Genomic DNA, 42,831 nt, shown 5'->3' with positions numbered 1-42,831 from the left:
CCAACTCAGGCGGGAATGCAGCTACAGGATAGAGGGCGGATTCCCGACCGCCCGCTTCTGGACGCTCTATGCCGCCGATCAATCGCTCGGCGTCGTCGAAACCGGCAAGCCGCGGCTTGCCGCGCTTCAGTCCTACGAGGTGCTGCGTCAAGCCGACAATTCGGTGACCATCTCGGCCGGCCATCACCCCATGCCAGGCAACTGGCTTCTGACCGGCGGGGCTGGACGGATGTATTTCGTCCTGACCTTCTACGACACGCCGATCGCCAGCAGCACCGGCCTGTCGGACATCTCGCTGCCCAGGATCGTGAAGGCCGGCTGCGATGCGTAATGTCCTGGCCGCGCTGCGCCGTCTTTTTCACGCCGTGCTGCTCGGCGTGGTCGGTGCGGGCATCGTCCACATCGTGGTGCTGCTTCTGGTGCCGGAATTTTCGGAACGCGATGCCTGGTCGCGACTGTCCATGGCATCCGACCTCTACCGGATGAACCGGCTCGACGCCGAGGCGGGTGGCGCGCCGGTGGTGAAATCGGTCGACCCGCTGTTCTATGCCACGGCCTGCCGGTTCGACCTCGAGGAAGGCATGGTGCGGATCAAGGCGCCGGGGAACGTTCCCTTCTGGTCGGTGTCGGTCTACGACCGCAACGGCCACAACATCTATTCCTTCAACGACCATACGGCCACCGACGGCAAGCTTGATGCCGTGGTGCTGACGCCGGCGCAGATGATCGACGTGCGCAAGGATTTGCCCGAGGACCTGCAGGGAGCGATCTTCGTCGAAGCGCCGATCGACGAGGGCATCTTCGTCATCCGCACCTTCGTTCCGGACGACAGCTGGAAGCCGATCGTGTCACGCTTTCTCGACCAGAGCTCCTGCGAGCTGCAGGATTTCTAGACTCTGTCTTTGACGCAATTCCCTAGACTCTTTCACGTTTTGACGGACGCGTATCCGGCGTTTGCGAAATAGTTGCGGCATTCGGCTGCCTCGATGGTTTGGACGAGGTGGCCGATGTGTCGCCAGGTGTCCTCGACGGTGCGTTTCTGCGCCTGGCGCATCCAGTGTTTGATCTTGGCGAAGGCCTGCTCGATCGGATTAAGGTCCGGCGAGTAGGGCGGCAGGTACCAGAGCCTGCGGCCTTGATCATTTGCCTGATGGCCGCGGACTTGTGGCTTCCCAGGTTGTCCATGACAACGATATCGCCGGGCTTCAGTGCGCTGATGAGCTGCTGTTCGACATAGGCGCGGAAGCATTGGCCGTTGATCGGTCCGTCGAAGACGCAAGGCGCCGCGAGCCGATCGCAGCGCAGCGCGCCGAGGAAGGTCAGTGTGCGCCAGTGGCCATGCGGAGCCAGGCCGCGCAGCCGCTTGCCCTTCGGCCCCCAACCGCGCAGCGGAGCCATGTTGGTCTTGATCCAGGTCTCGTCGATGAAGACCAGGTTCTGCGGATCGAGGCCGGCCTGCCAGGATCGCCACCGTTGGCGCCGGCGGGCAATATCGGCGCGTGCCTGCTCAAGGGCGAACAGCGTTTTTTTTGAAGCTCAGCCCCTCGCGGCGCAGGTATTGCCACACCGCATTGTGCGAGACCTTGACCCCGCGAGCGGCCAACTCATCCTTCAGGCCATGCAGCGTCAGATGCGGCGTCTCACGTATACGGCCCTCGATGAAGGCGCGATGCGGCTCCAGCACCCTTTTGCGATGTCCCCCCATCTTGCCCGGCGTAACTGAGCCGGTCGCCTGATGGCGCTGCAGCAGCTTCACGGCTGCCGAAGCCGAAATGCCAAACCGTTCAGCGGCCGACCGGCGGCTCTCGCCGCCCAAAACCGCCGCCACCACTCGTTCGCGAAGATCGTTGGAAAGAGGTCGAGTCATCAGATGCTGGCCTCCATTCCCAGCCAGCATCTTGAATCACAAAATCTACAAATCGGGAATCCCTTTCGATTCCGTCAAACCTTGAACCGCTCTAGGGAAAGCGCTGCGCATTCCCGGAAAAACCGCTTCACACTTTTCCTGATCCTGAAATTGCTCTGGCCAGAAGTCCAGAACTGACGGCCTGACGGACCAGGCCGCCGCTTCAGTGGTGCGGCACCGGCGTCCGTGGCGATCCCGGCTTGTCGGGGCCGGCAGGCCGAGCCTCGCCGGTGCTGGACCGCTCATAACGGATGCCGGGAAAGATGATCACCGCCGCCGGTATTTCGGTGGTTTGCTTGGCTCGATTACTCGGTGCCGCTCGCGGCACGAAAGACAGTACCATGCCCATGATTCGCGCATTCCTCTCGGTTTCCCCGGAGCACAACGCAACGCCTCCAAATATCATTAAGGCCGGCAGAGGGTTAACGGAGCGCTAACGGATCACCGCTAACTTGATCTTTGTCTTGAGGTCAGGAGGTTCTGACCGGAACAATCGCGAAACCGACACCGTCCCGGTTGAGCGTGGTCAAGGCTGTGTATCGAGTATCGGGTATCCTTCGTGTCATCTTCGGACTTCAGGCAAATCGCGATACGGACGGAATCGGGCAAGGCCGAAAGGCTGTTCCGCGCCGCGGTGTCGGCGTTCTGCTCGCTGACCCGCCCGTCGCGCCGCGAGATCGGCCAGCTCGAAGACCTGACGCTGCCGCTGTTCGACGATGTATCCGTCGAATCGCGACGCTACGTCGCCGCCGCCCTTTCCGAATGCGAGTATGCTCCCGCGGCACTCGTGCGCCGGCTGTGCGAGGAACCTGTCGACATTGCCGCGCCGCTGCTGATCCGCTCGCGCGCGGTCAGCGATATTGACCTCATTGCGCTGATCGGCCGGCACGGCCTGCCGCATGCGCGCGCCATAGCGCGCCGCAAGGACCTGAACCCGACCATTGCCGACCTGATCAGGGCGCTCGAACGGCCGACACTGGTGCGGGTGCGGGAACCGGACGTGCAAGCCTCCACGGAGCCAACCGTCGCAGCCGCGAATGCGGAAGCTGTCGAGCATAATGCTTCCAGCCAACGGTCTCCCGGCATTGCCGCCGAGGATGCGCGGCGCAGGCTGCGCTCCATGATGCGCACCGGCGACGAAGCATCGGCGGCGAAGGTCGATGCGTTCCCCGGGTCGGATACCTATGTCAAACTGCGCGAGACGGCGCTGACAGGGAACGCCGCGTTTTTCCAAACGGCGCTTGCGGACGCGCTCGACATTGATTTCCCGACCGCGCGCTCGCTGACTGCCAGCCAGAACTATGCATCACTGCTCGCGGCGCTGCGCTCGCTCGACTTCAGCGAAGACAGGGCTTTCCTGATCACGGTCGCCATCTATCCTGGCCTCTTCCCGCACCCCCAGGCCATCCGTACCTATCTCGACCGCTATCGCCTGCTGCATCGCGATGTGGCTCTGGACCGGGTACGGGGGTGGAAGGCCGAGGCCCTCTCCAGGATGGTTCGTGACGCGTCGCCCGCAAACAGCGACAACCGCCAGGCGTCGAAAGGCGACGAGGCCACGGCTCCCGCCCTCAGGGCGTCTTCACGGAAATAAGCTCCTCGACGGGAACGGTGCCGGCCTCGATCTCCACCACCCAGATGTCGGGATCGAACTTCTTTTCCCTTTCAAGCCGGGCATCGAGCACGGCCGGATCGTCGCCGGCGGCGAGAAGGCTGAAGAAACGGTCGTCGGGCTTGGCCGAATCGTAGCTTGTCTGCGGAGCCGGCCCGTAGAGGGCGACGTCACCCAGCCTGCCCCGCGTCAGCACGAAAACGGCACCGGCCTCGGTCGCGCCACGGTTGACCACGGCGGCAAATCCGCCGGCGCCGAAAACGCGGCGCACCAAGGCAGAAACCCACAGATCCGACGTGACGCGCATGAGAAAGCTCCGAAAGCGTGCGGGCTATCTAGCGACAATTCCGCCGCTCGGCGAGCCGTCGTTTCGGCCTCGTTGGTCGAACCTCAGTTGGTCAGACCGATCTCGCGCATCTTGACATAAACGATCTCGTCGGGCTCGCCGGTCTGCGGCAGGCCGAACAGCGACTGGAATTCCTTGATCGCCGCCTTGGTGCGCGCGCCGACGACACCATCCAGCTGCATATCGTCATTGCCGAACGCCTTGAGCCCGGCCTGGATCTTGACGATGCGGGGGTCGGGCCCCTGGGTCGGGGCGGCAGCTGTCCGCCCGGCATTCGCCTGCCCGGAATCTGTCTGCCCATTTGTCTGGAGGGACACCGGAACGGCGGCCTGCGTATCCGGGCGCGGCTGCGGTTTGGGCACGGAGGCGGTCTTCGGCGTAGCACCAAGCTGGTCGAGCAACAGGGCATCGATATCGCCGGAAGCGTTGAGACCGACCTTCTGCTGGTAGGCCTGTATGGCCTTGCGCGTGTTGGGGCCGGAGATGCCGTCGACCGTGCCGGAATAGAAGTCGAGGTCCTTCAATATGCCTTGCACCTGCTCGACCACCGGATCGCCCTTCATCGGTGCCGGCGCCGCATTGGGCCGCACGATGTTGATCGTTGTCTCCGGCTCGTCGGAGGCAGTGTGCGGAAACCCCTGGAAATTGCGGGTGGCGAAGAACGCACCGGCATGGGGGAAAGGCTGATACCACAGCGCATTCGCCGAGACATAGAACAGCGTCACCAGGAATGCCGTGGATCCGCCCACCAGGACCGGGTTGCGCGAAATCATCCCGCCGACGGCCACGGCGCCATCCTGGAAGGCGTTGCTGCGGCGTTTGACCGCCTTAGGCTGTTTTGCGGAGCGAGCCATTTCGGTCCCCTTTCGCCCTCGTCACCGGCATCGTCAGCACCCCTGCCTCGTTCGCCGGGCGCCCCTTCGGCCCGTTGACCGGCAGGCTGATGGTCACCGTGGTGCCCTCGCCCGGCATGCTTTCGATGGACATGGTGCCTTCGTGCAGCGCCACCAGCCCCTTCACCAGTGAAAGGCCAAGGCCCGTGCCCTCGAAACGGCGCGTATAGTCGTTCTGGATCTGGGTGAAGGGCTTGCCGAGATTGGCGAAATCCTCCTCGGCGATGCCGATGCCGGTGTCCCTGACCCAGAAATGCAGGCGCGAACCGATCCGCTTGGCGCCAACGACAACATCGCCGCCGTTGGGCGTGAACTTGATCGCATTGGAGACGAGATTGATCAGCATCTGCTGCACGGCGCGGCGATCGGCGTTGATGTCGCCGGCGTCCGGAGCGATCTGCGTCTGCAAATCGATGTTCTTGGCCTGCGCCTGCAGCCGCATCATCGACTGGCACATGTCGACGGCTTCCATGAACCGGAACGGCTCCGGATCCGCCGTGTAGGCGCCCGATTCGATCCTCGACACATCGAGTATGGATGTCACGACGGCCAGAAGGTGCTGCCCCGAATCCCGCACCAGGGTGACATATTCCTTCTGGCGCGGATCCTTGAAGGCGCCGAACATCTCATGCAGCAGCATATCCGAGAAGCCGATGATGGCGTTCAGCGGCGTGCGCAGTTCATGGCTGACCACCGCCAGGAACCGGCCCTTGGCCACTTCCGCGGCTGCCGCGGTCTCATTGGCCTGCGCCAGTTCCTCACGCAGACGGGCAGTCTCGTCATTCTCGCGCAGCACCAGCGTGAAGACGTCCCTCTGCTCCTCGCCACGCAGGAGTTCGAGCAGGAATGGCCGGTAGTTATCGGCCATCGAGCGCGTGTCATTCTGGCCATTGCCGTCCTGGGGCAGCCTGACGCGCAATTCGAGGCGGCGCGAGGCAGCGCCATCGCGCATGTCGGCCAGGGCGCTGAGATAGGAGACACGGTCCGACAGATGGACACGGTCGAAGAAGCCGGTTCCGGAAAGCAGTTCCGGCGGCAATTTCAAAAGCGTGCGTGCCTTGGCGGACGCATCGAGCACCTCGCCATGGCGGGCGACCCGCAGGATCACAGCGTCGATGATGTCTTCCAGCCGATCGCCGGTATCCAGCGTATCGGCCGCACCGGCGCTTTCGCTAAACGCCGACAGGCGCGGGATCAGCGTCAGCGCCCAGGCCAGCGGCACCAGCCAATGCCAGGCCGCGATCTGCGCGCCCGCGAAGGGCAAGAAGGCGCCAGCCAGAGGCTGAAGGGCAATGGCGGCAATGGCCGAGACCGCTCCCCACAGGGCAGCACGCCGCGAAGCGCCGATCCACCAGGCCTCGAAGGGCAGCGCCACGGCAAGCACGGCGACGGGAGAGCTCAACCCGCCGGCGGCGGCGATCAGACCGGCAAGGGCAACAGCAGCCATCGCCAGGACAATCGGTGCCGCCACGGGCATCTTGCCGGTAGCCGCCACCAGCAAGGCGACGAACCAGCACAGGCCGAAGGCGGCAAAGATGGCGGCCATGGTCACAGCGGCGCCCATGCCTGATGTGACCAGCGTGACCGCGGCACCGGCGGCCAAGAATGGCGCGGCCAGCATGACACCGATGAAACGGCGTTGGCGCTCGCGGCCGCTCTGCCCGAGAATGGAGGGATGGACCATACGTTCGCAACCGGCGGCAATCGCGCCAGGCAATTCAGCGTATCTGGCCTTGATCGGCATCAACTCAACGCACTCGCACTCGTCGTGAACAGCTCTGCTTATGCAGATTGTTTTGATTGGCTCCGAAACTCTCATCCAGCGTTTAAGGAATGGATAAGGGCAGGGCCAACCAAGGCCCGGCCCGTGCAAATATCGGGATCGCGGCGGTCGAAAACCCGGGCAAATGCCGCCATAGTAAATGGAGGGTTATCTGCGAACGCCTGCCGCCACCGGATCATGGACCAGGAGCGGACCGGCCGAATTCCAGAAAAATTCAGTGGAAACAGCAGGATACATGGTTATCAAGAGGTAACGAAAATCGTCTCGATATGAAGCTAATCCATGGCAAAACGCATCGTTTCGAATTTGCCTAAAATTTGAGGAAAATTGTCGCTGTGCGCGCAAGCCGTCCTTTGTGCCTGTGTGCCAACATCCTGCCCATAAAAGAGGTCATGCCATATGATGCATGATCCGGTCACGACGAGAGGCAAGGCATGTTCTTCCTGATAAGAATGGCTTTCTGGTTTTCACTGGTGCTGCTGGCGCTGCCGCTGAGTGTCGGTTCCGACGAGCCGGGGCAGGAAAGCGTAGGGCCGATCCAGGCCTTGTTCGCGGCACGCGACGCGGTGGGCGACATTGCCGGCATCTGCGAGCGCAAACCCGACGTCTGTGAGACGGGCAAGTCGGCAATGCACACCATCACCGCGCGTGCCAAGGAAACCGCCAAGATCGCGGCCGCCATGCTGGACGACAAGTCCATCGGCCCCGACACGTCGACAATGACGGGCAGCGTGGCGGAAGAAATCGCCCTGCCCGAGACCGTCAACCTGCCGGTCAAGAATTAAGCCGTCCCGACGGCACACCGCTGGCTGTCTGCCCTCTCGACGCCCGCGGTGTCCTTGTTTTTTCCGTGACGCGGGGCCGCCGCGTGACTATATCCGGGTCATGACGACCACGATCCAGACAATCCGCGACGACTTCTCCTTCCTTGACGAATGGGAGGACCGCTATCGCTACGTCATCGAGCTCGGAGAGGCGCTGCCTCCCTTTCCAGATGAGGAGCGCAATGCCGCCAACAAGGTCCCGGGTTGCGTCAGCCAGGTCTGGCTGACCACCGAACGGGGACCGGGCAGCGATCCGGTCATCACTTTCACGGGGGATTCCGACGCCCATATCGTGCGCGGTCTGGTCGCCATCATGCTGGCGCTGTTTTCCGGACGGACCGCCAGCGACATCCAGAAAATCGATGCCGAAGCGACGCTGAAGGCACTCGGCCTGGACGAGCACCTGTCGCCGCAGCGCGCCAACGGCCTCCGCTCGATGGTCAAACGCATCAAGCGCGATGCCGAGATGGCACTCAAGCAGACCGCCTGACGCCCCAGGCAGCCTGTTCTCCAAACTCAAACGGCGCCCGAAAGCGCCGTCGATGTCGGTTCGACCTGAGGGAACAGCGACTACCGCGCCTTGCGCTTGCGGCCAAGGCCCATCTTCTTGGCGAGCTGCGAGCGGGCCGCCGCATAGTTCGGAGCAACCATCGGATAGCTCGGGTCGAGATTCCACTTTTCGCGATACTGCTCCGGCGTCAGATCATAGTGGGTCATCAGGTGACGCTTGAGCGACTTGAATTTCTTGCCGTCTTCAAGGCAGACAATGTAATCGTCATGAACCGAGCGCTTCGGGTTGACAGCCGGCTTCTGCTTGTCGGCAGGAGGCTGTTCGGCGGTTCCGCCCACACGCCCTAGAGCGGCGTGGACATCGGATATGAGGTTCGGCAATTCGCCGACGGGCACGGGGTTGTTGCTTACATAGGCGGCCACCACATCGGCGGTCAGCTCGATCAGCGCATCGTTGTTTCTGGAAGGTGTTTCGACAATATCCATGGTCTTCAGGCCCCAACAAGAGTTACGTCGATATGCGCCCTTTTTTACAGGCAGGGCATCGCACGAATTTTGAGCAGGTAGTGTTTCTACGATTCGTGTCGTGGGCACATCAATGCGACCAAGGATCAAGTAAGTCAATTCGCCCTTTGCATTATATTTAGGAAAGCTGATCAACTATTCGCCAGTCAGCTTCAATCTTTCGTGCATCATGTAATTTTTCGATATTTCGTTGGCCAAACCGGCACCGCCTCACGTCGCGTCAGCTGAGCGTTACATTCGCGATAACTCACAAAGCAGTTTTCAATGCTCTGGTTTGCTTTGCCGATGCGCCGTCAATCTTGGTTGTTCACACCTGTCTACAAAACCGTAGGTTGCCGCTCATCTTTTCGCCGACAACTAGGCGACATGTCCCGCCGGACTCATCACGCTCAGCCGCGGGTGCATCGTCCGGCCATCCGCAGGACGGTCCCGTTCGGGTATGCGGGCTGCTTCTGGGAGATGCCGGACGGCTATTCGCGCACGTCGAGCGTGTCGCCGAGCGGCACATTGGCCACTTGCCAAGCCGCGAATACGGTCGCATGAGACTGGCCGGCAAAGACCAGAGTGAGCGAAGCGACGGCGAAAGTCGCGGCGATCCGAGATCGAATAGTCATCTTTCCTCCCGGCCCAGCTCATGGAGCCGACACCACCCCTAGGTTACGGCCCTTGAACCCACCCCGATCGGCGTGTTCATTCATCATCCAAGATAGTTCCCAGCGAGACGCAATGACCAAGACTTCCCGATTTCCGATCGTCAGCCCACCGACACCGCAGAAGCGGCCGGTTATCGACACGCATCACAGCATCACGCGAACCGATGAATATGCCTGGCTGCGGGCCGACAACTGGCAGGAGATGTTTCGGGACCCTTCCCTGCTGGATGCCGGCATCCGCGCCGAACTCGAAGCCGAGAATGCCTACCAGTCGAAGCTGATGGCCGACACTTCAGACCTGCAGAAGCAGCTCTTCAAGGAGATGAAGGGCCGCATCAAGGAAGACGATTCTTCCGTTCCAATGAAGGACGGGCCCTATGCCTATGGGTCTTCCTTCAAGCTCGGCGGCGAGCAGCCGCGCTATTTCCGCATGCCGCGCGAAGGCGGAACCGAGCAGATCCTGCTCGACGGCGACCTCGAGGCGCAAGGCAAGCCCTATTTCAGGCTCGGCGGTGTCGACCATTCGTCCGATCACCGCAAGCTGTTGTGGGCATTCGACGACAAGGGGTCCGAGTTCTATACGTTGCGCGTGCGCGACCTTGCCGATGGCAAGGACCTGGCGGACCAGATTCCCGCGACAGGCGGCTCGGGCGTGTGGGGCGCAGGCAATGACGGCTTCTTCTATACGCGCCTCGACCCCAACCATCGGCCCTCGAAGGTGCTGTTCCACACGCTTGGACAAGACCCTGGGACCGACCGCTTGATCTATGAGGAAACCGATCCGGGCTTCTTCATGAATGTCGACGGCACCCGCGACAACCAATGGATCATGATCGGCATCAACGATCACGAGACCTCGGAATATCGCCTGTTGAGCGCCAGCGATCCCTTTGCCGAACCCAGGGTGGTTTGCGCGCGCGAGACCGGCCTTCAATATGAGCTGGAGGAAGGCGGCGACATCTTCTTCATCCTGACCAATGCGGACGGCGCCAAGGACTTCAAGATCATGACGGCCCCGGTAAGCGATCCGGTCCGCGCCAACTGGCAAGAGCTGGTGCCGCATGAACCGGGCCGGCTGATCCTGTCGGTGATCGGCTTCAAGGACCATATGGTCCGGCTCGAGCGCAAGGAAGGCCTGCCGCGCATCGTGGTGCGTGACCGCAGCAGTGGCGAGGAGCATCTCCTGTCTCTCGATGAGGAGGCTTTCTCGCTCGGCCTGTCGGGGTCCTATGAATACGACACCGAGATCATGCGGTTTTCCTATTCGTCGATGACAACGCCGGCGCAGGTGTTCGACTACAATATGCGCACCCGCGAACGCGCCTTGCTCAAGACCCAGGAAGTGCCATCCGGCCATGATGCGGACCATTATGTCACCAGGCGGCTGATGGCGCCCGCCGCCGATGGCGAGTTGGTGCCGATCTCGCTTCTGCACCATCGCGACACGCCGCTCGATGGATCAGCACCTTGCCTGCTTTACGGCTACGGCTCCTACGGCATCACCGTGCCGGCCGCCTTCAATACCAACTGCCTGTCGCTGGTCGACCGCGGCTTCGTCTACGCCATCGCTCATGTCCGCGGCGGCAAGGACAAGGGTTACGGCTGGTATGATGACGGCAAGCGGGCGCACAAGATGAACACGTTTACGGATTTCATCGCCTGTGCGCGCCATCTCGTTGCCGAGCGCTATACCGCGCATGACCGCATCGTCGCGCAAGGCGGCTCGGCCGGCGGCATGCTGATGGGCGCTATCGCCAATATGGCGCCGGACTGCTTCGGCGGCATCGTCGCCGAAGTTCCCTTCGTCGACGTGCTTACCACCATGCTTGACGCGACCTTGCCGCTGACCCCGCCGGAATGGCCTGAATGGGGCAATCCGCTCGCGTCGGCCGATGACTACCGCACGATCGCCGCCTACTCGCCCTACGACAATGTCGCGGCCCTCGACTATCCGCCGATCCTGGCGCTCGCCGGCCTCACCGATCCGCGCGTCACCTATTGGGAACCGGCCAAATGGGTGGCGCGGCTGCGCGACCGCAAGAGCGGCGACAATCCGGTGCTGTTCAAGATCAACATGGATTCCGGCCATGCCGGTGCGTCCGGCCGGTTCTCAAGGCTTGAGGAAATCGCCTATACCTATTCCTTCGCGCTGAAGGTGGCGGGAAAGGCGCAGCTTGCCGAGGAGACGCTCAGATGATCGATCTGTCCACGCTGATTGCCTATATCGCCGTCGTGCTCGGCTTCGTCTTTATCCCGGGTCCGGCCACGCTGTTGACGATCGCCCGGGCAACGAGTTCGGGAACGAAGGTCGGGATCGCGACCGGCGCCGGGATCGCGGCTGGCGACATATTTCACACTGTCATGGCGATGGTCGGCATTTCGGCGATCATCGCCACGTCGGCGACGCTTTTCAGCATCGTAAAATTCATCGGCGCGGCCTACCTCGTTTACCTCGGCATTCGCGCCATCATCGAGAAAAGGCCGACCCACCCCTCCGCCGGCGCGCTCGCGATCTCCGCCGGCAAGGCGTTTCGGCAAGCTGTCCTGACCGAAGTGCTCAACCCCAAGACCGCGCTGTTTTTCCTGGCATTCCTGCCACAGTTCGTGCGGCCCGAAAGCGGAACGGTGATGCTTCAATTGGCCGTATTGGGAATTGTCTTTGTCGTGCTCGGTCTTTTCAGCACGGTCGTCTTTGCCGTGAGCGCCGGTCGCCTCGGCAGTTTCCTGCGTCGAAATCCGACCGTGCTGAAGTGGCAAGGCAAGGTTGTCGGCGGCATCTACTGTGCCCTGGGCGTGCGCCTCGCCTTGCAGCAACGCTGAGGCTCCGGACGGCACGTTCACTTTTGGGTTCGGCGATCATGATTTTTTGAATTTCGGATTGCTCATTTTCCCTCGCAATTGAGATGGTCGCGCGTTACCCCTGCACGACTTTTCCGGGCGACGAAGCCCGCACTCGCACAAGGGTTCATTATGCTGCTCGTCGACGTCTATCTCGACAAATCGCCGATCCAGGGCATCGGCGTCTTTGCCAAGCACCACATCCCCAAGGGCACGCTGATCTGGAAGCTCGACCCCCGCTTCGACCGGATCATCGACGTCGAGACCTATGAGGGCGAAACCGGGCCGGTGAAGAACTATCTCGACCGCTATTCCTACCCGGACCGGCGCGATCCGGCCTATATCGTCTTCGAAGCCGACGACGCCCGCTACATGAACCATGACGACGAGCCGAATTGCGACGTCTCCTCGCCCGAGGAAACCTTCGCGCTGCGCGACATCGCACCCGGCGAGGAACTGACCTGCAACTACAACCATTTCTTCGAGACGGGCTTCGATTTCCTCGGCGATCGGCACCTCTAGAGCAGTTGTCTCGACGCAATCCCAAGGGAAAGCGCGACGGCGCTTTCCGGGAAAACCGCTTCACACTGTTCCTGGAATTGTCTAATCAACTCGCCGGCTTGCGCGCGGGATAACCGTTCGGGTGCGGCGGCACCGCCTTGAGATAGGCGGCGATCGCGGCCCGGTCCCCCGCTGTCAGCTCGGCCATGTTGCGCTGGACGTCGACCATCGCGCCGCCGACGGAATCGAAATTGGGCGTGAAGCCGGTTTCGAGGTAGTTGGCAATGTCGGCTTCCGACCAGCTGGCGAGGCCGCCCTTGCCCGATGTGATGTTGGGCACGATGCCCGGGCCATCGGCCGCCACGGCACCCGCCAGCCACTCGCCTTTCTTCGTCCCGCCTGCGAAGTCACGCGGCGTATGGCATTCGCCGCAATGACCCGGCCCTTCGACCAGATAGCGGCCGGCTACCGCCGGATCAGGTGCGCTGCTGGCCAACGCAACAACAGGCTGGTTGTCAAGATAGAGGCGCTTCCAAAGGCCGATGCCGCGACGGATGTTGAAGGGGAAACCGAGCGAATTGTCCGGCGCCTTGCCGGCAACGGCGGGCAGCGTCTTCAGGAAGGCATAGAGATCGGCAATGTCCGACGGTTTCATGCGGGCATAGGACGGGTAGGGAAAGGCCGGATAGAGATGCTCGCCGGACGGCGAAACGCCATTGAGCATGGCGTTGGCGAGATCGTCGACCGACCACGCACCGATGCCATCTTTGGGGTCTTGCGAAATGTTGGGTGGAACAAACGTGCCGAACGGCGTCTTGAGTTGGAGGCCACCGACCAGTTGAAGCCGCGCATCACCCTGCGAGCCCGGCTTCGCATGACAGGAGGTGCAGCCGCCGGCATAGAAAATGCGCTTGCCCTTGCTCGCGTCGCCCGGCCCGAGTTGCGTCAGGACCGCGGCATCGAGCTTGACCGGGGCCGACAGCAGCCAACCACCGGCCGCGCCGACGCCGCCCAGAACGATAGCCGCGCCGGCGAGTTTCTTCAGCCATGCCATATCAGGCAATCAGCCCTTCTTGACCCTGTAGCCCTGGTGGCAGGTGCCGCAATCCGAACCGATGGCGCCGACTTGCGCCTTCAGCGCGTCGACATCGGCGGGAGGCGCCGCTACCGCGGCCTTGACGTTGGACAGATACTTGTCCTCGACGGCCTTGAAGCCGACCGTGTCTTCCCAGATCTTCGGCCCCGCCGTGGTGTCGCCGACATCGCTGCCTTTCGGGAACAGCGCATCGACGTCGAACTTCTCGGCATTCGCCTGCAGCGCCTGCAGCTGTGTCAGCACGGCGCCGGCATCAAAGGCGTCCTCGCCCTTGGCGACCTTCGCCAAGCCGCCGACGATCTTTCCGCGTTCCTTCATCAGGGCCTGCCGGTCGATGATCGGATCGGCAAAGGCCGCCGAACCGGCGAAGGCGAGCATTGAGATGGCGACGACAAGCTTTCTCATTCATTTGGCTCCGTGATGAAGGTATTTGGGACACGACGTTAACGGATGCGACGGAGGGAATATTCCCTCGCCTCGGATGGTTTTTCCGGGCTTTCGCAGCCACTGATATCGGCACAGAAAGAGAAAGACCCCGGGATTGCCGGGGCCTTTCTCTTTGTCGATTACTTCGCCTTTTCGTAGAGCTCCAGCACATGATCCCAGTTGATCAGGCTGTCGACGAAGGCCTCGAGATATTTCGGACGGGCGTTGCGGTAGTCGATGTAATAGGAGTGTTCCCATACGTCGACGCCGAGGATCGGCAAGGCGCCATGAACGAGCGGGTTTTCGCCGTTCGGGGTCTTCGAGATCGCCAGCTTGCCGTCCTTGACCGAAACCCAGGCCCAGCCCGAACCGAACTGCGTCGTACCGGCTGCGATGAAATCAGCCTTGAACTTGTCGTAGCCGCCGAGATCGCTGTCGAAAGGCTTCTGCAGTGCGCCCGGCAGCTTGTTGCCGCCCCCGCCCTTCTTCATCCATTTCCAGAAATGGATGTGATTGTAGTGCTGCGCGGCATTGTTGAAGAGGCCGGCATTCTTGCCGAACGACTGCTTGACCACCTCTTCGACCGACAGATCGCCCATTCCGGCCTCGGCAGCCAGCTTGTTGCCATTGTCCACATAGGCCTTGTGATGTTTGTCGTGGTGATATTCCAGCGTCTCTTTCGACATGTAAGGCTGCAAGGCCTCGTAGTCGTAGGGCAGAGCGGGCAATTCAAAAGCCATGGGTAGTACTCCCTCGTGGAAAAATCCGGTGTGGATACCGGATTAAGATAGGACTGGATTGAGCTGGGACAACTCCGGAAATGAAGCGCCGGTTCCCTTCTAAGCGGGTTCCGGAAAACTGTCACACGGTTTTCCTGCGGCGAAGCGCGCAGCGACAAAAAGGGCCAAACCGGCGCGTCAGCCGGTCGACGCCGAATGCGCCCAATCCCAATAGAGCTCGCGCGCCTTCTTGGCCACCGGGCCGGGTTGCAGATTGCGATCCTCGATGCGGGTGATCGGCACCACCTTGGAGTGGTTGCCGGTCGAGAAGATCTCGTCCGCTTCAAGGAAATCGCGCACCGACAGCGTCTTTTCCGTCGTCTTGAATCCGTACTCGCCCAGCAACGTCATCGTGCGCGAGCGTGTGATGCCGGAAAGGAAGGTGCCATTCGGCGCCGGCGTCAGCACGTGGCCATCCTTGACCAGGAAGATGTTGGAGCTTCCGGTCTCGGCGACGTTGCCCAGCATATCCAACACCAAAGCATTGTCGAAGCCGCGCATCTTGGCCTCGAGGATGGCGCGGCCATTGTTGGGATAGAGGCATCCGGCCTTGGCATTGGTCGGCATGGTTTCGATCGTCGGGCGCCGGAACGGCGACACCGTCACCGAAAACCCGGCCGGCGAGATCATCGGCGACTCATAGAGGCAGAGGCAAAAACGGGTCGAAGCCGGGTCGGCCGGCACGCCCATGTAGCCGCCGTGCTCGGCCCAGTACATCGGCCTGATATAGACCGCCGTCTTGCCGTCGAACTTCTTCAATCCGTCCCGGGTCAGCCCGACGATCTGTTCGGGCGACATGTTCGGCTTGAGGCCAAGCGCGATCGCCGAGGCATTCACCCGCCTGGCGTGGAGGTCGAGATCGGGCGCCACGCCCTCGAACCAGCGCGCCCCGTCGAACACGCTGGTGCCAAGCCACATGGCGTGGCTGCGCGGGCCCAGAATGGCGACATTGCCCTCGTACCAGTCGCCGTCGACGAAGGTCCATGTCGCGGATTGCGCCGCTGCCGCCAGTGTCATCGCGTTGTCCCGTTCCGACCAATCTTGTGTGACAACATTGGATGATGCTTTGGCCGCCGCCGTCAACGGGCATCGAGGAGTTTTGTTGATGCCAGCGGCGCAGCGGTGCAATCAAGGCTTGCACCTTGCCCCGCCTCGCCTCAAGACTGTCGCCATGCAATACGCCGCCTATGTTTTCGACGCCTACGGCACGCTGTTCGACGTGCACGCCGCCGTGCGCCGGCATGCCGACCGTATCGGCCCGGACGGCCAGTTGCTGTCCGAAATCTGGCGCGCCAAACAGCTCGAATATTCCTGGGTACGCTCGCTGATGGGCGCCTATGCCGATTTCTGGCAACTGACCGAGCAGGCGCTCGACTTCGCCTTGCGCAAGGTCCCCTCCGCCGATCCCGGCCTCAGGACGAAACTGCTGGAAGCCTACTGGCGCCTGGACTGCTACCCAGAAGTCCCGGCGGTGCTCAAGGCGCTCAAGGCCTCTGGAGCCAGGCTGGCGATCCTCTCCAACGGCTCGGCCGAAATGCTGGAAGCAGCGGTCAAATCGGCCGCGCTCGACCAGGTTCTGGACGACATCTATTCGGTCGATACGGTGCGGCGCTTCAAGACAGATCCAGCGGTCTACGACATGGTCGCCACCGGCTGGCGCCTCTATCCCGGCGCGGTGTCCTTCCAGTCCTCCAATCGCTGGGACATTGCCGGCGCCACCAAATTCGGCTTCCGCACCGTGTGGATCAACCGCTCCAACCAGCCCGAGGAATACCGGGATTTTCCGCCGGCCCTGATCCTGCCGACCCTCGAAGCGCTGGTTACCGCCTAAGGTGCCGAGCTGTGACCCAGGCGCCACAGTGGCGGCGCAGTCACAGCTTCGCCTTTGTTTGTCCACGTTCGGGCCAGAATCGGAACCGCCTATCGCCTCAGGTGTTGTCAGGCACCCGCCTAGCGGCAGGCGTATTCACGCTTTGTTGCAATTTGAGTCCTAAAGAAGGCAGCCATGTCCATAACCGAAATCGAATCCTACCGCCTGAGCCGTCGCGGCTTCCTCAACGCCGCAGCATTGGGCGCCGCATCGATTGCGGTTTCCGCATGCGCCACCACCGGGCCGGCGCCGGTCCAGCCTCCGCCGCCAACCTATGTCGAGCCGCCCCTCGCCGACTACGCGTCGATGTACGCGGCTGTCAGCGATGGCGGCTTCGACCTGCCGGCAATCCCCTTCGACAGGATCGATCCACAGTTCCTGCGCCAGATCGTTCCCGACCCGACCGGGCAGAAGCCCGGAACGATCGTTGTCGATACGACAGGCCATTTCCTCTATCTGGTTCGTCCGGGCGGCCAGGCCATCCGCTATGGCGTCGGTCTCGGCCGCGCCGGCTTCGAATGGTCGGGCGACGCCGTCGTCCAGTGGAAGCAGAAATGGCCGAAATGGACGCCGCCGGATGAGATGGTCGCCCGCCAGCCGGAACTGAAGCAGTACAGCGCCGACAATGGCGGGATGCCCGGCGGGCTGAAGAATCCGCTCGGTGCCCGCGCGCTCTATCTCTTCCAGGGCAATGTGGACACGCTTTATCGCCTGCACGGCTCGCCGGAATGGAAGTCGATCGGCAAGTCGGTATCGTCGGGCTGCGTGCGCCTGATAAACCAGGACATCATCGACCTCTACGACCGCGTGCCCTCGAAAACCCCTGTCATCGTGACCAGCGATGCCAGCCAGCCGATGGCGGCGGCGGCAACGGCGAACCACAAGGCCATCCCGATCGACGCCGGGGTGCCGGACGGATCGGTGCTGCTCGGCCCGGTCAAGGCCGTGACGAACGCGATCTTCTGATCCGACAACCCCTATACAGATGCTCAGCGCCCCGCGTTCAAGCGAACGCGCGGCGCTACAGTCTAGCGGCCTCTCGACAGGCTTCCCAAAATCCCGCGCACGATCGCGCGCCCGACTGACGCGCCGACCGAGCGCACCACCGACTTGATCGCGGCCTCCGCCACCGTCTGGCGATTGGAGGGGCGCGGCGCCGGCGCGCGGCGGCCACCGGACTGCGGTGCGGGACCGTCATTGCCGAAGCCCGGTATGGTCCAGCGCGAGCCGCCTGTGCCCGCCTGCTGCTCCGCGTCCTGTGCGTCCTTGGCCTTTTTCTGCAGCATCTCGAAGGCCGATTCGCGGTCAATGACCTGGTCGTATTGGCCAGTGACCGGACTTTCCGCGATCAGCTTCTGCCGTTCGGCGGGGGTTATGGGTCCAAGCCGCGAAGATGGCGGCCGGATCAGCGTTCGCTGGACCATGGACGGCACGCCCTTGGCCTCCAGCGTCGAGACCAGCGCCTCGCCGGTGGCGAGCTGGGTGATGGTGGTGGCGCAGTCGAAATCGGGATTGGGGCGGAACGTCTCCGCCGCCGTCCGAACCGCCTGCTGCTCACGCGGCGTATAGGCGCGCAGCGCGTGCTGGACGCGGTTGCCGAGCTGGGCCAAGACCTTTTCCGGGATATCCAGGGGGTTCTGCGTGACGAAATAGACGCCGACACCTTTCGAGCGGATCAGGCGGACCACCTGCTCGACGCGGTCGATCAGCACCTTCGGCGCCTCGTCAAACAGCAGATGCGCCTCGTCGAAGAAGAACACCAGCTTCGGTTGGTCGGGATCCCCCACTTCGGGTAGTTCCTCGAACAGCTCCGACATCAGCCAAAGCAGGAAGGTCGCGTAGAGGCGCGGATTCATCATCAGCTTGTCGGCGGCCAGCACGCTGACGGCGCCCCGGCCGTCACGCGTGGTGCGCATGATGTCGGAGATGCGCAGGGCCGGCTCGCCGAAGAAGTTGGCCGCGCCCTGTTGCTCCAGCACCAGCAGCGTGCGCTGGATGGCGCCCACCGATGGCTTGGTGACATTGCCGTAGCGCGCGCTGATCTCCTCGGCGCGCTCGGCGATGTTGGCAAGCAAAGCCTGCAAGTCCTTGAGATCGAGAAGCAGCAGGCCTTCTTCATCGGCAATGCGGAAGGCAATGTTCATGATGCCCTCCTGCGCGTCGGTCAGGTTCATCAGCCGCGACAGGAGAAGCGGTCCCATTTCCGAAATGGTGGCGCGGATGGGGTGGCCCTGTTCGCCGAACAGGTCCCAGAAGATGACTGGGAATTCCTGGAAGTCGTAAGGGTCAAGCTTGACCTGCGCGGCCCGCTTGACCAGGAAATCCTGCGCCGCGCCCATCATCGCGATACCGGACAGGTCGCCCTTGATGTCAGCGCAAAATACCGGCACGCCGGCATTGGAAAAACCTTCGGCCAGGATCTGCAAGGTGACGGTCTTGCCGGTGCCGGTGGCACCGGTCACCAGGCCATGGCGATTCCCATATTGCAGCAGCAGTTGCTCCGGGCGCTGGTAGCTGTCGTCGGGCTTGCGGCTGGCGCCGATGAAAATACTGGTGTCGTCAGCCATATGTCGGGTCTCCGCAAACTGATGTGTCAAAAGCCAGCCTTTGCCCGAACGTATAGTGAGGGTGCGGCACAGCGACAATGCCAATTGTCCGAAGCGGGGCCAACCGTCCCAATCAAGCCTATCGTCGAAATCGGATTTTGGAACTTGCGGATTTTGCTGGTGTTTGGCAATCGTTCATGGTTCGTCCATGCAAGCCGACCTATATCTGGTGGATCGAATTCGGCCTCGGGATGCGCATTGCGATAACCGACCGGGAACCGTAGACTGAACCGCCCGGCTGTTGCGGCCATATGAACGAGGAAGATGGATGGGCGCCGGAGCCTTGACCAAGGATGTTGAACCCGTTGGCGCCGAGCGCCGGCGATGGCTGGCCCTGGCGGAAACGGCACTGGCAGGCGCGTCCTTCGAGGAAAAGCTGGTTTCGCACACCGACGACGCCATCCGCATCGAGCCCCTTTATGACCGCGCGACCGGGGCCGAACCGCTCGTGCGCACGAATCCCCGATCACCCTGGATTGTCAGCCAACGCGTCGACGACCCCAACGTCGATCGTGCCAAGGCCCAGGTCCTGGACGATATCGCGCAGGGTGCGACAGGACTGTCGCTCGTCTTCGAAGGCGCCCCTAACGCATTCGGCTACGGTCTGCCGAGAACCGCTCAGGCGCTGGAGACGGTGCTAGAGGGCGTGCCTCTCAATCGGATGCAGATCCGCATCGATACGCACCCGTGGAGCCGCCCCATGGCCGACTGGCTGGTGGCGTTCCTGAGCAAACGCCGCTCCGATCCGGCAAAGCTCAACCTGTCCTTCGGCATCGATCCGGCGGCGGTCCTTGCCGGCACCGGCCGGCTGCGCATGTCGATCGAGGCGCTGCAGGAATCGATGCCCCAGTCGCTGGCGCATTTCTTCTCGATGGGCGTTCCCGGTGTCCTGCTGGAAGCGGACGGTCGCGTCTTCCACAATGCCGGTGCCACGGAAGCGCAGGAACTGGGCATCATGCTGGCGTCGGCGGTCTCATATCTCAGAATGTTCGAGAAGGCTCGGCAACCGCTGGTCTATGCCGCGCCGCATATCGGCTTCGCGCTCAGCGTCGACCAGGACCAGTTCCTCTCGATGGCCAAGGTGCGGGCCTTGCGCATTCTGTGGGCACGTGTGCAGGAGGCCTGCTCGATCCCCAACTCCACGGCCAACATCCACGCCGAGACATCATTCCGCATGATGACGGCGCTGGATCCCGAAACCAACATCCTGCGCACGACGATCAGTTGCTTCGCGGCAGCGGCGGGGGGAGCCGATTCGATCTCCATCCTGCCGCACACGATCGCTCACGGCCTGCCGGCGCCTTTCGCCCGCCGCGTCGCGCGCAACGCCCAGCTGATCATGGCCAATGAAAGCCACGTCGATCACGTCGCCGATCCCGCCTATGGGTCGGGCGCGGTCGAAGCGCTGACGGCAGACCTTTGCGAAGCCGCCTGGGTGGAACTGCAGGCGATCGAGGCCGAAGGAGGCGTGCTGTCCAGCCTTCGGGACGGACACATCCAACAGCGCGTTCGCACCGCGGCGGCCCGGCGCGACGCGGCCTTCAAGGCGGGTGAGCGGGCCATCATCGGCACCACGCTTTATCCGCAGACGAGCGAGCGTCCGGTCGAGACGCTGGATGCGAAGCAGCGGCCTGCCTTCACCGAAGGCGTCGTGCTGTGCGAACCGCTGTCTCCTGTCCGCATCGACCAATCCGTCGGGGCCGCCTCTTGATTCCGGATTTCAGTCAAATCGGCTGGGCGCCGCCGCGCCGCGCGCCTGTCGAGGTCAAGGGCCAGCGGACGACGCCGGAAGGGCTTGCCGTCAAGCATCTGTACAATCAGGGTGACCTCAAGGGCCTGCCGCATCTCGACACCTATCCGGGCCTGCCGCCCTTCGTGCGCGGTCCCTACCCGACCATGTATGTCCAGCAGCCCTGGACGATCCGGCAATATGCCGGCTTCTCCACGGCCGAAGAATCCAATGCCTTTTACCGGCGCAATCTTGCCGCGGGCCAGAAAGGGTTGTCGGTCGCCTTCGATCTCGCGACGCATCGCGGCTATGACAGCGACCATCCGCGTGTAGCCGGCGATGTCGGCATGGCGGGCGTCGCCATCGATTCCATCCTCGACATGCGGCAGCTGTTCGACGGCATTCCGCTCGGTGACATGACCGTGTCGATGACGATGAACGGCGCGGTGCTGCCGATCATGGCGCTTTACATCGTCGCGACGGAAGAACAGGGCGTTGCCCAGAAGGACCTGGCAGGGACCATCCAGAACGACATTCTGAAGGAGTTCATGGTCCGCAACACCTACATCTATCCGCCAAAACCCTCGATGCGGATCGTGTCGGACATCTTCTCCTACACATCGAAGAACATGCCGAAGTTCAATTCGATATCGATCTCCGGCTATCACATGCAGGAAGCCGGTGCGACAGCCGACCTGGAGCTCGCCTATACGATCGCCGACGGCATCGAATATGCCCGCGCCGGTGTCGCGGCTGGCCTCGACATCGACCGCTTCGCGCCGCGCCTGTCCTTCTTTTGGGCGATCGGCATGAACTTCTTCATGGAAGTGGCCAAACTCAGGGCCGCGCGCCTGCTGTGGGCGACGCTGATGAAGAAGAATTTCGCGCCGAAGGACGAGCGCTCGCTGTCGCTGCGCACCCATTGCCAGACGTCCGGCTGGTCGCTGACGGCGCAGGACCCATACAACAACATCATCCGCACCATGATCGAGGCGATGGCGGCGACCCAGGGGCATACCCAGTCGCTGCACACCAACTCCTTCGACGAGGCGATGGCGCTGCCGACCGACCATTCGGCGCGCATCGCGCGCAACACGCAGCTCATCCTGCAGAAGGAATCCGGCACCACGCGCATCATCGATCCGTGGGGCGGCTCGGCCTATCTGGAACGGCTGACGCATGATCTCGCAGCGCGCGCACTGAGCCATATCGAGGAAGTCGAGGCTCTCGGTGGCATGGCCGCGGCGACCGAACAAGGCATTCCGAAGCTGCGCATCGAGGAAGCGGCGGCGCGCACGCAGGCGCGCATCGATTCGGGCGAGCAGATGCTGGTCGGCGTCAACGCGCATCGCCCCGAGAATGACATCAAGGTCGATGTGCTGAAGATCGACAATGCCGAGGTCAGGGCCCGGCAATTGTCGAAGCTACAGCGGCTGAAGGGCACGCGCGATGTCGCCGCGGTGGAAAGCGCGCTCGATTCGCTGACCCGCGCCGCGCAAGGCAATGACAACCTCCTGGAGTTCGCCATCCGCGCCGCGCGCGCCAATGCGACCGTCGGCGAGATCTCGTTTGCGCTGGAACGGGCCTTTGGCCGTCACGTCGCGACGGTGCAGACCATTTCCGGCGTCTATCGCAAGGCGCTTGGCGACAATCCCGTGGTCGACGGGCTGCCAGACAAGCTCGCAGCTTTCGAGAGGAAAAACGGCGGCAAGCCGCGTATTCTCGTTGCCAAGATGGGACAGGACGGCCACGACCGTGGGCAGAAGGTGATCGCTACGGCCTTCGCGGATCTCGGCTTCGACGTCACCGTCGGCGCGATGTTCCAGACACCGGAGGAGATCGCGAAACTGGCTGTCCAGCATGACGTCCATATCATCGGCGCCTCGTCACTGGCGGCGGGACACCTGACGCTGATCCCCGAACTGCGCGACGCGCTGAAAAAGCTCGGCCGGGGCGACATGCTGATCGTGGCCGGCGGCGTCATCCCGCCGCAGGACTACGAAGCAGTGTTGCAAGCCGGTGCGGCGGAGATCTTTCCACCGGGTACTGTCATTCCAGAAGCGGCGGACCGGTTGATGGACCGGCTGCTGGCCGGCTAGGTGACCGTTATAATGGCCGTTACCACCGCCATTGCTGCACCCAAGACGTTGCGTTATAATTAGCGTTGCAACAGGGATGTGGCGCCATGAACACGACCATTCGCAAGATCGGCAATTCCGAAGGCGTGATCCTGCCTAAGGATCTGCTTGACCGCCTGAACCTAAAGGCGGGTGATCAACTTCAGATCGTCGAGACGGACAAAGGCATTACCCTCGAGCCGGTGGACGACAGTTTCGAGCGGCAGATGGAAGCTGCCCGCCAGGTCATGGACAAGTACAAGGTCGCACTTCAGAAGCTCGCCGAATGAGATGGGAGTTCCTGACCCGGCGCGCGGTTGAAGCAATGCATGCCGAGCAGTTGCGCAGACATGGCGGAGCGCAAGGCTTGAGAGATGAAAACGCTCTCGAATCTGCGCTCGCTCGTGCCGAGAACAAGGCCAATTATGGAGATCCTAAGGTCGAGGATCTTGCAGCCGCCTATGTGTTTGGCATTGCCAGGAACCATGCCTTTGTCGACGGCAACAAACGGACTGCCATCGTGGCCGCCGGCGCGTTTCTGATCGTGAACGGCTATGTCCTGACGGCCGACAACGGCACACTCTACGAGTTCGTCATGGCCGTCGCTTCAGGCGAAATCGATGAAGCGGGTGCCGCCGCGTTCTTCTGCGACCATGCGGTCAAGTTTGAAGACTAACTGTCCGAGAGCTTGACGATTTCCCATTCCTTGCCGTTGACGGCGGCCACGTCGCCGACCTTCTTGCCGAACAAGGCGAGAGCCATGGGCGAAACATGCGAAATGCTTCCCTTGGAAGGATCGGCCTCGTCCTCGCCGACAATCTTCCAATGCACTTTCTTGCCATCGTCGCCTTGCAGCGTGACGCCCATGCCGAAGCGGACGACGTCGCTGCCGGGCTCTGGCACGGAAAGCTCGGCGTTTTCGCGCCGCGCCGTCCAGTAGCGCAGATCGCGTGACACCACCGCGATGCGCTCGCGGTCGGCTTTTTTCTCGGCTTTCGCCAGAATGTCGCGCAGATCGGCCAGATTCTCCTCGATCTGCGCCAAGCCGCGCTCCGTCACCAGGTTGCGGTGCGTGCTGATCGGTCGCTCGCCGACGCCGGCGATGGCATTCTCGCTGTCTTCTTCGCGGGTAAAAGCTCTGCTCATTGCCTGAACCTAGGCCTCGAGCGGCTGCTCGACAAGTCATTGTGAAAGGAACGGAACATTTGGCACGATTCCTGCGACGTCAGGTTGAACGCTGGGATTCTGTGCCGATGTTGAACAGACGAACGCTGCTAACCGGAACCGCCGGCTTTGCCGTTGTGGGCCTCGCGCTCGGCAAGGCGGCGGCCGCCAGCCTGACCGGCATCGAAAAGGCCTCGATGCGCGGCTCCATCAATGCCACCGAACTGGGCGTTCAGCCCGGCACATTCGACGACCAGAGCAAGGCATTCGCCAAGCTGCTGCGCGACGCGAACAGCCGAGACATGGCGGTGTTCCTGCCGGCGGGCACCTATGTGGTGTCCAATCTCTCACTGCCCAGCCGCGTGCGCCTTTCCGGCGTGCCGGGCGCGACGCGGATCGTCTATGGCGGCGACGGTCATCTCCTCATGGCCGAACAGGCCGACCATATCGAACTGAGCGGGCTGGTCTTCGACGGTTCGAACCGCTCGATGGGCGACTATGCGCAAGGGCTGCTCGACCTTCGACGGGTCGGCCATCTCGTTGTCGACAATTGCCAGATAACCGGCAGCGGCAAGAATGGGCTGGCGCTGGAACATGCGGCAGGCCGCATCGAGCGCTCCGACATATCGGGCGCGGCGGACGCCGGCATCTATTCGGTCGAGGCGGCTGGACTGACGATCTCAGGCAACACAGTCTCCGACTGTGCCAATGGAGGAATACTCGTGCATCGCTGGCAAGCGGCCGAAGACGGCACGATGGTCACGGGCAACCGTGTCGAACGCATCGGCGCGCGCAGCGGTGGGACCGGCCAGAACGGCAATGGGATCAACGCCTTCCGTGCCGGCAACGTCATCATTTCGGGCAATGTCGTCTCGGATTGCGCCTTCTCGGCGATCCGCGCCAACAGTTCCAGCAATCTGCAAATTTCCGGCAACACCTGCTCGCGCTCGGGCGAGACCGCGGTCTATTCCGAATTCTCGTTCGAGGGTGCGGTCATCAGCAACAACATCGTCGATGGCGCGGCCAACGGCATCTCGATCGTCAACTTCAACGAAGGCGGCCGCATGGGTGTATGCTCCGGCAACATCGTGCGCAATCTGTCGACCAGCGGTCCCTACACGGCCGATCCGCCAGGCTTCGGCGTCGGCATTGGCGTCGAGGCAGATACCATCGCTTCCAACAACGTCATCGAGAACGCCCCGCTCTACGGCATGTCGATCGGCTGGGGACCGTATCTGCGCAATGTCGTCGCCACCGGTAACATCATCCGCAAGGCCGGCACGGGCATCGTCGTCAGCGTCGTCGAGGGCGCGGGCACGGCCGTCATCTCCGACAACGTCATCGACGGCGCGGTGAACGGCGCGGTCATCGGCCAACGCTGGGCGGAGCCTGTGACAGCCGACCTCACCCGGCTAAGCGACAGCGGCTTTGCGCATTTGACCGTTGAGCGCAACCGCGTCAGTTGAGGGCGGCAGTCGGCCTCAGCGAACCTACCCTGGCACCGATCCGGCTTTGAATCGGCGCGTTTGCCAGTTCGATGAGTTTCGCCGCCAGGGCCTCGTCCGAACGCAGCAGCTTGGCGAGGACGGCGGCGACCATGGCTTCACTCGCGCGGTGGGCGCCATCATCGCATTTGAGCGCAATACCGAGGCCCAGTTCCGGAATTGCGGCACAGTGGACACCTTCGGCGCCGCCTTTCGCAAAAATTCGCCCAGGTGCTGCCTCCATCAGCGCGACATCCTCGCGGCCTGTGCCGGCGACAAAGAAAGGCTCCGCCATGCAGGCAGCCAGCAGCCGCTTTGCCGCCTTGGCCCGCTCGGGGCCGAAACCATCTGTCGTGGCCATGCGGGCAAAGCCGAGCGCGAAGCTCCTGAGCGGCACCGCATAGGTCGGGATAGAGCAGCCGTCGGTCGCCCGCTCATCGGCACCATGGACAGCACCTGTGACCGACTGCATCGCGTCGCGCACCATTTCCTGCAAGCCATGACCCGCCTCGACGTAGCCACGGTGCGCAATGCCAGAATGCACACAAGTGCAGAGAAAGCCGGAATGTTTGCCGGAGCAATTGTTGTGCAGGGCATTTGGAGAATCGCCGGCGCGCGCGAGTGCAATCTCGGCGGCATGGTTCGACGGCCAATGCGCGCCGCATTCGAGAGCGGACCCGTCGAGCCCGGCCCTGGCCAGCATGGACCGCGCCAGTTCGACATGCTCCGGTTCACCCGAATGGGAGGCGCAGGCCAGCGCCAGCTCGCGGTTGCCAAAGCCATAGGCATCGGCGGCCCCCGTTTCGACCAGCGGCAAGGCCTGGATGGCCTTGACCGCCGAGCGCGGGAACACTGGTTTCGAGGTGTCGCCGATCTCCAACACCGGTTTGCCGTCAGCGTCGAAAACCGCGACTGCACCGCGATGCGCGCTCTCGACGATCGCGCCGCGCAGGACCTCGATCAGAACCGGATTTGCCATGCCACCTCCAACGAACGTCGGGGCGGTTTACCTGATCCGGTCGAGAATGGAAACGTAGTTGGCGACCGCAGCGCCACCCATGTTGAAGATGCCGCCGAGCTTCGCCCCCGGCACCTGGATGCCGCCGGCTTCGCCGGCAAGCTGCATGGCGGTCAAGACGTGCATGGAGACACCGGTGGCGCCGATCGGGTGGCCCTTGGCCTTCAGCCCGCCGGAGGGATTGACGGGCAGGCGGCCGTCCCTGGCCGTCGTGCCATCAAGCGCCAGCTTCGCGCCCTCGCCGGGCTTGGCCAGGCCCATCGCCTCGTATTCGATCAGTTCGGCGATAGTGAAGCAGTCGTGCGTCTCAACGAAGGAGAGATCGTCGAGCGTGACGCCGGCGTTCTTCAGCGCGCGGGTCCAGGCCTGTTCGCAGCCCTCGAATGCCAGGATGTCGCGCTTGGACATTGGCAGGAAGTCCTGCACATGTTCGTTGGCGCGGAAGGCGACGGCGCGGCGCATCTTCAGCGCGGTCGCCGTGTCGGCAAGGATAAGGGCGGCGGCGCCGTCCGAGACCAGCGAGCAGTCGGTGCGCTTGAGAGGGCCGGCGACGAAAGGGTTCTTCTCGCTCTCCTGCCGGCAGAATTCATAGCCGAAATCCTTGCGCATCTGCGCATAGGGATTGTCGACGCCGTTCTTGTGGTTCTTGGCGGCGATCATGGCGAGCGCGTCCGACTGGTCGCCATAGCGCTGAAAATAGGCCTGTGCGATCTTGCCGAAGACGCCGGCAAAGCCCGCAGGTGTTTCGCCGTCCTCCGGCAGATAGGACGCTTTCAGCAGGTTCTTGCCGATCTCGGGCCCCGGCGTCGTCGTCATCTGCTCGGCGCCGACCACCAGCACGATGCGGGCGGCGTTGGCGTCGATGGCACGGATGCCTTGCCGGACCGCCGCCGATCCCGTTGCGCAGGCGTTCTCGACGCGCGTTGCCGGCTTGAAGCGCAGCCGGTCATCGGCCTGAAGCACCAGACTCGCCGTGAAATCCTGCGCCGAGAAGCCGGCGTTGAAATGACCGAGCACGATCTCGTCGACTTCGTCCGGGCCGATCCCGGCATGGTCGAGCGCATCCGTCGCGACCTTGACGATGAGGTTTTCGAGCGTCTCGCCCTCGAGCTTGCCGAAGCGCGAATGCGCCCAGCCAACGATGCATGCGGTCATGGCGGTCTCCATCCTTGGCGCCAGCCTGACGGCGCACTTCGCCTTTATTGTTCAAACATAAACATTCCTGCCCGCGCCGTGAAGGGCCGGAACCAGACAATCGCTTGGTGCAGCTTGCGCCTGCGTCGATTTTTTGTTGATTGACGCGTCAATAAAAAATACCATCCGCGCAAAATCGGGAACGGTATGCCAAAAGTCGGAATGGAGCCACTGCGCCGCAAGGCGCTCATCGACGCTGCGATCTCGGCGATCGGCGAGCGCGGCTCGCTTGACGTGACCATGTCCGAGATAGCCGGGCGCGCCGGCGTATCCTCTGCCCTTGCCCATCACTATTTCGGCGCCAAGGACGAACTGCTGTTCGCAACGATGCGGCATATCCTCGCCGAACTGACCATCGACATGCGCCGCGCCCTGCAATCCGCCGCGTCCCCGCGCGAGCGCGTTTCCGCCGTGGTCGCCGTCAACTTCTCCGACATCCAGTTCCAGGCCGAAACCATCGCGGCCTGGCTTGCCTTCTATGTCGAGGCGCAGAAATCGCCGGCCTTGCGCCGGCTGCTCAAGGTCTATGCGCGGCGGCTGCATTCGAACCTGATGAGCGGGCTGGCAGGCATCCTGCCCAGGGCCGAGGCCGACCGCGCGGCCGAAGCGACAGCGGCGATGATCGACGGGCTCTACATCAGGCGTGCGCTGAAGGACGGCGTGCCCGATGCCGCGACCGCGATCGCATTGGTCGAGGACTATCTCGAAACGAAACTCGGCGAGCGGCAAAAACAGTGACTACGAAGCGACCCAATTTCCTGATCGTCATGGTCGATCAGCTCAACGGCACCCTGTTCCCGGACGGACCGGCCGATTTCCTGCACGTGCCGCATCTCAAGGCGCTGGCCGCACGTTCTGCGCGCTTTGCCAACAACTACACCGCCTCGCCGCTTTGCGCGCCGGGCCGCGCCTCGTTCATGAGCGGGCAGTTGCCGTCGCGCACCGGGGTCTACGACAACGCCGCCGAATTCGTCTCGTCGATCCCGACCTTCGCCCATCATCTGCGCGCCGCCGGCTATTACACCTGCCTGTCGGGCAAGATGCATTTCGTCGGGCCGGACCAGTTGCACGGTTTCGAGGAGCGGCTGACCACGGACATCTATCCGGCCGACTTCGGCTGGACGCCGGACTACCGCAAGCCCGGCGAGCGCATCGAATGGTGGTATCACAATCTCGGCTCGGTGACCGGCGCCGGCGTCGCCGAAACCACCAACCAGATGGAATATGATGACGAGGTCGTGTTCCTGGCCGAGCAGAAGCTCTATCAGCTTTCGCGCGAGCAGGACGACGCGAGCCATCGCCCCTGGTGCCTCACCGTTTCGCTGTCGCACCCGCACGATCCCTATGTGGCGCGCAAGCAGTACTGGGATCTCTACGAACATTGCCAGGCGCTCGACCCGGAAACGGGATTTATCGCGCATGACGAGCAAGACACGCATTCGCAGCGGCTGTACCGCGCCAGCGACTATCCTGCCTTCGAGATCACGCCCGAGCAGGTGCGCCGTTCCCGGCGCGGTTATTTCGCCAACATTTCCTATGTCGACGACAAATTGGGCTCGCTTCTGGACGTGCTCACGCGAACGCGCATGCTCGACGACACGATCATCCTGTTCTGCTCGGACCACGGCGACATGCTCGGCGAGCGCGGACTGTGGTTCAAGATGAGCTTCTTCGAGGGCTCGGCGCGGGTGCCGCTGATGATCGCCGGCAAGGGCGTTCGTCCCGGCCTGATCGAGGCGCCGGTCTCCAATCTCGACGTGGCGCCGACGCTCTGCGACCTTGCCGGCATCGACATCGGCGCGATCGCGCCATGGACTGACGGCCAGTCGCTGCTGCCGCYCACCGATGGCAAGGCGCGCACCGCGCCGGTGCTGATCGAATATGCCGCCGAAGGCTCCTACGCGCCGCTGGTGGCGATCCGCGAGGGCCGCTTCAAATTCGTCCATTGCGAGCTCGACCCGCCGCAGCTGTTCGATCTCGAAGCCGATCCGCTCGAGCGCGACAACCTCGCCGACGATCCGGCCAATGCCGCGCTGGTAGCCGCCTTCATGGACAAGGTGCGGGCGCGCTGGGACATGGCCGGCTTCGATGCGGCCGTGCGCGAGAGCCAGGCGCGGCGCTGGGTGATCTATCCGGCACTGCGCAACGGCGCCTACTACCCCTGGGATTTCCAGCCGCTGCAGAAGGCGTCGGAGCGTTACATGCGCAACCACATGAATCTCGACAATCTCGAAGAGAGCAAAAGGTATCCGCGAGGCGAATGATGACGCTTGTCCCCTCCCTCGATCACCTCAGGCAGGCCTATGCCGTCACCTCCAAGGCGACGCAGATCACGCCGCTGCTGGAATCGGCCGCACTCGCCAGGGAGACCGGTGCGGCCCGCGTCTTCATCAAGCCGGAATCGCTGCAGTGGGCCGGGTCCTTCAAGATACGCGGCGCCTATTGGCGGCTGAAGCGGCTGTCGGCCGACGAGGCGACGAAAGGCGTCGTCGCCTATTCCTCCGGCAATTTCGCGCAAGGGCTGGCAGCCGCCGGCCAGGCGCTCGGCATTCCCGTCACCATCGTCATGCCGATCGATGCGCCGGCCGCCAAGCGTGACGCAACCGCGGGCTACGGCGCGCGTGTCGTGCTGACCGACCATGGCGAGCGCGCGCGAGAAGAGGTTGCCGCCGCCAAGGCGCGCGAGATCGCGCAGACGGAAGGGCTGGCCCTGCTGCATCCTTTCGACGATCCGGAGATCGTCGCCGGCCAGGCTGGCGCCGGCCTCGAAGCGCTCGACCAGCTTGAGGCCAAGGGCGCCAGCGCCGATCTGTTGTTCTGTTCGGTCGGCGGCGGCGGGCTGATCGGCGGCGTTTCGCTGGCCTTCCACTATCTGTCGCCGGCCACCGAAATCATCGGCGTCGAGCCGGAAGGTTTCAATGGCATGGGCTCGTCATTGGCGCATGGCAGCATCGAGACCATGCCGATCGGCCCGAAATCGATCTGCGACGGGCTGATGTCGCGGCGTCCGGGCGACGCGCCGTTCGCAGCGGTCAAGACCGCAGGCGTTCGCGGCATCACCGTCGACGATCAATCGGTGCGGCGCGCCATGCGAATCGCCTTCGAGCGGATGAAGCTGGTGCTGGAGCCGTCCGGGGCCGCCTCGCTGGCAGCACTCCTCGGCGGCAATGTGGATGTGACTGATAAAACCGTCCTTGTTGTGGCTACCGGCGGCAATGTCTCGCTCGCCGATTTTATGGCGCATATGAACCATGCTTGAAGCGGATTTCGTTATCATCGGCTCCGGCTCCGCCGGCTCGGCCATGGCCTATCGACTGTCGGAAGACGGCAAGCAGTCGGTTATCGTCATCGAATTCGGCGGCAGCGATATCGGGCCGCTCATCCAGATGCCGTCGGCGCTGTCGATCCCGCTCAATATGAGCCTTTACGACTGGGGTTTTGCCAGCGAGCCGGAACCACACCTCGGCGGCCGCGTCCTGGCGACACCGCGCGGCAAGGTGATCGGCGGCTCGTCCTCGATCAACGGCATGGTCTATGTGCGCGGCCATGCCCGCGACTTTGACCATTGGGCCGAAGAAGGTGCGACGGGTTGGGGCTTCGCCGACGTGCTCCCCTATTTCAAGCGCATGGAGGATAATGACGGCGGCGAGGACGGCTGGCGCGGACATGGGGGGCCGCTGCATGTGCAGCGTGGCTCGCGCAAAAATCCGCTCTACGGCGCCTTCGTCGAAGCGGGCCGCCAGGCCGGCTTCGAGCTGACCGACGACTACAACGGCTCCAAGCAGGAAGGCTTTGGGCCGATGGAGCAGACCATAAGTGGTGGCCGCCGCTGGTCGGCTGCATCAGCCTATCTGAAGCCGGCGCTCAAACGGAAAAACGTGAGTCTGGTCAAGGGCTTTGCCCGGAGGGTGATCATCGAGAATCAACGCGCCGTCGGCGTCGAGATCGAGGCTCACAAACAGATTCAGGTCGTTAAGGCGCGACGCGAGGTGATCGTCGCCGCCTCTTCGATCAATTCGCCCAAAATCCTGATGCTGTCCGGCATCGGCCCAGCCGAGCATTTGCGCGAAAACGGCATTGCTGTGGTCGCCGACCGGCCCGGCGTCGGCCGCAATCTGCAGGACCATATGGAGCTCTATATCCAGCAGGAATCGACCAAGCCGATCACGCTGAATTCGGTTCTCAATCCATTCTCGAAAGCGCTGATCGGAGCACAGTGGCTGTTCTTCAAGTCCGGCCTCGGCGCCACCAACCATTTCGAGGCCGCCGCCTTCGTGCGCTCGCGCGCCGGCGTCGATTATCCCGACATCCAGTATCACTTCATCCCGGCGGCAGTGCGCTATGACGGGAAGGCGGCGGCGAAGTCGCACGGCTTCCAGGCTCATGTCGGGCCGATGCGGTCGAAGTCGCGGGGTTCGGTGACGCTGCGGTCGCCAGACCCGCAAGCAAACCCCGTGATCCGCTTCAACTACATGTCGCATCCGGACGACTGGACGGAGTTCCGCCACTGCATCCGGCTGACCCGCGAAATCTTCGGCCAGTCGGCGTTCGACGCTTTTCGCGGCCAGGAGATCTCGCCGGGCAGCCATGTGCAGACGGACGACGATCTCGACATCTTCATTCGCGACCATGCCGAGAGCGCCTACCACCCATGCGGCACCTGCAAGATGGGCCGCGCCGATGACGCGATGAGTGTTGTCGATTCCGAATGCCGGGTCATCGGCGTCGAGGGGTTGCGGGTCGCCGATTCCTCGATCTTCCCGCGCGTCACCAACGGCAATCTCAACGCGCCGTCGATCATGACCGGCGAGAAGGCGTCCGACCACATTCTTGGTCGCACGCCGCTGGCGCCGTCCAACCAGGAACCATGGATCAATCCGCGCTGGCAGCAGTCGGACAGATAGAGCATGATCCGCCTGACAGATTGAGCCGTCCCTAGATCGAGCCGCCCGTTCTCAGGGGCGCAGACATTCGGAGACCATCCATGCGCGCCCAGCCCACGGCATCGCACTACGTCAACGGACGCTACATCGACGATGAGCAAGGGGCGCCGCTGCCGGTCATCTATCCGGCAACCGGCGAGACCATCGCCGTGCTGCGTTCGGCGACGCCGAATGTGCTGGAACTCGCCATCGAGGCCGCGCGCGCCGCGCAGCCGGCGTGGGCGCGGCTGAAGCCGGTCGAGCGCGGCCGCATCCTGCGCCGCGCGGCCGACATTCTGCGCGCCCGCAATGCCGACCTCGCCCGAATCGAGACGCTCGACACCGGCAAGGCGATCCAGGAAACGCTGGTGGCGGATGCACCGTCGGCCGCGGACTGCCTTGAATATTTCGGCGGCGCGGTCGCCGCCTTTAATGGCGAGGCCGTCGATCTCGGCGGCCCCTTCGCCTACACGCGGCGCGAGGCGCTTGGCGTCTGCGTCGGCATCGGCGCCTGGAACTATCCGATCCAGATCGCCGGTTGGAAATCCGCGCCGGCGCTCGCGATGGGCAATGCCATGGTGTTCAAGCCGTCGGAAAACACCCCGCTTTCGGCACTGGCGCTGGCCGAAATCTACAGCGAGGCCGGCCTGCCCGACGGGCTGTTCAACGTCGTGCAGGGCTATGGCGATGTTGGCGCGGGCCTTGTCGGCCACGATGTCGTCGCCAAGGTTTCGGTCACCGGCTCGGTGCCAACCGGGCGCAAGGTGCTGTCGCTTGCCGGTTCAAAGATGAAGCACGCGACGATGGAGCTCGGCGGCAAGTCGCCTCTGATCGTCTTCGACGATGCCGACATCGAAAACGCCATTGGCGGCGCCATGCTGGGCAATTTCTACTCCACCGGCCAGATCTGCTCGAACGGCACGCGGGTCTTCGTACAAAGCGGCATCCACGACCGCTTCGTCGAGCGGCTGGTCGAGCGGACGAAGAAAATCCGCATCGGCGACCCGCTCGATCCCGAAACGCAGATGGGGCCACTGGTCTCCAAGGCGCAGCACGAGAAGGTCGTCGGCTATATCGCGGTCGGCAAGCAGGATGGTGCTGTTCTAGCCTGTGGCGGCAACGTACCTTCGCTGCAGGGTTTCCACGGCGGCTTCTTCGTCGAACCGACGGTGTTCACCGGTGTCACCGACACCATGCGCATCGCCCGCGAGGAGATTTTCGGACCGGTCATGAGCGTGCTGAAATTCGACGGCGAGGACGAAGTGATCGACCGCGCCAACGACACCGAATTCGGTCTTGCCGCCGGCGTCTTCACCCGCGATCTGCCGCGCGCCCACCGCGTCATCGCCGAGCTGCAAGCCGGCACCTGCTGGATCAACGCCTATAATCTGACGCCGGTCGAAATCCCCTTCGGCGGCTTCAAGCAGTCCGGCATCGGCCGCGAGAATTCGCTGGCCGCGCTGGCGCTGTACTCGCAGCTGAAGTCGATCTATGTCGAGACGGGGGATGTCGCGAGCCCGTATTGAGTCGAGCCTAGTCTACGCCGCGTCCGCCGCCGTCCCATCCAGATACTGCGTCAGCGCGCAGACAAGATGATAAAAGATGCTGGCCGGAACATCTGACGCCAGCGAGCGGCCGCGTTCGTCGATGCGGTCGATCCACAGGCCGATCGGGGCCGGATCGATGTGCCAGCGGAACAGCCGGCCGACACGGGCTTCGATCTCGGGCTTCAGGTCAGGACCGCCTGTGCCGTCCAACGCGATCGCCGCCTTTATGGCTTCGGCCTGCGGCCAGCTGCGCGATATCAGGTCGAGCGGCAGGCCCTGTCTGGAGACGGCGCCATAGGCAAGGCCGGTAGCCCGGTTCAGGCCGTTGGCGATGGCCGAAGCGTAGAGTTTCCTGGCGAAGCCGTTCAGTTCGGCCTGGCCGCTGCGTCCGGCGAAATCGACCAGCAGCGACGCCCATTCGAAGTGATGGCCGGGCTCGGTCAACGCGCCCTTCTCGCCGGCTAGCGGCTTCCATTCGTCATCGAAATATTCGCCGAGCGTCCAGCTCTCGGGATCGAAGAAATGGCTGCGGAAGAGGTCAATGATGCGAGCCGCACGGCGCAGATGCGCCCGCTCGCCGGTCGCCTGGTGCCAGGCAAGAAAGGCCTCCAGCAAATGCATGTGCGGATTCGAGCGCCGCTCACCCTCTGCGTCCGATGTTTCGAGGAAGCCGGTCATGCGACGATCCTCAAGATGGGCGTCGAGGAAGGCGAAGGTTTCCTCGCCCAGTCGCAAGGCATCGGGATTGCCTGACATATGCGCACGCGCCAGCGCCAAGAGCACGCAGGAATGGTCGTACGCGTCTTCGGTGGCGTCGGCGACAGCGCCGTCGACATTCAGCGTGCGCACCCAACCGCCGCGTTCGGTGCGGCCCTTCCCTGCCATGAAGTCGATGCCATGCGCGATCAGCCGCTCGGCCGGGCCAGTCCAGCCGCGATCCTTGGCAACCGCGAAGGCATAGACCTGGCGAGCCTGCGTGCGCATGCGCTTCGGCTTTACCAGCGGTGAGCCGTCGAAGCCAAGCGCTTCGTGGAAGCCGCCATGGCGGTCGTCGACGCCCGATGTCGACCAGAGTGGCAAGGTTTCCTGGAACAGCCAGTGGTGCACGCGGCGCCGCCAGGCGCCGCTTTCGATGACGCGATCATGCGCCGGGGTGAATCTGGTTTCCAGCCGGCCCGATTTCTCGAGCTGCTCGACCACCTTCTTGACGTGCTGGCTGTGGCTTACCGGAGCGACGAAAGTGGCGTCCGATGTCGAGACGATGGCAACATCCTTCATGCCGATTGCCGACAAAAGGCGGCCGTCGCTGCGGATGTAGGAGTTCTCGCAATCGATGGCGACGACGTCGCCGACAATGACATTGCCCTGGTCGTCGGCAGGGCCGACATCGAGCAGCGACTGCCAGGAGCCGAGATCGTTCCAGCGGAAGCCCGCCGGCACCATCGCGATGTCCCTCGCCCGCTCCATGATGGCATAGTCGATCGAATTGGACGGGATGGCCGCGTAGAGCTCGAGCGGCATGTAGAGGCCGGACAGATCCGATGTCGCCGCCTTGTAGGCCGCTTCGGTTGCCTGCCAGATGTCCGGCTGGAACTTAGCGAAGGCATCGCGCATGGCACCGGCGCGAAACAGAAAGATGCCGGTGTTCCAATAGAAGTTTCCGGCTTCGAGATAGCCCTGCGCGGTCGCGAGGTCCGGCTTTTCGACGAAGCGCGAAACGTCGAACACGCCGCGCTTCTCGGCGGAGACCTCGATATAGCCATAGCCGGTTTCGGGCTGCGTCGGCTTGATGCCGAACACAACGAGCCGGCCGGCGCGCGCCGCTTCGGCGCCTGCCTCGACGCTCTGCCAGAATTGCCCTGCTGTCGATATTTCGTGGTCCGACGGCACCACCAGCACCAGGCTGTCGCCGAATTCGGACAAGGTGCGCAGCGTTGCAAGGGCCACCGCCGCGGCGGTGTTGCGCCCTGTAGGCTCGAACAGCGGACCGCCGCCGGCAAGATCGAGCCCGGCGAGATCGGCACGGACGCGTTCGGCGTGGCGCTCCGAAGCGATCAGGAAGATCGGAGTTTGACGGTCAGGCCTTGCCGCCAGGCGGCGCAAGGTCTTGGCCAGCATGGAGCCATCACCCGAAAGATCGTGAAACTGCTTCGGATTGTCCTCGCGCGACAACGGCCACAGCCGTGAGCCGACGCCGCCGCTCATGACAAAACTGACGATGCGCTGACTCATTCGGGTCTCGCTGAGAAGTTGGTCGCAGGTACAGACATGCCTTAAGCCGTGTTTGCCCGATTGGAAATCCGCTCGACCGCCAGGTCGATGAAGGCCTTAACCAGAGGTGAGAGGTGCCGGCTGCTGGGAAAGAGAACATGCAGGCCGCCCGCTGGCGTCCGCTGCAGCAGCCGCACACCGACCTCGCGCTCGAGCACGGCGACACAGCGGCTGATGGTTGTCTTCGGCATGGCCAACACGCGCGCGGCAGCGGTGAAGCTGCCGGCTTCGACGACGCGGGCAAACACGACGACATCGTTGAGATCGACCATTGTATTCACTGTTGGGATAAAGTCTTTCAATTATAGGCACTTATGCATCAATGGGATAGCGCCGAATTTTGCTCCAGACAAAGCGGCAAGGAGCAAATGCGACGACCAGCAAACGCAGCCTTCTTGTGACCAGGACCACGGGCCAGCAAGGAGGCGCCGTCGCGCGCGCCCTGCTGTCCAGGGCCATCGCGTCAAGGCGCTGACGCGCAAGCCGGACGGCGATGCCGCACGGCAACTCGCCGCGGCGGGCACCGAGGTCGGGGCCGGCGGGGACGCGGCACTGATGTTCGAATGGTTCGGCCGCGTCGGTTACGACGTCGATATATCGCTGCCCCGCGCAGGCAATTTCCCGGGTGCGGTGCCATGGTTTTGCCGGCTGGGCGCGCGCGTTCGACTGCAGCGCCAGCGCCTGCGCGGCAAAAGCTGATGAAATGCGACAGAAGCGCTGCCATTGCCGCTTGCAGGAATGAAGTGTGGCGGCTATAAGCCCGCGGTCTGGTCACGGAGTGTAGCGCAGCCTGGTAGCGCACCTCGTTCGGGACGAGGGGGTCGCAGGTTCAAATCCTGCCACTCCGACCAGAAAAAACAGATACTTAAATATCTGTTTCTCCCGATACCCCACGTTTGGGATCGCGTTTCGCGCGCAGCGGGACGGTAGCGCCATATCTTTCCTGCTCTCTGCAATCCTGCTCGCCAATTGGCCGGTCGTTCTGGACGGCGACACGGCCGTGCTCGATGGAACGCATGTCCAAATCGCCAATATCGGCACCCCCGAGCTCCATCACTTCCATTGCGGTGTGCTTGGGTCGACATCCTGGCGCCGATCGACGGCGTTAACGCGGTCAACGTCATCGCCGCCGCCACTCGACTTATAGCCAGTACCGGGCTGGCAGTTTGGTGCCGGAAGCTCATCTGCCGCGCCGGGTATGTTTGACACGCATCAAAGCCGGACCATCCCCGTTTTCCCTACCATGGCCCACGTCTTGCTTTTTTGGAGATAGGCCATGGATCAAAAAATCAGAGACACCATCCTCAATCTGTTGAGCACGCATCGCATCATGAGGGTTGCCACTTTACGGCCTGACGGCTGGCCCCAGGCCACCACCGTGGGATATGTGAACGACGGCTTGACCCTCTATTTCTTGTGCGGTCTTGAGAGTCAAAAAGCCAAGAATCTGGCGAGGGACAACCGGCTTTCCCTCACAATTGACCATGACACAGCCGATCTGATGGCGATCACTGGCCTGTCGATGGCCGCCCACGCCGAACCCGTGCTGGACCGGGCCGAAGCTGAGAAGGTTCTCAGCATGCTGCCGTCGAAGTATCCGGACGCTCCGCCCCTGCCGATGAAGATGCCAGGTCCGGACGAGGTTCGGATATTTCGGGTGATGCCGACGACCATTTCGGTGCTCGACTATACCAAGGGCTTTGGACACACGGACCTTGTCGCCTGCTGACGCAACGCCTTCCTGCACAGTTGGACATGAACTTGCCATTCGGTGTTGAACAGTTCTTTGCGGTTTTCGCCGCTTACAACAGCGCGATCTGGCCGTTCCAGATTGTCGCCTATGTCTTGGGCGCGTTTGCCGTCGGTGCGGTACTGAGCGGTCGTTCTCCTGCCTGCGAGAGGATTGTTTTCGCCGTCCTGTCACTTCTATGGGCATGGAATGGAGTGGCCTATCATTTGCTGTTCTTTTCGCCGGTCAATCCGGTGGCAAAAGTATTTGCCGGGCTGTTCATTGCCCAGGCCGCTCTCTTCGCTATGTATGCCGTCATCGCTCCTCCAGAACTCAGGTTCGAGCTTCGATCGGGCTGGCACTCAATCGCTGGCTTGGCGCTCATCCTATATTCGGCGCTGGTCTACGAAATTCTTGGGGTCATGGCCGGCCATGGCCTGATGAACGGGCCGCTGTTCGGTGTGGCGCCGTGTCCAAGCACAATCTTCACGATCGGCCTGCTGTTGCTGCTTAGAGGTCGATCCGTGTTGCCGCTATCGGTGATCCCTGTCATCTGGGTCTTGATAGGCACCGGTGCGGCGCTGATGCTTCAGGTCCGCGAAGATTTCGGCCTCGCAATAGCTGGCCTTGTTCTAGGCGTCAGTCTCGCTTCCGACTGGCTGCGGCGCCCGCAATCCTGACGAGCGAAAGCTTCGCCGCAGGAGCAAAACTGCTATTCCCACACCATAGTTTCGCTCTTCTGCAGGTAGCTTGAGCCGTCGGCCTCGGCCGGTCAGCTTGCGATGGAGGGTCGCTGCACATAGCTGACGTCGCGCTTATCGCAGGCCGAAAAAGCTCAGTATCGCTATGACGATGACCACCGCTCCGACGAGCCAAATGATATTGTTCATGATCTTCTCCCGTTGCCTGAAAGCCCGCGCCTCTGGCGGAGTAACGTGGGCCGACCAACCGTTCCCGGCCGATCTTCAGCAGACGCCAAGCGATGGTGTCGGCTGCAAGGGAGAACCATTAGGCAGAACTAATGTTCCATAGATCGGCAAGATCGACCGATGGCCCTGCGATTGCTTTTATATTAGCTGGGATGCATGTTTTGCCGAGGAATGCCACAATGCCGGTGACATCGGAGCCAATATGAAAAGACTGGTTTTCGCGGCGGCGGTATTTGCATTTGCCTGCCACTGCGCGCCCTCTCAGGCGGACGATGAGCGGTCGTGCCAAATCATGGCTGCCGCGGCCCTGCTTTCCGGGAAGACCAACTGCAGAGACGGCGACATCGCCACCATCGCCGGCGTCACCACCAAGGAGGTACCGGAAGCGATAGCCAGGTATTGCGATTTTTGGGCACAGATCATCGTGCTGCCCGACGCGAGCGCGTCCGATGCATCAAGCCGCTTCGTTCTTTGCAAGTACCGCCAGCGAGAGGCAGCCCCTTCTCAACCTTAGCCATACGGCTCGTCCATTCGGTTTGCCAGACGCGGTCCGACTGTCCCCGGGACACCCGGAACCAAAGGGCCTGGCGGCAGTTATCCGACGAAGGGCTAATCAAGGCAATGGAGAAATTGCAATGAAATCAATGATCATGTGCGCTTTGGCGCTTTCCATCGGATTGCCGGCTGTCGCTTCGGCCGCGGAAGCCGACGTCATCATCAGGACTCACCATCGCCACCACAGCAACGTCAGGATCATCAACGAGGATGGCCAGCGCCTGCATCACCGACACCACGGTACGGTAGCGTTCTACGATCATGGCCGCAGGCACCATCGTCCGGATGCCGTCATTGTCACGAGCTCGATGTCCAGGCACCATCACCGTCACCCCGTGGTGATCCAAAACAACGACTATTGATCGGCCCTAAGGCCCGGCTCGTTACAGCCGGGCCTTCTGCATGAAATCTGCAATGTGGTTGAGTGACCTGCACGCCGACACGGCATCATCAACGGACGGCCGGGTGATTACGATGCCGTTCAACCTCTCCGAAGAAGTCGCGGAATCTCGCGCGTCATAGGCTGGAATTCCGGCTACGGCGCGTGCAGATAGTTGGGGTTCGCCCGCCACGCGGACGCGGCGGGCGAACCCTATCAGCGCAGGAAGGGACGTAGCTGCGCCAATCTGCCAAATATTCGTGCCCGCGGATCGTCAGCCAAAGGCTATTCCAATCGCCATGAAGATGATGGGCATGGCGAAGATCACCGCTAGCAACCAGCTTGCTTGTCGAACACTCTTGTCCATCAGCTTCCTCCCGAATGTGTAGGTGACAACGGCTACGAACGGTGGCCGTTCCGAGCAACACAACAGGCAGGACCATTGCATTTTGCGGCCAGACCAAGGTCCGGCTCTCCGCCGGACCGAAGCCCAGCCAGGGAACGTTTTCGCTGCGGCTCTGTTTCGGGTGGTTGGGCGCGAGGACAATCAAACGAGGAAGCGAAACTGGATGAACGTCACCATCGCTAACAATGAAGCCATACAATCCGATGTCCTGGGAGTGCGCGTAGCTGACCTCAAGGCAAGGATGCGGCAGGCCCGGATTACCACGAGCGAAATGAAGACCTTCCAAAAGGTCGCGGCCATCATGGTCGGCAGACGAGGCAGCATTGATGGCGACGATCTGATCGCCGCGTCCTTCGTTGCGGACACATTCCTGGATGAGAAAACGCTCTGAAACAATGCGGACAATCAGCAAGCTTTTTGATTCCCACGCCGAAGCCGCCCAGGTTGCCGGAGAGCTGGTGGCGGTCGGTGTTCCTCGCGTCCAGATTGCCATTATCGGGCCCTACCAGGACGAACTGGCAGTGCTAAAGTCTCCGAGTGTCATTCTTTGTGCCATCGGTGCGGCATTGGCTTGCGCGAGCGCCCTCGCGGTCTACGGCGTCAGTTCTGTTACGGCCGGACTGCCGGCGACAGCACTGGTTTGCGCGGTCTGTGGCGGCGGTGCCGGCGGACTGCTCGGTGCCTTGATGACCACAGCGGCAAGGTCGGAAGATCGGAGCCTTGCCGAGGGCGTCGTCTTGGTGACGGCGCATGTCGGTGAAAATGAAACCGGCGTCGCCCGGGCGGTGCTGGACGGCTGCGCTCCTGCCGCAATCATCGCCGAAGCAGCCTGAATTCAGTCAGGCTGAACGAAGGCGGCACGCGGGCTGGCGCCACAACCAGCGCGAGCCGCCGAGGTCGCACCGCCGGCCAAGGCCGCCCCGACATCAACCGAGGCGGCCCCCTTGGCTTCCAGTGATTGCATTAAGACACTCGACGGACACCAACTTCGAGGGACCGAGAACGTTCCCACATCGGCTGGCCTCTGTGGTCCAATGCGGTAGGGCCTTCTCGCGAGCCCAATCTTTGACGAAATAATCGTCGGCTCCAGATAGTTCGGTGGATATGATGAAGCCAGTGAAACGGTGAGCCGGTGTGGATATGGATTTGATCGCGACGACGACCTCGACACCGGTTCTTGTGATTGCGGTGCTTCTCGTTACCGGCTGCTCGTCGATCGGCCGGACCGCCGGTCCGGCGACGTACGATAAGATGAGTTGCACCGAGCTCAACAGCGCGCTAGGCGAAAAGGCCACGGAAATCTCACAAACCGCCATCACCCGCGGCAAGGTTGCCAACACCAGTGTGCCGCGCTGGCTGCTTGGTGTTTCGCGCGTGAAGACCGCTGTCGCCAATCGTGAGACCGCCAGGATCGACCGGCTGAAACAGCAGCAGGATGCCATTGCCGCCGTGCGGGCGCGCAAATGCTCGAGCTCACCGGGCTGAGCGAATAGGTGCCGCCATGATCATTCCCCTCACCTGAAGCGCAATCTCAGGCGCTCAGCCGGAATCGGGTGACATCGATCGCCGCTGCCATCAGCGTCTGCGTGTAGATGTGCTGCGGGTTGCTGAAGATCGCCTCGGTCGGCCCCTCCTCGACGATCTTGCCCTGTTTCATGACGATGATGTAATCGGCGATGGCGCGCACCACGGCGAGGTCGTGGCTGATGAACAGGTAGGACAGTTCATGGTCCGCCTGCAGCTTGCGCAGGAGTTCGACGATCTGTTTCTGCACCGAGCGGTCGAGCGCCGAGGTCGGCTCGTCCAGCACGACCATTTTGGGCTTCAGGATCATGGCGCGGGCAATGGCGATGCGCTGCCGCTGGCCGCCGGAAAATTCGTGTGGGTAGCGGTTGCGGGCGTTGGGGTCGAGGCCGACTTCGCGCAAGGCCTCGACCGCGCGCTGGTCGCGCTGCTTGCCCGACAGATCGGGCTCATGCACCAGCAGCCCTTCGGTGATGACCTGGCCGACGGTCATGCGCGGCGACAGCGAGCCGAAAGGATCCTGGAAGACGAGTTGCATCTGGCGCCGCAGCGGCCGCATCGCCTGGCGGTCGGCTGTCGAAATGTCGCGATCGCCAAAACGAATCAAGCCATCGCTCGGCAGCAGCCGCAGCAGCGCGCGGCCAAGCGTCGATTTCCCCGAACCGGATTCGCCGACAATGCCGATGGTCTGGTTA

44 protein-coding genes, 1 tRNA gene and 3 pseudogenes are annotated in these 42,831 nt (G+C 62.8%); 30 read left to right on the top strand and 18 right to left on the bottom strand.

The features are described from left to right. Positions 1-331: DUF1214 domain-containing protein (locus tag C1D09_RS03805; protein WP_143973062.1), on the top strand; the 331-nt coding region annotated here is incomplete at its 5' end. Further along, a complete protein-coding gene (locus tag C1D09_RS03800; RefSeq protein ID WP_143973061.1) occupies positions 324-893 on the top strand; it encodes a DUF1254 domain-containing protein in 570 nt (189 codons plus the stop codon). The genes C1D09_RS03805 and C1D09_RS03800, both read left to right, overlap by 8 nt. A gap of 32 nt (positions 894-925) precedes the next feature. On the opposite strand, the pseudogene C1D09_RS03795 reads toward C1D09_RS03800, so the two are convergent. Then, positions 926-1,897, bottom strand: a pseudogene (locus tag C1D09_RS03795) (IS630 family transposase). Between the two features lie 568 nt (positions 1,898-2,465). Here C1D09_RS03795 and C1D09_RS03785 point away from each other — a divergent pair. Then, the gene (locus C1D09_RS03785; RefSeq protein ID WP_143973059.1) at positions 2,466-3,500 is read left to right on the top strand and encodes a DUF2336 domain-containing protein; all 1,035 of its coding nucleotides are present in this window, start codon (positions 2,466-2,468) and stop codon (positions 3,498-3,500) included. Here the strand turns inward: C1D09_RS03785 and C1D09_RS03780 are convergent. From C1D09_RS03780 to C1D09_RS03770, 3 genes are all read right to left on the bottom strand, one after another. Further along, positions 3,478-3,825 carry a DUF1491 family protein gene (locus C1D09_RS03780; RefSeq protein WP_032929456.1) on the bottom strand — a complete coding sequence of 116 codons (348 nt, stop codon included), beginning with the start codon at positions 3,823-3,825 and terminating at the stop codon, positions 3,478-3,480. The genes C1D09_RS03785 and C1D09_RS03780 overlap by 23 nt on opposite strands. A gap of 83 nt (positions 3,826-3,908) precedes the next feature. After that, on the bottom strand, positions 3,909-4,718 hold the full coding sequence (locus C1D09_RS03775; protein ID WP_143973058.1) for a peptidoglycan-binding domain-containing protein: 810 nt from the start codon (positions 4,716-4,718) through the stop codon (positions 3,909-3,911). Further along, complete coding sequence (locus tag C1D09_RS03770) at positions 4,693-6,441, bottom strand: sensor histidine kinase (RefSeq protein WP_143973057.1); 1,749 nt, start codon at positions 6,439-6,441, stop codon at positions 4,693-4,695. Before C1D09_RS03770 ends, C1D09_RS03775 begins: the two co-directional genes overlap by 26 nt. 533 nt (positions 6,442-6,974) lie before the next feature. On the opposite strand from C1D09_RS03770, the gene C1D09_RS03765 reads away from it, so the two are divergent. Next, the gene (locus C1D09_RS03765) at positions 6,975-7,325 is read left to right on the top strand and encodes a DUF5330 domain-containing protein (RefSeq protein WP_143973056.1); all 351 of its coding nucleotides are present in this window, start codon (positions 6,975-6,977) and stop codon (positions 7,323-7,325) included. Between the two features lie 100 nt (positions 7,326-7,425). Then, on the top strand, positions 7,426-7,854 hold the full coding sequence (locus tag C1D09_RS03760) for a SufE family protein (RefSeq protein ID WP_143973055.1): 429 nt from the start codon (positions 7,426-7,428) through the stop codon (positions 7,852-7,854). An 80-nt stretch (positions 7,855-7,934) separates the two neighbouring features. Here C1D09_RS03760 and C1D09_RS03755 read toward each other — a convergent pair whose 3' ends face one another. Both C1D09_RS03755 and C1D09_RS33635 read right to left on the bottom strand, forming a co-directional pair. Then, positions 7,935-8,360 (bottom strand): Ros/MucR family transcriptional regulator, encoded by a 426-nt coding sequence (locus C1D09_RS03755; protein WP_019857114.1) that lies wholly within the window; start codon positions 8,358-8,360, stop codon positions 7,935-7,937. Between the two features lie 509 nt (positions 8,361-8,869). Next, positions 8,870-9,013, bottom strand: a complete 144-nt coding sequence (locus C1D09_RS33635) for a hypothetical protein (protein ID WP_246135646.1) — start codon at positions 9,011-9,013, stop codon at positions 8,870-8,872. A 112-nt stretch (positions 9,014-9,125) separates the two neighbouring features. Between C1D09_RS33635 and C1D09_RS03745 the strand changes: the two genes are divergently transcribed. The 3 genes from C1D09_RS03745 (at position 9,126) to C1D09_RS03735 (ending at position 12,412) form a co-directional block, all read left to right on the top strand. Next, a complete protein-coding gene (locus C1D09_RS03745) occupies positions 9,126-11,249 on the top strand; it encodes a S9 family peptidase (protein WP_143973054.1) in 2,124 nt (707 codons plus the stop codon). Further along, positions 11,246-11,872, top strand: a complete 627-nt coding sequence (locus C1D09_RS03740; RefSeq protein WP_143973053.1) for a LysE family translocator — start codon at positions 11,246-11,248, stop codon at positions 11,870-11,872. The genes C1D09_RS03745 and C1D09_RS03740 overlap by 4 nt, the downstream gene beginning before the upstream one ends. 150 nt (positions 11,873-12,022) lie before the next feature. After that, entirely contained in the window at positions 12,023-12,412 is a 390-nt protein-coding gene (locus tag C1D09_RS03735) for an SET domain-containing protein (RefSeq protein ID WP_140768676.1), read from the top strand. Positions 12,413-12,497: 85 nt separating this feature from the next. Here the strand turns inward: C1D09_RS03735 and C1D09_RS03730 are convergent, their stop codons facing one another. The 4 genes from C1D09_RS03730 to C1D09_RS03715 all read right to left on the bottom strand — a co-directional run bounded on the left by C1D09_RS03730 (position 12,498) and on the right by C1D09_RS03715 (position 15,709). After that, a complete protein-coding gene (locus C1D09_RS03730) occupies positions 12,498-13,445 on the bottom strand; it encodes a cytochrome c (protein WP_143973064.1) in 948 nt (315 codons plus the stop codon). A 9-nt stretch (positions 13,446-13,454) separates the two neighbouring features. Continuing rightward, positions 13,455-13,892, bottom strand: coding sequence for a c-type cytochrome (locus C1D09_RS03725; RefSeq protein WP_143973052.1), 438 nt, complete (start codon positions 13,890-13,892; stop codon positions 13,455-13,457). Positions 13,893-14,053: 161 nt separating this feature from the next. Beyond that, positions 14,054-14,653: a superoxide dismutase gene (locus C1D09_RS03720; protein WP_143973051.1), complete on the bottom strand. Its 600-nt coding sequence runs from the start codon at positions 14,651-14,653 to the stop codon at positions 14,054-14,056. A 177-nt stretch (positions 14,654-14,830) separates the two neighbouring features. After that, complete coding sequence (locus C1D09_RS03715) at positions 14,831-15,709, bottom strand: branched-chain amino acid aminotransferase (RefSeq protein WP_143973050.1); 879 nt, start codon at positions 15,707-15,709, stop codon at positions 14,831-14,833. A gap of 154 nt (positions 15,710-15,863) precedes the next feature. Here C1D09_RS03715 and C1D09_RS03710 point away from each other — a divergent pair, with 154 nt between their 5' ends. Continuing rightward, positions 15,864-16,523: a haloacid dehalogenase type II gene (locus C1D09_RS03710; protein WP_143973049.1), complete on the top strand. Its 660-nt coding sequence runs from the start codon at positions 15,864-15,866 to the stop codon at positions 16,521-16,523. 174 nt (positions 16,524-16,697) lie between these two features. Further along, positions 16,698-17,528 (top strand): L,D-transpeptidase, encoded by an 831-nt coding sequence (locus C1D09_RS03705; RefSeq protein ID WP_143973048.1) that lies wholly within the window; start codon positions 16,698-16,700, stop codon positions 17,526-17,528. A 62-nt stretch (positions 17,529-17,590) separates the two neighbouring features. On the opposite strand, the gene C1D09_RS03700 is transcribed toward C1D09_RS03705, so the two are convergent. Next, positions 17,591-19,129 carry a helicase HerA-like C-terminal domain-containing protein gene (locus C1D09_RS03700; RefSeq protein WP_143973047.1) on the bottom strand — a complete coding sequence of 513 codons (1,539 nt, stop codon included), beginning with the start codon at positions 19,127-19,129 and terminating at the stop codon, positions 17,591-17,593. Positions 19,130-19,436: 307 nt separating this feature from the next. Between C1D09_RS03700 and C1D09_RS03695 the strand changes: the two genes are divergently transcribed. The 4 genes from C1D09_RS03695 to C1D09_RS03680 all read left to right on the top strand — a co-directional run bounded on the left by C1D09_RS03695 (position 19,437) and on the right by C1D09_RS03680 (position 23,690). Then, complete coding sequence (locus C1D09_RS03695; protein WP_143973046.1) at positions 19,437-20,879, top strand: methylmalonyl-CoA mutase subunit beta; 1,443 nt, start codon at positions 19,437-19,439, stop codon at positions 20,877-20,879. Further along, entirely contained in the window at positions 20,876-22,996 is a 2,121-nt protein-coding gene (gene scpA, locus C1D09_RS03690) for a methylmalonyl-CoA mutase (RefSeq protein ID WP_143973045.1), read from the top strand. Before C1D09_RS03695 ends, scpA begins: the two co-directional genes overlap by 4 nt. Positions 22,997-23,082: 86 nt before the next feature. After that, positions 23,083-23,304, top strand: coding sequence for an AbrB/MazE/SpoVT family DNA-binding domain-containing protein (locus tag C1D09_RS03685; RefSeq protein WP_143973044.1), 222 nt, complete (start codon positions 23,083-23,085; stop codon positions 23,302-23,304). Further along, on the top strand, positions 23,301-23,690 hold the full coding sequence (locus C1D09_RS03680) for a type II toxin-antitoxin system death-on-curing family toxin (protein WP_143973043.1): 390 nt from the start codon (positions 23,301-23,303) through the stop codon (positions 23,688-23,690). The genes C1D09_RS03685 and C1D09_RS03680 overlap by 4 nt, the downstream gene beginning before the upstream one ends. Here C1D09_RS03680 and greA read toward each other — a convergent pair. Then, complete coding sequence (greA, locus tag C1D09_RS03675; RefSeq protein ID WP_143973042.1) at positions 23,687-24,160, bottom strand: transcription elongation factor GreA; 474 nt, start codon at positions 24,158-24,160, stop codon at positions 23,687-23,689. The genes C1D09_RS03680 and greA overlap by 4 nt on opposite strands. 107 nt (positions 24,161-24,267) lie before the next feature. Here greA and C1D09_RS03670 point away from each other — a divergent pair, with 107 nt between their 5' ends. After that, entirely contained in the window at positions 24,268-25,644 is a 1,377-nt protein-coding gene (locus C1D09_RS03670) for a TIGR03808 family TAT-translocated repetitive protein (protein ID WP_143973041.1), read from the top strand. On the opposite strand, the gene C1D09_RS03665 is transcribed toward C1D09_RS03670, so the two are convergent. Next, on the bottom strand, positions 25,637-26,641 hold the full coding sequence (locus C1D09_RS03665; RefSeq protein WP_143973040.1) for an asparaginase: 1,005 nt from the start codon (positions 26,639-26,641) through the stop codon (positions 25,637-25,639). The genes C1D09_RS03670 and C1D09_RS03665 overlap by 8 nt on opposite strands. 27 nt (positions 26,642-26,668) lie before the next feature. After that, positions 26,669-27,835, bottom strand: a complete 1,167-nt coding sequence (locus C1D09_RS03660; RefSeq protein WP_143973039.1) for an acetyl-CoA acetyltransferase — start codon at positions 27,833-27,835, stop codon at positions 26,669-26,671. Positions 27,836-28,021: 186 nt separating this feature from the next. Between C1D09_RS03660 and betI the strand changes: the two genes are divergently transcribed. The 5 genes from betI to betB all read left to right on the top strand — a co-directional run bounded on the left by betI (position 28,022) and on the right by betB (position 34,322). Beyond that, positions 28,022-28,612 carry a choline-binding transcriptional repressor BetI gene (betI, locus tag C1D09_RS03655; protein WP_143973038.1) on the top strand — a complete coding sequence of 197 codons (591 nt, stop codon included), beginning with the start codon at positions 28,022-28,024 and terminating at the stop codon, positions 28,610-28,612. Further along, positions 28,609-30,138 carry a choline-sulfatase gene (gene betC / locus C1D09_RS03650; RefSeq protein ID WP_143973037.1) on the top strand — a complete coding sequence of 510 codons (1,530 nt, stop codon included), beginning with the start codon at positions 28,609-28,611 and terminating at the stop codon, positions 30,136-30,138. The genes betI and betC overlap by 4 nt, the downstream gene beginning before the upstream one ends. Next, positions 30,135-31,133 carry a threonine/serine dehydratase family protein gene (locus C1D09_RS03645; protein ID WP_143973036.1) on the top strand — a complete coding sequence of 333 codons (999 nt, stop codon included), beginning with the start codon at positions 30,135-30,137 and terminating at the stop codon, positions 31,131-31,133. Before betC ends, C1D09_RS03645 begins: the two co-directional genes overlap by 4 nt. After that, positions 31,126-32,778 carry a choline dehydrogenase gene (gene betA / locus C1D09_RS03640; RefSeq protein WP_143973035.1) on the top strand — a complete coding sequence of 551 codons (1,653 nt, stop codon included), beginning with the start codon at positions 31,126-31,128 and terminating at the stop codon, positions 32,776-32,778. Before C1D09_RS03645 ends, betA begins: the two co-directional genes overlap by 8 nt. An 80-nt stretch (positions 32,779-32,858) precedes the next feature. Continuing rightward, positions 32,859-34,322, top strand: a complete 1,464-nt coding sequence (betB, locus tag C1D09_RS03635) for a betaine-aldehyde dehydrogenase (RefSeq protein ID WP_143973034.1) — start codon at positions 32,859-32,861, stop codon at positions 34,320-34,322. A 12-nt stretch (positions 34,323-34,334) separates the two neighbouring features. Here the strand turns inward: betB and C1D09_RS03630 are convergent, their stop codons facing one another. Then, positions 34,335-36,575, bottom strand: a complete 2,241-nt coding sequence (locus C1D09_RS03630) for a mannose-1-phosphate guanylyltransferase/mannose-6-phosphate isomerase (protein WP_143973033.1) — start codon at positions 36,573-36,575, stop codon at positions 34,335-34,337. Between the two features lie 155 nt (positions 36,576-36,730). Further along, positions 36,731-36,886, bottom strand: a pseudogene (locus C1D09_RS03625) (helix-turn-helix domain-containing protein); the annotation flags it as partial. Between the two features lie 68 nt (positions 36,887-36,954). On the opposite strand from C1D09_RS03625, the pseudogene C1D09_RS33630 reads away from it, so the two are divergent. The 3 genes and pseudogenes from C1D09_RS33630 to C1D09_RS03615 all read left to right on the top strand — a co-directional run. After that, positions 36,955-37,154 (top strand): annotated as a pseudogene (locus tag C1D09_RS33630) (NmrA family NAD(P)-binding protein); the annotation flags it as partial. 15 nt (positions 37,155-37,169) lie between these two features. Further along, complete coding sequence (locus C1D09_RS33030) at positions 37,170-37,313, top strand: hypothetical protein (RefSeq protein ID WP_167514475.1); 144 nt, start codon at positions 37,170-37,172, stop codon at positions 37,311-37,313. A gap of 75 nt (positions 37,314-37,388) precedes the next feature. Next, positions 37,389-37,465, top strand: a tRNA-Pro gene (locus C1D09_RS03615). A gap of 14 nt (positions 37,466-37,479) precedes the next feature. On the opposite strand, the gene C1D09_RS03610 is transcribed toward C1D09_RS03615, so the two are convergent. Continuing rightward, positions 37,480-37,677: a hypothetical protein gene (locus C1D09_RS03610; protein WP_143973032.1), complete on the bottom strand. Its 198-nt coding sequence runs from the start codon at positions 37,675-37,677 to the stop codon at positions 37,480-37,482. A gap of 213 nt (positions 37,678-37,890) precedes the next feature. Between C1D09_RS03610 and C1D09_RS03605 the strand changes: the two genes are divergently transcribed. From C1D09_RS03605 to C1D09_RS03575, 7 genes are all read left to right on the top strand, one after another. Next, positions 37,891-38,343: a pyridoxamine 5'-phosphate oxidase family protein gene (locus tag C1D09_RS03605; RefSeq protein WP_143973031.1), complete on the top strand. Its 453-nt coding sequence runs from the start codon at positions 37,891-37,893 to the stop codon at positions 38,341-38,343. 26 nt (positions 38,344-38,369) lie between these two features. After that, positions 38,370-39,023: a DUF6064 family protein gene (locus C1D09_RS03600; RefSeq protein WP_143973030.1), complete on the top strand. Its 654-nt coding sequence runs from the start codon at positions 38,370-38,372 to the stop codon at positions 39,021-39,023. Between the two features lie 451 nt (positions 39,024-39,474). Then, positions 39,475-39,786, top strand: a complete 312-nt coding sequence (locus C1D09_RS03595) for a hypothetical protein (RefSeq protein WP_143973029.1) — start codon at positions 39,475-39,477, stop codon at positions 39,784-39,786. Between the two features lie 121 nt (positions 39,787-39,907). Next, positions 39,908-40,189: a hypothetical protein gene (locus tag C1D09_RS33625; protein ID WP_143973028.1), complete on the top strand. Its 282-nt coding sequence runs from the start codon at positions 39,908-39,910 to the stop codon at positions 40,187-40,189. A 586-nt stretch (positions 40,190-40,775) separates the two neighbouring features. After that, positions 40,776-41,003, top strand: a complete 228-nt coding sequence (locus C1D09_RS03585; RefSeq protein ID WP_143973027.1) for a hypothetical protein — start codon at positions 40,776-40,778, stop codon at positions 41,001-41,003. Between the two features lie 4 nt (positions 41,004-41,007). Further along, on the top strand, positions 41,008-41,445 hold the full coding sequence (locus C1D09_RS33020) for a hypothetical protein (protein ID WP_167514473.1): 438 nt from the start codon (positions 41,008-41,010) through the stop codon (positions 41,443-41,445). Between the two features lie 307 nt (positions 41,446-41,752). Then, a complete protein-coding gene (locus C1D09_RS03575) occupies positions 41,753-42,097 on the top strand; it encodes a hypothetical protein (RefSeq protein ID WP_143973026.1) in 345 nt (114 codons plus the stop codon). A gap of 46 nt (positions 42,098-42,143) precedes the next feature. On the opposite strand, the gene C1D09_RS03570 is transcribed toward C1D09_RS03575, so the two are convergent. Beyond that, positions 42,144-42,831: ATP-binding cassette domain-containing protein (locus tag C1D09_RS03570; protein WP_143973025.1), on the bottom strand; the 688-nt coding region annotated here is incomplete at its 5' end.

It is taken from the genome of Mesorhizobium intechi, from assembly GCF_002879535.1.
GTDB classification, from domain to species: domain Bacteria; phylum Pseudomonadota; class Alphaproteobacteria; order Rhizobiales; family Rhizobiaceae; genus Mesorhizobium; species Mesorhizobium intechi.
This window is presented reverse-complemented; position numbering and strand designations above follow the sequence as displayed.

Coding starts and splice junctions, on each gene's coding strand:
- C1D09_RS03725 (WP_143973052.1), bottom strand. CDS start 13,892: ATGAGAAAGCTTGTCGTCGCCATCTCAATGCTCGCCTTCGCCGGTTCG.
- C1D09_RS03705 (WP_143973048.1), top strand. CDS start 16,698: ATGTCCATAACCGAAATCGAATCCTACCGCCTGAGCCGTCGCGGCTTC.
- C1D09_RS03645 (WP_143973036.1), top strand. CDS start 30,135: ATGATGACGCTTGTCCCCTCCCTCGATCACCTCAGGCAGGCCTATGCC.
- C1D09_RS03710 (WP_143973049.1), top strand. CDS start 15,864: ATGCAATACGCCGCCTATGTTTTCGACGCCTACGGCACGCTGTTCGAC.
- C1D09_RS03745 (WP_143973054.1), top strand. CDS start 9,126: ATGACCAAGACTTCCCGATTTCCGATCGTCAGCCCACCGACACCGCAG.
- C1D09_RS03605 (WP_143973031.1), top strand. CDS start 37,891: ATGGATCAAAAAATCAGAGACACCATCCTCAATCTGTTGAGCACGCAT.
- C1D09_RS33625 (WP_143973028.1), top strand. CDS start 39,908: ATGAAATCAATGATCATGTGCGCTTTGGCGCTTTCCATCGGATTGCCG.
- C1D09_RS33020 (WP_167514473.1), top strand. CDS start 41,008: ATGCGGACAATCAGCAAGCTTTTTGATTCCCACGCCGAAGCCGCCCAG.
- C1D09_RS03630 (WP_143973033.1), bottom strand. CDS start 36,575: ATGAGTCAGCGCATCGTCAGTTTTGTCATGAGCGGCGGCGTCGGCTCA.
- C1D09_RS03585 (WP_143973027.1), top strand. CDS start 40,776: ATGAACGTCACCATCGCTAACAATGAAGCCATACAATCCGATGTCCTG.
- betA (WP_143973035.1), top strand. CDS start 31,126: ATGCTTGAAGCGGATTTCGTTATCATCGGCTCCGGCTCCGCCGGCTCG.
- C1D09_RS03760 (WP_143973055.1), top strand. CDS start 7,426: ATGACGACCACGATCCAGACAATCCGCGACGACTTCTCCTTCCTTGAC.
- C1D09_RS03660 (WP_143973039.1), bottom strand. CDS start 27,835: ATGACCGCATGCATCGTTGGCTGGGCGCATTCGCGCTTCGGCAAGCTC.
- C1D09_RS03735 (WP_140768676.1), top strand. CDS start 12,023: ATGCTGCTCGTCGACGTCTATCTCGACAAATCGCCGATCCAGGGCATC.
- C1D09_RS03800 (WP_143973061.1), top strand. CDS start 324: ATGCGTAATGTCCTGGCCGCGCTGCGCCGTCTTTTTCACGCCGTGCTG.
- C1D09_RS03610 (WP_143973032.1), bottom strand. CDS start 37,677: ATGGAAGTGATGGAGCTCGGGGGTGCCGATATTGGCGATTTGGACATG.
- C1D09_RS03595 (WP_143973029.1), top strand. CDS start 39,475: ATGAAAAGACTGGTTTTCGCGGCGGCGGTATTTGCATTTGCCTGCCAC.
- C1D09_RS03730 (WP_143973064.1), bottom strand. CDS start 13,445: ATGGCATGGCTGAAGAAACTCGCCGGCGCGGCTATCGTTCTGGGCGGC.
- C1D09_RS03775 (WP_143973058.1), bottom strand. CDS start 4,718: ATGGCTCGCTCCGCAAAACAGCCTAAGGCGGTCAAACGCCGCAGCAAC.
- C1D09_RS03780 (WP_032929456.1), bottom strand. CDS start 3,825: ATGCGCGTCACGTCGGATCTGTGGGTTTCTGCCTTGGTGCGCCGCGTT.
- C1D09_RS03695 (WP_143973046.1), top strand. CDS start 19,437: ATGGGCGCCGGAGCCTTGACCAAGGATGTTGAACCCGTTGGCGCCGAG.
- C1D09_RS03720 (WP_143973051.1), bottom strand. CDS start 14,653: ATGGCTTTTGAATTGCCCGCTCTGCCCTACGACTACGAGGCCTTGCAG.
- C1D09_RS03665 (WP_143973040.1), bottom strand. CDS start 26,641: ATGGCAAATCCGGTTCTGATCGAGGTCCTGCGCGGCGCGATCGTCGAG.
- C1D09_RS03740 (WP_143973053.1), top strand. CDS start 11,246: ATGATCGATCTGTCCACGCTGATTGCCTATATCGCCGTCGTGCTCGGC.
- greA (WP_143973042.1), bottom strand. CDS start 24,160: ATGAGCAGAGCTTTTACCCGCGAAGAAGACAGCGAGAATGCCATCGCC.
- C1D09_RS33635 (WP_246135646.1), bottom strand. CDS start 9,013: ATGACTATTCGATCTCGGATCGCCGCGACTTTCGCCGTCGCTTCGCTC.
- C1D09_RS03600 (WP_143973030.1), top strand. CDS start 38,370: ATGAACTTGCCATTCGGTGTTGAACAGTTCTTTGCGGTTTTCGCCGCT.
- betB (WP_143973034.1), top strand. CDS start 32,859: ATGCGCGCCCAGCCCACGGCATCGCACTACGTCAACGGACGCTACATC.
- C1D09_RS03685 (WP_143973044.1), top strand. CDS start 23,083: ATGAACACGACCATTCGCAAGATCGGCAATTCCGAAGGCGTGATCCTG.
- C1D09_RS33030 (WP_167514475.1), top strand. CDS start 37,170: ATGTTCGAATGGTTCGGCCGCGTCGGTTACGACGTCGATATATCGCTG.
- C1D09_RS03715 (WP_143973050.1), bottom strand. CDS start 15,709: ATGACACTGGCGGCAGCGGCGCAATCCGCGACATGGACCTTCGTCGAC.
- betI (WP_143973038.1), top strand. CDS start 28,022: ATGCCAAAAGTCGGAATGGAGCCACTGCGCCGCAAGGCGCTCATCGAC.
- C1D09_RS03700 (WP_143973047.1), bottom strand. CDS start 19,129: ATGGCTGACGACACCAGTATTTTCATCGGCGCCAGCCGCAAGCCCGAC.
- C1D09_RS03670 (WP_143973041.1), top strand. CDS start 24,268: ATGTTGAACAGACGAACGCTGCTAACCGGAACCGCCGGCTTTGCCGTT.
- C1D09_RS03680 (WP_143973043.1), top strand. CDS start 23,301: ATGAGATGGGAGTTCCTGACCCGGCGCGCGGTTGAAGCAATGCATGCC.
- C1D09_RS03575 (WP_143973026.1), top strand. CDS start 41,753: ATGGATTTGATCGCGACGACGACCTCGACACCGGTTCTTGTGATTGCG.
- C1D09_RS03770 (WP_143973057.1), bottom strand. CDS start 6,441: ATGGTCCATCCCTCCATTCTCGGGCAGAGCGGCCGCGAGCGCCAACGC.
- C1D09_RS03765 (WP_143973056.1), top strand. CDS start 6,975: ATGTTCTTCCTGATAAGAATGGCTTTCTGGTTTTCACTGGTGCTGCTG.
- C1D09_RS03755 (WP_019857114.1), bottom strand. CDS start 8,360: ATGGATATTGTCGAAACACCTTCCAGAAACAACGATGCGCTGATCGAG.